General features: G+C 65.8%; 53 protein-coding genes and 1 pseudogene (2 of these 54 running past the window's edge). 26 read left to right on the top strand and 28 right to left on the bottom strand.

What is annotated here, in order from left to right; genetic code table 11:
* On the bottom strand, nt 1-96 hold the beginning of the coding sequence (locus ACFEMD_RS05260) for an alpha,alpha-trehalose-phosphate synthase (UDP-forming) (RefSeq protein ID WP_394739908.1). Its footprint begins 1,554 nt before the window's first position; the window shows 96 of its 1,650 coding nt (coding positions 1-96); it begins with the start codon at nt 94-96; its stop codon lies off the left edge, out of view.
* Between the two features lie 163 nt (nt 97-259).
* Between ACFEMD_RS05260 and ACFEMD_RS05265 the strand changes: the two genes are divergently transcribed.
* Complete coding sequence (locus ACFEMD_RS05265) at nt 260-1,432, top strand: M24 family metallopeptidase (RefSeq protein ID WP_394739909.1); 1,173 nt, start codon at nt 260-262, stop codon at nt 1,430-1,432.
* Between the two features lie 99 nt (nt 1,433-1,531).
* Here the strand turns inward: ACFEMD_RS05265 and ACFEMD_RS05270 are convergent, their stop codons facing one another.
* Both ACFEMD_RS05270 and ACFEMD_RS05275 read right to left on the bottom strand, forming a co-directional pair.
* Nucleotides 1,532-2,176 carry a hypothetical protein gene (locus ACFEMD_RS05270; protein ID WP_394739910.1) on the bottom strand — a complete coding sequence of 215 codons (645 nt, stop codon included), beginning with the start codon at nt 2,174-2,176 and terminating at the stop codon, nt 1,532-1,534.
* 132 nt (nt 2,177-2,308) lie between these two features.
* Nucleotides 2,309-3,148: an alpha/beta fold hydrolase gene (locus ACFEMD_RS05275; RefSeq protein WP_394739911.1), complete on the bottom strand. Its 840-nt coding sequence runs from the start codon at nt 3,146-3,148 to the stop codon at nt 2,309-2,311.
* A 105-nt stretch (nt 3,149-3,253) separates the two neighbouring features.
* On the opposite strand from ACFEMD_RS05275, the gene ACFEMD_RS05280 reads away from it, so the two are divergent.
* From ACFEMD_RS05280 to ACFEMD_RS05290, 3 genes are all read left to right on the top strand, one after another.
* Nucleotides 3,254-3,481 carry a DUF5795 family protein gene (locus tag ACFEMD_RS05280; RefSeq protein WP_005558915.1) on the top strand — a complete coding sequence of 76 codons (228 nt, stop codon included), beginning with the start codon at nt 3,254-3,256 and terminating at the stop codon, nt 3,479-3,481.
* Nucleotides 3,482-3,729: 248 nt separating this feature from the next.
* Complete coding sequence (locus ACFEMD_RS05285; protein ID WP_394739912.1) at nt 3,730-4,299, top strand: zinc ribbon domain-containing protein; 570 nt, start codon at nt 3,730-3,732, stop codon at nt 4,297-4,299.
* A 202-nt stretch (nt 4,300-4,501) separates the two neighbouring features.
* Nucleotides 4,502-5,737, top strand: coding sequence for a twin-arginine translocation signal domain-containing protein (locus ACFEMD_RS05290; RefSeq protein WP_394739913.1), 1,236 nt, complete (start codon nt 4,502-4,504; stop codon nt 5,735-5,737).
* Nucleotides 5,738-6,069: 332 nt separating this feature from the next.
* Here the strand turns inward: ACFEMD_RS05290 and ACFEMD_RS05295 are convergent, their stop codons facing one another.
* Nucleotides 6,070-7,695 carry a hypothetical protein gene (locus ACFEMD_RS05295; RefSeq protein WP_394739914.1) on the bottom strand — a complete coding sequence of 542 codons (1,626 nt, stop codon included), beginning with the start codon at nt 7,693-7,695 and terminating at the stop codon, nt 6,070-6,072.
* Nucleotides 7,696-8,011: 316 nt separating this feature from the next.
* Here ACFEMD_RS05295 and ACFEMD_RS05300 point away from each other — a divergent pair, with 316 nt between their 5' ends.
* Together ACFEMD_RS05300 and glmS are read left to right on the top strand one after the other, a co-directional pair.
* Entirely contained in the window at nt 8,012-9,181 is a 1,170-nt protein-coding gene (locus ACFEMD_RS05300; protein ID WP_394739915.1) for a sugar phosphate nucleotidyltransferase, read from the top strand.
* A complete protein-coding gene (glmS, locus tag ACFEMD_RS05305; RefSeq protein WP_394739916.1) occupies nt 9,181-10,980 on the top strand; it encodes a glutamine--fructose-6-phosphate transaminase (isomerizing) in 1,800 nt (599 codons plus the stop codon). The genes ACFEMD_RS05300 and glmS overlap by 1 nt, the downstream gene beginning before the upstream one ends.
* Nucleotides 10,981-11,404: 424 nt before the next feature.
* Here glmS and ACFEMD_RS05310 read toward each other — a convergent pair whose 3' ends face one another.
* From ACFEMD_RS05310 to ACFEMD_RS05320, 3 genes are read right to left on the bottom strand one after another with little or no spacing between them, the layout of a single operon-like run.
* Nucleotides 11,405-11,971 carry a metal-dependent hydrolase gene (locus ACFEMD_RS05310; RefSeq protein WP_394739917.1) on the bottom strand — a complete coding sequence of 189 codons (567 nt, stop codon included), beginning with the start codon at nt 11,969-11,971 and terminating at the stop codon, nt 11,405-11,407.
* Nucleotides 11,972-12,017: 46 nt separating this feature from the next.
* Entirely contained in the window at nt 12,018-13,220 is a 1,203-nt protein-coding gene (locus ACFEMD_RS05315) for an ABC transporter permease (protein WP_394739918.1), read from the bottom strand.
* Nucleotides 13,217-14,443 carry an FtsX-like permease family protein gene (locus tag ACFEMD_RS05320; protein WP_394739919.1) on the bottom strand — a complete coding sequence of 409 codons (1,227 nt, stop codon included), beginning with the start codon at nt 14,441-14,443 and terminating at the stop codon, nt 13,217-13,219. Before ACFEMD_RS05320 ends, ACFEMD_RS05315 begins: the two co-directional genes overlap by 4 nt.
* Nucleotides 14,444-14,705: 262 nt before the next feature.
* On the opposite strand from ACFEMD_RS05320, the gene ACFEMD_RS05325 reads away from it, so the two are divergent.
* Nucleotides 14,706-14,831 (top strand): hypothetical protein, encoded by a 126-nt coding sequence (locus tag ACFEMD_RS05325; protein WP_275040022.1) that lies wholly within the window; start codon nt 14,706-14,708, stop codon nt 14,829-14,831.
* 38 nt (nt 14,832-14,869) lie between these two features.
* Here the strand turns inward: ACFEMD_RS05325 and ACFEMD_RS05330 are convergent, their stop codons facing one another.
* Complete coding sequence (locus ACFEMD_RS05330) at nt 14,870-15,577, bottom strand: CatB-related O-acetyltransferase (RefSeq protein WP_394739920.1); 708 nt, start codon at nt 15,575-15,577, stop codon at nt 14,870-14,872.
* A 378-nt stretch (nt 15,578-15,955) separates the two neighbouring features.
* Here ACFEMD_RS05330 and ACFEMD_RS05335 point away from each other — a divergent pair, with 378 nt between their 5' ends.
* On the top strand, nt 15,956-17,284 hold the full coding sequence (locus ACFEMD_RS05335; protein ID WP_394739921.1) for a polysaccharide deacetylase family protein: 1,329 nt from the start codon (nt 15,956-15,958) through the stop codon (nt 17,282-17,284).
* Between the two features lie 75 nt (nt 17,285-17,359).
* On the opposite strand, the gene ACFEMD_RS05340 is transcribed toward ACFEMD_RS05335, so the two are convergent.
* Nucleotides 17,360-18,184, bottom strand: coding sequence for a phosphatase PAP2 family protein (locus ACFEMD_RS05340; RefSeq protein ID WP_394739922.1), 825 nt, complete (start codon nt 18,182-18,184; stop codon nt 17,360-17,362).
* 208 nt (nt 18,185-18,392) lie between these two features.
* On the opposite strand from ACFEMD_RS05340, the gene ACFEMD_RS05345 reads away from it, so the two are divergent.
* Nucleotides 18,393-19,730, top strand: coding sequence for a 2-hydroxycarboxylate transporter family protein (locus ACFEMD_RS05345; protein WP_394739923.1), 1,338 nt, complete (start codon nt 18,393-18,395; stop codon nt 19,728-19,730).
* Nucleotides 19,731-19,791: 61 nt separating this feature from the next.
* Here ACFEMD_RS05345 and ACFEMD_RS05350 read toward each other — a convergent pair whose 3' ends face one another.
* The 4 genes from ACFEMD_RS05350 to ACFEMD_RS05365 form a co-directional block, all read right to left on the bottom strand.
* Nucleotides 19,792-21,939, bottom strand: coding sequence for an acetate--CoA ligase family protein (locus tag ACFEMD_RS05350; protein WP_394739924.1), 2,148 nt, complete (start codon nt 21,937-21,939; stop codon nt 19,792-19,794).
* Between the two features lie 103 nt (nt 21,940-22,042).
* On the bottom strand, nt 22,043-23,245 hold the full coding sequence (locus ACFEMD_RS05355) for an MFS transporter (RefSeq protein WP_394739926.1): 1,203 nt from the start codon (nt 23,243-23,245) through the stop codon (nt 22,043-22,045).
* A 435-nt stretch (nt 23,246-23,680) separates the two neighbouring features.
* Entirely contained in the window at nt 23,681-25,027 is a 1,347-nt protein-coding gene (locus ACFEMD_RS05360; RefSeq protein WP_394739927.1) for an orc1/cdc6 family replication initiation protein, read from the bottom strand.
* Nucleotides 25,028-26,140: 1,113 nt separating this feature from the next.
* Complete coding sequence (locus ACFEMD_RS05365) at nt 26,141-26,380, bottom strand: PRC-barrel domain-containing protein (protein ID WP_394739928.1); 240 nt, start codon at nt 26,378-26,380, stop codon at nt 26,141-26,143.
* Between the two features lie 442 nt (nt 26,381-26,822).
* Between ACFEMD_RS05365 and ACFEMD_RS05370 the strand changes: the two genes are divergently transcribed.
* From ACFEMD_RS05370 to ACFEMD_RS05380, 3 genes are all read left to right on the top strand, one after another.
* Nucleotides 26,823-27,665 carry a DUF4097 family beta strand repeat-containing protein gene (locus ACFEMD_RS05370; protein WP_394739929.1) on the top strand — a complete coding sequence of 281 codons (843 nt, stop codon included), beginning with the start codon at nt 26,823-26,825 and terminating at the stop codon, nt 27,663-27,665.
* Nucleotides 27,666-27,978: 313 nt separating this feature from the next.
* Nucleotides 27,979-28,503 (top strand): alpha/beta fold hydrolase, encoded by a 525-nt coding sequence (locus ACFEMD_RS05375; protein ID WP_394739930.1) that lies wholly within the window; start codon nt 27,979-27,981, stop codon nt 28,501-28,503.
* A gap of 9 nt (nt 28,504-28,512) precedes the next feature.
* Nucleotides 28,513-28,824 carry an alpha/beta fold hydrolase gene (locus ACFEMD_RS05380; RefSeq protein WP_394739931.1) on the top strand — a complete coding sequence of 104 codons (312 nt, stop codon included), beginning with the start codon at nt 28,513-28,515 and terminating at the stop codon, nt 28,822-28,824.
* Nucleotides 28,825-28,883: 59 nt separating this feature from the next.
* Here ACFEMD_RS05380 and ACFEMD_RS05385 read toward each other — a convergent pair whose 3' ends face one another.
* From ACFEMD_RS05385 to ACFEMD_RS05400, 4 genes are all read right to left on the bottom strand, one after another.
* Nucleotides 28,884-29,591 (bottom strand): sensor domain-containing protein, encoded by a 708-nt coding sequence (locus ACFEMD_RS05385; RefSeq protein ID WP_394739933.1) that lies wholly within the window; start codon nt 29,589-29,591, stop codon nt 28,884-28,886.
* Nucleotides 29,592-29,671: 80 nt separating this feature from the next.
* Nucleotides 29,672-29,956 (bottom strand): DUF7521 family protein, encoded by a 285-nt coding sequence (locus tag ACFEMD_RS05390; protein WP_394739934.1) that lies wholly within the window; start codon nt 29,954-29,956, stop codon nt 29,672-29,674.
* Nucleotides 29,943-30,344, bottom strand: a complete 402-nt coding sequence (locus ACFEMD_RS05395) for a hypothetical protein (protein ID WP_394739935.1) — start codon at nt 30,342-30,344, stop codon at nt 29,943-29,945. The genes ACFEMD_RS05390 and ACFEMD_RS05395 overlap by 14 nt, the downstream gene beginning before the upstream one ends.
* Complete coding sequence (locus ACFEMD_RS05400; protein WP_278301876.1) at nt 30,341-30,682, bottom strand: helix-turn-helix domain-containing protein; 342 nt, start codon at nt 30,680-30,682, stop codon at nt 30,341-30,343. Before ACFEMD_RS05400 ends, ACFEMD_RS05395 begins: the two co-directional genes overlap by 4 nt.
* Nucleotides 30,683-30,848: 166 nt before the next feature.
* On the opposite strand from ACFEMD_RS05400, the gene ACFEMD_RS05405 reads away from it, so the two are divergent.
* Together ACFEMD_RS05405 and ACFEMD_RS05410 are read left to right on the top strand one after the other, a co-directional pair.
* Complete coding sequence (locus tag ACFEMD_RS05405; protein ID WP_394739936.1) at nt 30,849-31,619, top strand: sensor domain-containing protein; 771 nt, start codon at nt 30,849-30,851, stop codon at nt 31,617-31,619.
* A gap of 375 nt (nt 31,620-31,994) precedes the next feature.
* Nucleotides 31,995-32,423, top strand: coding sequence for a hypothetical protein (locus tag ACFEMD_RS05410; RefSeq protein ID WP_394739937.1), 429 nt, complete (start codon nt 31,995-31,997; stop codon nt 32,421-32,423).
* Between the two features lie 122 nt (nt 32,424-32,545).
* On the opposite strand, the gene ACFEMD_RS05415 is transcribed toward ACFEMD_RS05410, so the two are convergent.
* A complete protein-coding gene (locus tag ACFEMD_RS05415) occupies nt 32,546-33,685 on the bottom strand; it encodes a sugar-transfer associated ATP-grasp domain-containing protein (protein WP_394739938.1) in 1,140 nt (379 codons plus the stop codon).
* Nucleotides 33,686-33,800: 115 nt separating this feature from the next.
* Between ACFEMD_RS05415 and ACFEMD_RS05420 the strand changes: the two genes are divergently transcribed.
* From ACFEMD_RS05420 to ACFEMD_RS05435, 4 genes are all read left to right on the top strand, one after another.
* Nucleotides 33,801-35,171, top strand: a complete 1,371-nt coding sequence (locus ACFEMD_RS05420) for an LVIVD repeat-containing protein (protein ID WP_394739939.1) — start codon at nt 33,801-33,803, stop codon at nt 35,169-35,171.
* A gap of 107 nt (nt 35,172-35,278) precedes the next feature.
* Nucleotides 35,279-35,737: a PKD domain-containing protein gene (locus tag ACFEMD_RS05425; protein WP_394739940.1), complete on the top strand. Its 459-nt coding sequence runs from the start codon at nt 35,279-35,281 to the stop codon at nt 35,735-35,737.
* Between the two features lie 476 nt (nt 35,738-36,213).
* Nucleotides 36,214-36,933: a phosphoadenosine phosphosulfate reductase family protein gene (locus tag ACFEMD_RS05430; RefSeq protein WP_394739941.1), complete on the top strand. Its 720-nt coding sequence runs from the start codon at nt 36,214-36,216 to the stop codon at nt 36,931-36,933.
* Between the two features lie 2 nt (nt 36,934-36,935).
* Nucleotides 36,936-37,304, top strand: a complete 369-nt coding sequence (locus tag ACFEMD_RS05435) for a hypothetical protein (protein ID WP_394739942.1) — start codon at nt 36,936-36,938, stop codon at nt 37,302-37,304.
* A 7-nt stretch (nt 37,305-37,311) separates the two neighbouring features.
* On the opposite strand, the gene ACFEMD_RS05440 is transcribed toward ACFEMD_RS05435, so the two are convergent.
* From ACFEMD_RS05440 to ACFEMD_RS05450, 3 genes are read right to left on the bottom strand one after another with little or no spacing between them, the layout of a single operon-like run.
* Nucleotides 37,312-38,805 (bottom strand): tripartite tricarboxylate transporter permease, encoded by a 1,494-nt coding sequence (locus tag ACFEMD_RS05440; RefSeq protein WP_394740497.1) that lies wholly within the window; start codon nt 38,803-38,805, stop codon nt 37,312-37,314.
* Nucleotides 38,806-38,807: 2 nt separating this feature from the next.
* A complete protein-coding gene (locus ACFEMD_RS05445) occupies nt 38,808-39,326 on the bottom strand; it encodes a tripartite tricarboxylate transporter TctB family protein (RefSeq protein ID WP_394739944.1) in 519 nt (172 codons plus the stop codon).
* Nucleotides 39,327-39,361: 35 nt separating this feature from the next.
* Complete coding sequence (locus ACFEMD_RS05450) at nt 39,362-40,387, bottom strand: Bug family tripartite tricarboxylate transporter substrate binding protein (RefSeq protein ID WP_394739945.1); 1,026 nt, start codon at nt 40,385-40,387, stop codon at nt 39,362-39,364.
* Between the two features lie 380 nt (nt 40,388-40,767).
* Between ACFEMD_RS05450 and ACFEMD_RS05455 the strand changes: the two genes are divergently transcribed.
* Nucleotides 40,768-41,715 carry a radical SAM protein gene (locus ACFEMD_RS05455; protein ID WP_394739946.1) on the top strand — a complete coding sequence of 316 codons (948 nt, stop codon included), beginning with the start codon at nt 40,768-40,770 and terminating at the stop codon, nt 41,713-41,715.
* On the opposite strand, the gene ACFEMD_RS05460 is transcribed toward ACFEMD_RS05455, so the two are convergent.
* The 3 genes from ACFEMD_RS05460 to trxA form a co-directional block, all read right to left on the bottom strand.
* Complete coding sequence (locus ACFEMD_RS05460) at nt 41,712-42,416, bottom strand: sugar phosphate nucleotidyltransferase (RefSeq protein ID WP_394739947.1); 705 nt, start codon at nt 42,414-42,416, stop codon at nt 41,712-41,714. The genes ACFEMD_RS05455 and ACFEMD_RS05460 overlap by 4 nt on opposite strands.
* A 169-nt stretch (nt 42,417-42,585) precedes the next feature.
* Nucleotides 42,586-43,641: an NAD(P)/FAD-dependent oxidoreductase gene (locus tag ACFEMD_RS05465; protein ID WP_394739948.1), complete on the bottom strand. Its 1,056-nt coding sequence runs from the start codon at nt 43,639-43,641 to the stop codon at nt 42,586-42,588.
* Complete coding sequence (gene trxA, locus ACFEMD_RS05470) at nt 43,638-43,997, bottom strand: thioredoxin (protein ID WP_394739949.1); 360 nt, start codon at nt 43,995-43,997, stop codon at nt 43,638-43,640. The genes ACFEMD_RS05465 and trxA overlap by 4 nt, the downstream gene beginning before the upstream one ends.
* Nucleotides 43,998-44,191: 194 nt before the next feature.
* Between trxA and ACFEMD_RS05475 the strand changes: the two are divergent.
* Nucleotides 44,192-44,504, top strand: a pseudogene (locus ACFEMD_RS05475) (hypothetical protein).
* Nucleotides 44,505-44,526: 22 nt separating this feature from the next.
* Here ACFEMD_RS05475 and ACFEMD_RS05480 read toward each other — a convergent pair.
* From ACFEMD_RS05480 to ACFEMD_RS05490, 3 genes are all read right to left on the bottom strand, one after another.
* Nucleotides 44,527-46,380: a cation:proton antiporter domain-containing protein gene (locus ACFEMD_RS05480; protein ID WP_394739950.1), complete on the bottom strand. Its 1,854-nt coding sequence runs from the start codon at nt 46,378-46,380 to the stop codon at nt 44,527-44,529.
* Between the two features lie 67 nt (nt 46,381-46,447).
* Nucleotides 46,448-47,476, bottom strand: coding sequence for a sulfite exporter TauE/SafE family protein (locus ACFEMD_RS05485; RefSeq protein ID WP_394739951.1), 1,029 nt, complete (start codon nt 47,474-47,476; stop codon nt 46,448-46,450).
* A 3-nt stretch (nt 47,477-47,479) separates the two neighbouring features.
* Nucleotides 47,480-47,632, bottom strand: coding sequence for a DUF7512 family protein (locus ACFEMD_RS05490; protein WP_394739952.1), 153 nt, complete (start codon nt 47,630-47,632; stop codon nt 47,480-47,482).
* A 358-nt stretch (nt 47,633-47,990) separates the two neighbouring features.
* Here ACFEMD_RS05490 and ACFEMD_RS05495 point away from each other — a divergent pair, with 358 nt between their 5' ends.
* From ACFEMD_RS05495 to ACFEMD_RS05515, 5 genes are all read left to right on the top strand, one after another.
* The gene (locus ACFEMD_RS05495; RefSeq protein ID WP_394739953.1) at nt 47,991-48,827 is read left to right on the top strand and encodes a universal stress protein; all 837 of its coding nucleotides are present in this window, start codon (nt 47,991-47,993) and stop codon (nt 48,825-48,827) included.
* Nucleotides 48,828-49,007: 180 nt separating this feature from the next.
* On the top strand, nt 49,008-50,192 hold the full coding sequence (locus ACFEMD_RS05500; RefSeq protein ID WP_394739954.1) for a glycosyltransferase family 2 protein: 1,185 nt from the start codon (nt 49,008-49,010) through the stop codon (nt 50,190-50,192).
* Complete coding sequence (locus tag ACFEMD_RS05505) at nt 50,189-51,382, top strand: glycosyltransferase (protein ID WP_394739956.1); 1,194 nt, start codon at nt 50,189-50,191, stop codon at nt 51,380-51,382. The genes ACFEMD_RS05500 and ACFEMD_RS05505 overlap by 4 nt, the downstream gene beginning before the upstream one ends.
* Nucleotides 51,379-52,281: a glycosyltransferase gene (locus tag ACFEMD_RS05510; protein WP_394739957.1), complete on the top strand. Its 903-nt coding sequence runs from the start codon at nt 51,379-51,381 to the stop codon at nt 52,279-52,281. Before ACFEMD_RS05505 ends, ACFEMD_RS05510 begins: the two co-directional genes overlap by 4 nt.
* A 62-nt stretch (nt 52,282-52,343) precedes the next feature.
* Nucleotides 52,344-53,573, top strand: a complete 1,230-nt coding sequence (locus tag ACFEMD_RS05515) for an O-antigen ligase family protein (protein ID WP_394739958.1) — start codon at nt 52,344-52,346, stop codon at nt 53,571-53,573.
* A 64-nt stretch (nt 53,574-53,637) separates the two neighbouring features.
* Here the strand turns inward: ACFEMD_RS05515 and ACFEMD_RS05520 are convergent, their stop codons facing one another.
* The gene (locus tag ACFEMD_RS05520) at nt 53,638-55,080 is read right to left on the bottom strand and encodes an O-antigen ligase family protein (RefSeq protein WP_394739959.1); all 1,443 of its coding nucleotides are present in this window, start codon (nt 55,078-55,080) and stop codon (nt 53,638-53,640) included.
* A gap of 208 nt (nt 55,081-55,288) precedes the next feature.
* On the opposite strand from ACFEMD_RS05520, the gene aglF reads away from it, so the two are divergent.
* Nucleotides 55,289-55,883: the 5' portion of a UTP--glucose-1-phosphate uridylyltransferase AglF gene (aglF, locus tag ACFEMD_RS05525; protein WP_394739960.1), read on the top strand. Its footprint extends 143 nt past the window's final position; 595 of the gene's 738 nt are visible here — the first part of the coding sequence; the start codon lies at nt 55,289-55,291; its stop codon lies off the right edge, out of view.

The following is a 55,883-nucleotide window of genomic DNA, read 5'->3' on the forward strand; positions in this document are numbered from 1 at the left end:
GTCGGTATCGTCGTCCGTCTCGTCGGGGCGGCTCCCCCCGTCCGCACGTCGCCCGTCGGTCCGTTCGTCGGGCAGCCGGTGCTCCGTATTTCGCATTCGCTGAAGGGAAACAGGTCCCTAGCGGGTCGGTTCGCGGCCTGCACCCGCATGGAACTCTAATACCCCCCGGTATCGTTTCGGCCGGAAGACCCGTCGCTACGCCGTCCGTTCGACACCGTGACCCGAACGCTCTTTTCGGGACGGCCGAAATCCTTGAGGTATGCACCCCCCGTTCGACGCCCGGATCGAGGCCTGTCGGCGCCGACTCGAGACCGTCGGCGCGGAGCTACTCGTCTGCTTTCCGAGCCCGAATCTGACCTACCTGACGGGGTTCGTCGAGTCGCCCTCCGAGCGCCACTTCCTGCTGTTCGTTCCTCGAGATGGGGCGCCCGCGATCGTCGCGCCCGCGATGTACGAGGCACAACTCGACTCCCTCGGTGTTCCGAACGTCCGACTCTGGGACGACGAGACGGATCCGCTCGCGGTTACCGAGGAGCTGCTCGAGGGGATAGCGCTCGAGAGCGCAAACAGTGCCGACGAGCCGACCGTGTTGCTCGACGACCGCATGTGGACGACGTTCAACCACGACCTGCGCTCGCTGCTCCCCGGCGCGGAGTTCGGCCTCGCGAGCGCCGTCCTCGAGGAGCTTCGCATCCGCAAGGACGGGACCGAGCTCGCGGCGCTTCGCCGGGCGGGCGCGGTCGCCGACCGCGTCTCCCTCGAGGTCCGCTCCCGGGGCGAGGAGCTGGTCGGAACGACCGAGGCCGAACTCGCGAGCGAGATCGACTCGCTGCTGGCGGCGGAAGGCGGCGGGGAGCCCGCCTTCGAGACGATCGTGGCCGCGGGACCGAACGGCGCCCGCCCCCACCACCATCCCGGCGATCGCGAGATCGAACGGGGCGAGCCGATCGTGCTCGACTTCGGCGCGTTCGTCGAGGCTGAGCTCGAGGTGGGAACCGCGCGCTACCCAGGTGACCAGACCCGGACGATCGTCGTCGGCGAACCGCCCGCGGAGTACGAACGGGTTCACCAGGTCGTCCGCGAGGCCCAGGGGGCGGCCGTCGACGCCGTTGAGCCCGGCGTCGAGGCCGGCGAGATCGACCGCCTCGCTCGCTCGGTGATCGAGGAGGCGGGCTACGGCGACGCCTTCGTCCACCGCACCGGTCACGGCGTCGGCCTCGAGGTCCACGAACCGCCCTACATCACCGCGAGCAACGACCGCGAACTCGAGCCCGGAATGGTCTTTTCCGTCGAGCCGGGAATCTACCTCGAGGGCGAGTTCGGCGTGCGGCTCGAAGATCTCGTCGTCGTCACCGAGGAGGGCTGCGAGCGGCTGAACGACTCGCCGCGGGGTTGGGAGAGCGGCAAGGACATCGGTCGCAGTGGATCGTAACACGGTTTTAGACTAGTGGATGAAACTCGCGTTACGTACGGGCCAAGGGTGGAAGGGGGTAGCGCGCCGGCTCACGCCGACTTTCAGAAGAGATCTCTGTCAGCTGTTTGTATTTTCATCAGTGATTCTGAGCGTAAATCCCCACGTGAACTCGATACCAGCATATTCATGAGCGTTTTCGAAGCGATACTCGCCAGTCGGAAAACATCCTTCGGCGGTTGGATCGTCGACGACAATGAGCCGATCTGTCCCCGTTTCGTTAGGGCCGAGTGTGTGATTTAACGGGCCTTCGTCCGTCATTTCGACGTATTCGTCCGTGGCTTCCGGGTCTTCAATACAGTCCGGAGTATAGTCTTCTTCGGGGCTATCAGGAGCTGTAAGCGAGTAGAGAAGTATACCCGCCTCACTCTCAGCCGAGCTCGATCCCTTGTAGTACGGACTCCAAATCTGCTTTTCAGTATCGCCCGTGTTCGTAGCGAACACCTCGATAAATCCAGTTTCGTCGGCCGTCACAGTCTTTTCAACTACTTCCACATCGAACTCGACGGGTGCGTCGCTCGGGACGTCGTCCACGTCCGATATCGAGATCTGTCGTTCGAAACCGTCGGTCGAAACCGCGCTGTCGCCGTTCGTGTCGCCGTCTGATCCGTTCCCGTCGTCGGTGCTACCGCTCTCGCTTACGCAACCGGCGAGCGTGACTGAGAGTGCAACACCAAGACTGCGGAGCCCTTGGCGACGGTTCATATCAAAAAAATTATCTGCAGTGGATAAAACCCTTCTCTAAGCTCAAGCGTCGATTTGACCTTCTCGTTCGGTACGCCTCCCCGTCCGACGGTTCGGCCGATTCGGATTCACGATCCGGACCGAATACGAAACTCACTGGGACTGGAGGAACGACCGCAGCTCCTCGCGGTAGGCCTCGGGTCGATCTTCGGGCACCCAGTGGTTCGCCTCCTCGAGGCCGACGAGGTCGGCGTCGTCGATATCGCTCTCGAGGCGCTCGGCGTACTCGATCGGCTGGAACTCGTCCTCGGCGCCCCACAACAGGAGCGTGCGGGCGGTCACCTCGGCGGGGTCGATCTCGGTCGTGTGGCTCGTGTTCGTCCCGATCGCGTTCCGGGACAGCGAGACCACCCCCTCCTCGGAGTTCCACTGGTCGACCATCCCCTCGACGAAGGCGTCGTCGGCGTCGTCGCCGTACAGCGTCCCGCGAAACACCGACTCGAGCGTGTCGGTCAGCTCGTCGACGCTCATCTCGTCGATCGTGGACGGAAGCCCGAGATCGACGATCGTCTCGATCGGCCAGGAGTCGTAGCAGACGGCGTTCGAGAGCACGAGCTCGTCGACCGACTCTGGTTCGTGGACGGCGTAGCGCAGGCCGACCCCGCCGCCGAGGTCGTGGCCGACGAAGGAAACCGAGTCGAGGCCGAGCTGGTCGAACAGGTCGGCGACCGCTCGCTCCTGGGCCCGAATCGAGCGGTCGAACCGGTCGTCCATCGTCGACTCGCCGTAGCCGACCATGTCGGGGACGATCACACGATAGTCGTCGGTGAACTCGAGCGCAACCTGCCGCCAGAGGTACGACGAGGTCGGGATCCCGTGGAGGAAAACGAGGGGCTGGCCCTCGCCCTCGTCGACGTACGCCATCTCGAGGTCGTGACCGTCGACGGTCACCGTCGTCGACTCGAGTCGGTCGGTCCACCCGTCGTGTTTCATAGGTCTCGTTCCGTCCGACAGCCCGATAGGAGTTGGCCCTGACTCGATCCGGGACCACGAGTCGACCGAGAAACGCTTAGGAACGTCGGGACCAGACACACGGTCGTGAGCGAAAATCGCGTCGTTCAGGGACGAATGGTCACGGCGAAGAAACTCGCGGAGCTGATCGAGGACGACTCCGTCATGGATGCCGAGGCGATCGAGGAGGCCGACAGGGAGTGTCCCGACTGCGGCGGGGACGTCCTCGAGGTCGGCTACATGCCGTCGGTCACGGAGTTCGTCACGGGACAGAAGTGTCAGGACTGCGACTGGAGCGAGACGGATCGGGACTGAATCGACTGCTCCCGACGTCTTCCCACGAATTCGGCCATTCTGCTGGTGTCACTACAGTACGGCGAATAGAGTCAGTTACGAAAGGCGCATTCCGGGCAACCCGGCTCCGTCCCGTGATTAGCGCTAATTCCCACGCCAGTAGACACATGTCTGATACGATCAAGGGGATGCCCCTGATTTCGATCGGAACCGAACAGGAGTCAAATTCCCGATAGTACTATACCACTATAAACTAATGGAGATATCGTATGGTGGACGAGACGACTCGGAAATCAGATGGGAGTAGCGGGGTAGAATCAGAAGGGCCGGATACACTCGAGACGGAGGAGGACGAGCTCGAGTTCGACAATCCGGATGAGGTCACGACGGGAGACGACCTCGAGTTCGGGGATTCTGGCGAGGGGGCGACCGAGTCATCGCCGACGACGTCGGCTTCGATGGGGACGACGACGCAGGACTCGCAATCTCAACAACCGCAGCAACAATCGCAGGACTCGACAGCGGTCGGGACGAACAAGGGGAACATGAAGTTCTGCGAGCACTGTGGCTCGGAGATCTCGATGGAGGCAGAACTCTGTCCGAGCTGTGGCGTTCGCCTCGAGTCGAATGAAAAGAGCCCTGGAGTAGCAGCCCTGCTGTCGGCAGTGATCAACGGTGGGGGTCAGATCTACAACGGGGATGTAGTGAAGGGAATCGCGATCATGGGGGTCCAGGTAATCAACGTGATCCTCATCTTCTTCCTGATCGGGTTCCTCACGTTCCCGCTGGTATGGATCTACTCGGTGTACGACGCGTACAAGACGGCCCAGACGCGGTAGCACAGACCGTTTTCGAGAAGATTGTTTTTGTAGCTCATCATCCCCAGACCGACCTCGGCAGTGACCTCGAGAAGTATATCGGGGGATACAGTGCATCAGTTGGTCTCGAGCATTGCTGCTGTGCTGCTCGAGTAGTTTTCTAGCTACTAGACATATCACAAATGCATAGAATATATGGGAGTATGGCTTTCATTCGTACTCCTTGTTTTTTGGCGCAACATACGCTCTCTCCACACTTTCCACTCCACAACTATTATGGCCAGTGGAGATAGCCTTGGACGTGGACATGAAGTTAAATCGACGTAACTTCGTAGCGGGTGTAGGAGCGACAGTTGGCGCAGCTGGTCTGGCTTCGAAAGCGGGGGCAGACGAGTCGGTTCCGGTCGAGATCGCGACCGTGTATCCGATCGAGGACGTCGTCGTCCTCGAGAACGTCGGGGACGAGGATGTTGATCTCACGGGTTATCAGATGGACTGGGGATTCGACGTCGACGAGGATCAGACGGATACGTTCCCGGAGGGGGTGACGATCGACACAGGCGAGCAGCTGTCGGTCTGGACGGGTTTCCAGTCCGAGCGCGTTGACTCGATCGAGTCCGACGTCACGGTCGGCGATCACGACCACGGTCGCATCAACCATCAAGAGCCCAACACACTGGGACTTCGTACGCCGAGCGGGGAGATCGTCGTCGAGACCGACGACACGGTCGCTGACGACCCAGCCTACAACGCCGACGAGTACGACGACGAACCCGAAGACGATGTCGACGAGGAACCGATTCGCCAGGATGTCGAATTCGAGTACCGCTATACCTACGAACTGGGAGACGACAGCGAGCTCGACGACAGGCTCGAGCTGTCGTCGGCTGAGTACTACTACCAGGAGAGTGACGCCGCCCAGAACTTCTGCTACGTCGAGTTCGATGTCGAGAACCTGACTGATAACGAGGAGATGACGGTGTACCTCGTCGGTGGCGTATCGGACGAGGATGGAGAGTCACAGTCCTCGCACGAAGATACCGTGGTTTCCGAGCCAGGGGAGACCCAATCTGTAAGCCTGACGTTCCCCGAGTGTATCGATGCAGACGGGAAGGAAGGCCACGTCTATGCGTCAGTGACCCGCATCGAAGAGGTCGAGGAGGCGGTCGACGATGAAGGGCCTGAGGAAGACGACGAAGATGTCGATGAGGAGCCAGCGGAAGAGCCGGAAGAAGAGGACCGCGAAGACGACGTCGATGAGGATCCTGAGGACGACCACAACGAGAAGGACGAAAGCGACAGTCGCGAGGACGAAACGGACACCAAGGACGAGGACTGCCCGGACGAAGAAGACGACTACGAGGGAGAGGAGCCCGAAAAGAAGGTAGAGAAGTCAGAGGACGAAGACTGTCCGGAAGAAGAGCCGGAGCCTGAGCCCGAGCCCGACGACGACTGCTAAGGCATAGCCACTCAGCTGTCGTTCTTTTTAGAAGCGGAGTAACACTTTCTCGGTCTCGGTAAGTTCACAGATTTTCAAGACGTATTTCCTTTCAGAGCGAACAACATTCGAGCGACTTACACAGCCGCCAGAGGCCGAAGGCGACTGTCGAATCGAACCGACTGAGAGTTCGCGGACGGGCTTCCGACAGGAGGGTAATTTCAGCGGGCGGCGAACGCTGGACGTAGCAACTCCCGCTCGAGACGGTTTCGCGAGCGGAAACGAGCCGACGGCTACGGTCCGATCGGAAGACGAGGCATAGAAAGTTCGAACGGTGATCGGGCGCCTACGCTCTAGTGCGTCGTCTTTTTCTTCTCGCCCTTCTCGTCTTTCTTCTCCTTGTCCTTGCCGTTCTTCTTTTCGTCCTTCTTCGATTTGTCGTCCTTCTTACCCTTCTTCTCGTCCTTCTCGTCTTTTTCCTCGCCGTCACCCTCGCCGACCGCGCGCGCCTCGGTCAGCTGGACGTTCTGGTTCGCCTGGTAGTTCAGCTGTTCGGCCGTCGCCTCGCCGCAGTGGGTGGCGTAGGCGATCGCGCTGAACTGCTCGTTGACGTTCACTTGCTCGACGAACTGGTACTGATCGATTTCGGCGGCGGCCGCCTCGAGATCGACGTCGCTGTCGCCGTTCTCGTAGGCCAGCGCCCAGGAACCGTCGTCGTTGGCGGCGGCGCCGTTGAGCACCGTACACGCGCTGCAGCGTCCGTCGCTGACGTTCAGCCCTTCCGCGGTGGCCACCTGGGCGTTGAAGTTACCCTGGTAGCTCACCTGTCGTGCGGTCGCGTCGCTGTCTTTCTTGGCGAGGGCGATGGCGGCGTTCTGCAGGTTGATGTTCTCCTGGCCGACGCGCTGGACCTGCGTGATCTCCGCCGACGCCTCTTGGGCGTTCGACTGGTGCTTGCCGTCGTCCGTGCGCTTCACGGCGTCTTTCGGGAGCTCGCCCTCCATCTCGGCGCGGTCGAGGATGTCGTCGGCCGACCGGAAGCCGAAGCTGATCGCCGTCGCGTCGGCGGTCTGCTCGTTGACGTTGAGCTGGGAGCTCAGCTGGTAGGCCTCCGCGGTGCTGCACTTGCCGACGGCGATCGCGATGGCGACGCCCTGTTCGCTGACGTTGAGCTGGGAGACGTCCTGGGCCTGCTCGACCGACGCCTCGGCCTCCTGTCGGTCGCCCTCGCCGATGTTCGCCGCGACGGCCTCGGCGTGCTGGTAGTTCTCGTTCGCCTGCCAGCTGCGCTGGTAGGACCGGGCGCAGCTGCCCTTCTCGGCGAGGGCCATCGACGTGCTCTGGCTGTTGTAGTTGAACTGATCGACGGTCTGCTCCTGGTCGATCGTCGCGGTGGCGGACGATCCGTTTTCGTAGGTGTCCTCCCTGGAAACCCAGCCGGAGAACGTCCGGCAGCCGGTCTCCTCGGCGAAGACGATGTACACTCCGTCGGGGTCGTAGAACGTCTCGTCTCGCGTCTCGTATGAGCTGTCTATCGACTCCGCGCTCGCGTCCTGGACGTTGACGTTGTCCTGCTCGGTCTCCTGGACGGCCGTCGCGTCGGCGCCGTCGATGGCGATGCTGACGGCGTTGCCCTGCTGGAGCACGTTGAGCTGGGAGACCTCCTGGTACTGGATGACGTTCCCGAGGGGGTCCTGCGAGTCGCCGTTGATCTCGTCGCGGTGCTTGTCGACCCAGCCGCCGAGGTCCTTCTCGGAGGAGTCGGCGCCGAAGACCAGGTACAGATCGTCGCCGTTGACATCGTGCGTCTTCGCTTCCTCCTCCTTCTCGTCGTTCTTCTTCTCGTCGTCCTTACCCGTATCCGCATGCGCACGGGTGCTCGCGACGGAAAGCGTCCCGACGCCGAGTCCGCCCGCCGCGAGTCCTTTGAGATATCCTCTTCGCTTCATCGTGCCGCGGTTCGTGTTCTTTTCTGCCATAGCGCAGTTTGACCGATGAGCATATCACACTCTGTAATTGACCGGCTTCCAGGAATAATTGGGCATCTAACGGGTGTTGCAGCACCGAAACCGAACGGGAGGCTGGACAGGGGGCGGATAATTATATGTGAAAGTTGAGAGCCGGCTACGATCCGACCGGCGGACACGTGTCGACGGAGCGACGATACTCGAGACGGCGCATAGCCCCTCGAGCGGCCTCGAGCCCTGCCCGTGGAGGTCCCGCCAGAAACGGGAGGCGGTACGAACGGAATCCCCAGTCGAAAGGAATAATAGCTGGTGCTAGCTGTCAACAGACATGGGATACTCCGCAGTGGTGCTCGCGGCAGGGGAGGGGAGACGACTTCGGCCCTTGACGACACACCGGCCGAAGCCGATGCTTCCGGCGGCGACGAAACCGATTCTCGAGCACGTCTTCGACGCGCTGATCGACGCCGGCGTCACCGACATCACGGTCGTCGTCGGCTACCGCCGAACCCGGGTGCAGTCCGAGTTCGGTCCGAGCTACAGGGACGTCCCCCTGACGTACGTCACGCAGGACAAACAGCTCGGCAGCGGCCACGCGCTGCTTGCCGCCGAGCCGGCGATCGAGGGTGCAGCGCTCGTCGTCAACGGCGATCAGCTGATCGACAGCCGGATCATCGAGGACGTCATCACGGCCCACGACCGCGAGTCGGCGACGGCGACGCTCGGGCTGGTCCGGCGGGCCGACGTCACCCGGTACGGCGGCGTGCTCCTCGAGGACGGTGCGGTCACGGAGATCGTCGAGAACCCGCGGGACGATCGGGGCTACCAGCTCAACGCCGGCGTCTACGCCTTCGAACCGTCGATCTTCGAGGGGATTCGCCGGAGCGAGCCTCGCGACGGCGAGCAGTCGCTGGTCGACGGAATCGCGACGCTGCTCGAGGACGGTGAGGCGGTTCGGGGAGTCGTTTCCGAGGGAACCTGGATCGACGCCACCTACCCGTGGGACCTGCTGCGGATCGCCGACGACCTGCTCGAGGACGGCGAGGAGCGGCAGATCGCCGCGAGCGCGTCGATCCACGAGGACGCGACGGTGCTCGAGCCGGTCGTGATCGACGACGACTGCGTCGTCGGTCCCGGCGCGGTCGTCGGGCCGAACGCCTCCCTGGGCGAGAACGTCACCGTCGGATCGAACGCAACGGTCGAACGGTCGGTGCTCGACGCCGACACTCGCGTCGACAACGGCGCCACGCTGCGGGACTGCGTGACCGGGCGGGGCGTCGGGATCGGCCCGAACTCGACGGTCGTCGGCGGCCCGGGTGACGTCGAGATCGGCGACCGCGTTCACCGGGAGACGATCCTCGGCGCGGTGCTGGCCGATCACGTCCGCGACGTCGGTGGGGTGACCTACGAGCCCGGCACGGTCGTCGGCCACGGCGCGGTCTGTCACGGCGGGTCGACCGTCGGCGGAACGATCGCCGCCGACGCGGAGGTGTGGAGCTGATGTGCGGAATCATCGGCTACGTCGGCGCCGACCGCTCGGACGCGGCCGACGTGCTGCTCCACGGCCTCTCCCAGCTCGAGTACCGAGGGTACGACTCGGCGGGGATCGCACTCGCCGACGGCAGGCTCGACGTCCACAAGCGCCAGGGCGAGCTCTCGGCGCTCGAGAACGCGCTCGCGGGCGCCGAGCTCGGCAACCAGACCACGGGGATCGGCCACACCCGCTGGAGCACCCACGGGCCGCCGTCGGACCGCAACGCCCACCCCCACACGGACGCCGAGAACCGGGTCGCGGTCGTCCACAACGGGATCATCGAGAACTACCAGGGGCTGCGCGACGAGCTCTCGGCCGAGGGCGTCGAGTTCCGCAGCGAGACCGACACGGAGGTCATCCCGCACCTGATCGCCGGCTACCTCGAGGACGGGCTCGACCACGAGGCCGCGTTCCGCGCGGCGATCAGTCGACTCGAGGGAAGCTACGCCGTCGCGGCCGTCTTCGCCGGCTCGGAGACGGTGTACGCCGCGCGCCACGAGTCGCCGCTGGTGCTCGGTCTCGCCGACGACGGCACGTACCTCGCCAGCGACGTCCCCGCGTTCATCGAGTTCACCGACCGAGTGATCTATCTCGAGGACGGGGAGTTCGCCCGGCTCGAGGGGGACGAGATCTCGGTCACCGACAGCGAGGGCCGGGTCGTCGAGACCTCGATCGAGACGATCGAGTGGGACCCTGAGGACGCGGGCAAGAGCGGCTACGACCACTACATGCGAAAGGAGATCAACGAGCAGCCGTCGTCGCTCCGGGAGTGTTTCCGAGGTCGGCTCGACGAGCTCAGCGGCCGGGTTACCTTGGAGGAGTTCGAGGGGTTCGAGCTGAACCCGCCCGTAACGTTCGTCGCCTGTGGCACATCTTACCACGCGGCGCTGTTCGGCGCACAGCTGTTCCGGGAGTGGGGCGTGCCGGCCCACGCCTACCTGGCCAGCGAGTTCGAGGCCGAGGCGATGCCGATCGACACCGAGTCGGTCGTCGTCGGCGTCACCCAGAGCGGCGAGACCGCGGATACCCTGCGCGCGCTCCGGGAGGCGAACGCCGCCGGCGCGACGACGGTCGCCGTGACGAACGTCGTCGGCAGCTCGGCCGCCCGCGAGACCGATCGCGTGCTGTACATCCGCGCCGGACCGGAGATCAGCGTCGCCGCGACGAAGACCTTCGCCTCCCAGCAGGCCGCGCTGACGATGCTCGCGGCCTCGCTGAGCGACCACCGCTCCCGGGAGCTCGTCCGCGAGCTGCGGTCGGTTCCCGACCGGATCCAGTCCGTCCTCGACGAGGACGCCGCCCGCGAGGTCGCCTCGACGTACGCCGACGCGGGCGCCTACTTCTTCATCGGACGGGGGTATCACTACCCCGTCGCCCTCGAGGGCGCGCTGAAGATGAAGGAGATCACGTACAAACATGCGGAGGGCTTCGCGGCCGGCGAGCTCAAACACGGGCCGCTCGCACTCGTCACCGAACAGACGCCGGTGTTTGCGATCGTCACCGGCGACGGTCGACGCGCCGAAAAGACCATCGGGAACGTCAAGGAGGTCGAGGCTCGGGGGACGCCGGTCGTCGCCGTCACCGACGGCCGATCGGAGGTCGGTCGCTACGCCGACCACGTCCTCGAGGTACCGTCGGCCGGCGAGATCACGAGTTCGATGGTCGCGAACGTCCAGCTTCAGCGGGTCGCCTACTGGACGGCCCACGAGCTGGGTCGGTCGATCGACAAGCCCCGAAATCTGGCGAAAAGCGTCACAGTGGAGTAGCGGGACCGATTTCTCGCCCACAAAGTGGGCGTTGCTAACAGAGAGTGAGTACGAGGGGTCGGGATGAACGCTCGGGGTCTGCGACGGCACCCAGGGAGTTCGTGACCGCCGAAACGCTCGAGTTGGGGTGGTTCAGACGTACACCTCAGCGAAGCGAGCCGCGGTAGTACTATCGGCTCGAAAACGATCGACGCCGTCGAGCGGGACTCGACGCGAGCGTCGACACGGTCCGTCGGCGTCGAACATCGATCACACGGATGGCCGGTCCTCGCCGGCCGGTCGCGGGACCGCTCGTGCCCTAACGGTCGGTTTCCGGCAATCGTATTCCCCGCAGTCACGTCGACCACTCACGCGAAAATAGTTCTGTCGACCGGTTGAGTATCTTGAGAACGCGGGAGGAACCGACGGTCGACTCGGTGGGCGGTCAGTTCGAGTCGCGCGCCGAACGATCGGGGAGAACCCGCTCGAGCAGCGTTCGGATCGCCGCGAGTACGGGATAGCCGTCGCGTCGCCAGACGACGAGTGCGACGGCCGCGAGAGCGAACTCCGAGAGGAAGTAGGGGTCGCCCAGCGACTCGAGGAAGAGGGCGGTCACCGACGGCGCGCCCGACTCGTAGCTCTCGACCGGCGTGACCGGCCAGAGGAGGTGATTCGCATCGCCTCCCCCCCACAGCGCCGGCAGGGCGTCGACCAGCGTGTGCGAGATCGCGCCGAGTCCGAACGCGAACCCGTACTCGGGGCGGCCGTACCGCCGCGCGAGGAGGTAGACGCCGACCGAGACCGGAACCAGAAACAGCAGGGAGTGGGCGAGCGTTCGGCCGGTCGGAATCACGCCCAGGTACCACGCCAGGGGTTTGTCGATCAGATCGGGAAACTGGGTGCCGACCAGGAGAACGAGGACGGCGACCTCGCCCGGGGGACGATCGAACCGGGTCCGGGTCGCGAGCGCGTAACAGAGATAGCCGATAGCTGCGTGTCCGAGCGGCCACATACGGTTCGAGCGATGGGAGCGACGCCTATAACGAACCTGATTCGGCTCAGGACTCGAGGGCCGCCACCGTCGCCGATCGACTCGCGTACCAGCCCGTGACGAGCGCGACGAGGACGCCGACGACGACCGCGACGGCGAACCCGAGGACGAACACCTCGAGGGGCGTCCGGAGGAGGCGCTCGAACCCGATGACACCAGTCGAGAGCCGGTTCAACCCTGCAGCGAGTACGGGCGTCGCGGCGACGCCGATCGCTCCACCGAGGAGGCCGATGAGCGCGCCCTGGACACCGATCGTCCCGGCCAGCAGTCGCCGCGAGAGACCGATCGCCCGCAGGGCCGCCAGCGTCTCGCGTTGCTGGTAGGCAACCAGTACGAACAGGTTCGCCGTCAGCGCGACGCCGCCGACGGTCGCCAGCCCGACGAGCGCGACCCCGCTCGCGACGACGAGGTGTCGGTCGCCCACCATCGCGGCGAACTGATCGTCGGCGGTGCGGACGTCGTACGTCGGATACTCGGCCCGAACGTCGTCGGCGAACGCCTCTCGGTCGGCGCCGTCCTCGAGGTTGACCGTGACGAACGAGGCCCGACTCGAGCCGGCGGTGCCGGTCATCGACTGCAGTTCGGGCAACGGGATCGTCGCGGCCTCGGTCCCCAGAAACTGCGAGTAGTACGAGCCGACGCCGACGACCGTGTAGGCGTCGACGGCCTGGCGTCCGGCGCCGACGTAGACGGTGTCGCCGACCCCGACGTCGAACCGATCGGCGGTAGCGGGATCGAGCACGACGACGCTCGAGCGGCCCTCCTCGTCTCCGTCGGCGGTCATCGCGCCGTCGAACCCGTCGCCGTCCTCGAACTCGAAGTGGCCGTGGGTGCCCTCGACGCCGACGGCGGCGATCGGCTTGACGGCGTCGGGGTCGGTACCGAGGTAGACGTCGTGCATCGCGACCGTCGAGACGTCGCCGACGCCCTCGCGCTCGCGGAGGTCGGCCGCGACGGTCGAAGCGTCGACGACCTCGTTCTCGCCGCCGGCCGCGGGACCGCCGGTGATCCAGATATCCCGACCGGCGTCGTCGAACTGCTCCTGGCCGGTTTCGACGACGCCGACCCCGAGGCTGGCGAGGAGCGTCACGGAGAGCACCGCGAGCACGACTCCGCCGACCGCGAGGGCGGTCCGCCCAGGAGAGTGACGAAGCTGGGCGAGTCCGAGGCCGACGATGGCGCGAAGCCGGGCGAGCGAGGCGTGGCTCACCGTCCCACCTCCGCGAGAGCGTCGGTTCGGGCCGCGAGCGCGAGCGGGTACGGCAGGGCGACCAGCGTCGAGACGACGGCGACCGCAAGCGCGTACGGAACCAGCAGCGGATGCAGAGCTGCGACCGCCTCGGGAGCGACCGTCGCGGTCGCGACCGCGTTCGTCACCCGGACGCCGACGACGCCGAGACCCGTTCCCAGAAGGGCACCGGCAGTCGCGGTCGCGATCGTCGTCGTCGCGACGACAGCCAGCCGGCTTTCGGTCGGGAACCCGACGGCCCCCAGCGTCGCGAGCGTCCGGCGATCGGCCTCGACCCGCATCCCCGCGGTGGTCGCCACCAGCAGCGAACAGAGGCCGAGCGCGACGACCAGCGCGAGGGCGCTCGTCGCGAGCGCGAGGCCGTCGCCGAACAGCGCCCGAACGTCGGCTGCCCCATCGCCCTCGAGCGAGGCGTCGGGGTACGCCTCGGTCGCCCCCTCCCGGATCGCGTCGTCCTCGCCCCAGATCAATACCTCGTCGGCCAGTCCGCTCCCCTCGGCACCCGACAGCGACTGGAGAATCTCGAGGTGGACGAGTGCGACGGGCGGTTCGTCGTCCGACCCATCCTCGACGGCGCCGACTGTCGCCGACTCGCGGTGCTCGGCTCCCTCGAGCGCGAGTTCGTCGCCCGGTTCGACACCGAGGTCGGCAGCGGCGGCCCTCGAGAGGACGAGTGCGTCGTCGTCAGCAGGGGGGCGTTCGCCCTCGAGGTCCGCCGTCGGGAGCGTCGCCACCGTCGACGGCTCGTCGCCGGGAACGACGCCGACCAGCAGGAGGTACGCCGAGCCGTCGACTTCCGGGGTATCGACTCGGATCGGCTCCCGGAGCACGGGCGAGGCGTGGTCGACGCCGTCGCGGTCGGCGATCCGTTCGGCCCGGTCCGGACTCTCGCCCAGCCGCGGCGGCTCGACGCCGGTGACCGAGCCGTGGATATCGGCGTCGTCGGCCACGATCCGGGCGTCGGCGTCGTGGTCGGCCTCCCCGTCGTCGGCCAACGCGAGCGCGACGCCGGTGACGAGCACGAGGTTCGCGACCGTCAGCGCGACGACGAGGATCGTCGCGAGCGTGCGACCACGCGCCGTCGTCAGCTGCGTTCGAACGAGCGTTACCGCGACCGCGAGCAGCCCCCACCATCGGCTCGAGCGCCGCGAGCCCTCCCCGGAGTCGAGATCTCGTCCTGACATCGGTGGCGGTCGAGGGAGCCGTCGTCGCGTCGAGCGATCCGAGCGACCATCGGCTCCCGGTCACGCCGAGACAGTCCGACGAGTCATATTGTTTGTCTCTCGTTACTTTCCGGCTGCTCGAACCGACGTTCCGTTCGACTTGCGGAACGGCGGTGGGCTCGCTTCCGGGCACGGTCCCGGTTCCCCAACCTCCGGTTCGTTCGGGCCGACGACCCCGGGTCGCCCGATACACTTATCGTGTCAACCGTTGACAAACATGACGATGGTCGGAAAGCTCATCGCCCTCCTCACGCTCGCCCTCCTGTTGCTCTTTCTGGCCGGCGCGCCCGCGATCGCCGAGTTCACGGCCGCTCAGCTCTGCGGCCCGCTCGAGTCGATCGAGTGCTGAAGATCGGAGCGACGACCGCGACCGCGACGCGAACGCCGCTAGTCGATCGGTGCCGCCCGCGCGAACGGGACGTCGCCAGTGTCTTCGAGTCTGCGTTCGAAGAACGCCCGGTTCTTGCGGATGCGTCGGTCGCTCCACTCCCACCACTCGAGTTCGAGCAGCCGGGATCTGATCTCCGGTGGGAACCGCCAGCCGATCCGATCGGCCGGCACGCCCCCGACGATCGCGTACGGTTCGACGTCCCTCGTGACGACCGCTCCCGCGCCGACGACGGCGCCATCCCCGATCGACACACCCGAGAGGACCGTCGCTCCCGTCCCGATCCAGACGTCACTGCCGACCGAGATGGGACCGTCGGCGGTCGGCGGGAGTTCGCTATCGAGGACCTCCTCGTAGAGGCGGATCTGCATCGACGGCTGGTCGATTCGGTGGTTGGTCTGCTGGAAGGTGCTCTCACGGGCGATCGCACAGAAGTTGCCGATCTCGACCTCCCCGACGAGATCGCAGTCGGGCTCGAGGTTCGTCCGTCGCCCGATGCTGACGTCACCGTCGAGGATACAGCCCCGGCTGAGCCGGGCATACGGCCCGATATCGACCCGGCTGCGGAGCAGGCAGCCGATCGAGATTCGGGCCGAGGGAGCGATCTCGAGTTCGGTGGCGTCGAAGTACCGATTGAGAAGCCCATGGGTTACCGGCGGGTAGCCGAGAGCGGAGGCCGACCGTTCGACGATGGTATCGAGACTCATGCGCGTAGACACCACCCAACGCGGTTCGGGATATAGTTTGTTCGAGTAGGTGGTAGAGTCAGCGATCGAGACCGTTCGCAGCCCTCGGCTACCGAGGGTAGGTGGCACCTGTCGACGTTTCGATCCGGAAACCGAGTCGGCAAAACCGGACAGACGGCGGCTACCGCGAGTCGACGCCGATGCCCTCCTCCAGTAGGGTGTTCCGGACGTCCGCCGTCCCCGGATCGTCCGCCTCGAGCCCGGATCCTCGGCCGAACGGTCGAAGCGAATCAGTCGAACGGTCCGGTTACCGTTACTATCGTCACAGTAACACCAGTCGGATAGCTGGGAGGTCGGTCCATAACAAACCGTGGTTCGGGGCTGATCTCGGGTGGACCAATGGACCGACGAACCTATCTCGTGACCGCGACGGGAGCAGTCGTGGCGCTGGCCGGCTGTTCCGAAATGGGCGGGCCCGGCGAGACCGACGACGAGGACCACGACGACAGCGCGGCCAACGGCGACGACGACCACGACGAGCCGGAGACTGACGACGAGGAAACCGAGGAGGAGGAAGAAGAGACGGACGAGGACGACTACGACGACCTCGTCGGCACCTACGACGACTTCGAGGATCTCGACCCCTGGAGCGCGTTCCAGGACATCGGTGCGGTCGAGGCCGACACGGAACAGTACTACGAGGGCTCGCAGTCGGCGCGGCTCCTGCCCGATTCCGAGGACGGCCAGATCAGGGCGCGCCGCGAGACCGACGAGCCGATCGACATCCGGGGCGTGACCCCGGGGCTCGCCATGACCGCCTCAGACAGCGGAATGGTGTTGATCCAGCTCCAGGACGAGGACGGCGACTACGTCGAGTACAGCCAGCAGGTGATGGGCGACATGCCGCTGGCCCGGCACAACTTCGGCCTCACCCGCGTTCGCGGTGATCCCGACCTAGAGGAGATCATCGTTCTGCAGATCATCCGCTGGTTCGGCGAGCCCGCGGACGACGAGGACGAAGACGAGGACGCCGACGGCGAGGAGATGTGGGTCGACGACTTCCACTTCGTCCCCACCCCCGAGACGCCGACGGTGATGCTCCAGTTCCACGGCGGCTACGAGACCCACTACGAGGAGGCTCTGCCACGGGTCGCCCAGTACGACTTCCCGGCGACGACGTTCGTCCCGCCGGACCGACTCCGAGACGACGCCGCCGTCGAGGGTGACCGACTCACCTACGGACAGGTCGAGGAGCTCGAGTCGAACGGGTGGACGATCGGCTGTCAGACCGCCAACGGATCCCAGGCAGGTGATATCGACGAGATCGGGGCCGAGGACGCCATCATCGAACCCGCGGAGTGGCTCGAGGAGGAGGGGTACGACGACGACGGCCGGTTCTTCGCGTTCCCCGGCTCGCAGTACAACGAGGAGACGTACGAACTCGTCCAGGAGAACTACGATCTGGCCTTTGCGGGCCAGACCCAGTCACAGGGGTACGCCGGCAACCCCCACCTCTGTTCGGTGGTCTCGAACCCGAGCGGCGACGAGGGCGAGAGCCTCGTCGAGTGGACCGCCGAAATGGGCGGCATCACCTCGATCGGCTTCTACCAGCTCGAGGAGAGCGAGGCAATCGAGGGGCTCGAGTCGACGCTGGCCGCGCTCGACGAGTACTCGGGTGAAGTCGACGTGATCACGCCCGGCCAGATGGCCGACGACTACGTCTACTGAGCGCCTCGACCCCCGCCTCGGCCTCGAGGAGATCACCGCCCCGTTCGTTCGTACTTGTCCCGCTCGAGCGCGCGCTCATTCCCGTGTTCGAGGAGAACCGAGTGCTGACGCCGCCGCGACGGCGACCGCGATCGCGTACCCGCCGAACTCGAGGCTCCAGTGGATCCCCTGCGTCGTCGACAGCAGCCGAACGGCGACCGTCGCGAGCGCCGCGAGACCGAACGCCGCGCGGCTGCCCTCGAACCGAGTCGGTCGGCCCTCAAGTGCGTACCACGCGCCGACGGCACCTAACGCCGCGCCGACGGTCGCCGGCATGAACGCGCGGGCCGGCGTCGCGTACGAGATCGCGGCGAGCGCGCCCGCCAGCGCGAACAGTCGTCCGGGATCGATCGTCGGGAGCCACAGCACGCCGACGGCGATACCGATCCCGATCGCCGTACCGGCGACGACGTCGCCGACGTAGTGGACGCCGAGGACGACTCGAGAGAGCGCGACCAGGACGATCAGGATGCCGGCGACCGCGTAGCGCCGACGCGATCCGGCCCACTCGGCAGCGATCGCGACCGCGCCGTAGACCGCCGCCGCCCCGAGTGCGTGCCCGCTCGGAAACGCGTAGCCGCCGTAGTCGTCCGCGGCGAAGGCGAGCTGTTCGACCGGTCGCTCGAGGACGAACACCCCCTTTAGCCCGTTCGTGACCGCGAACGCGACGAGCGCGACCGCGAGCACGCGGGCGCCGCGCTCGCGGCTCGAGCAGACCCAGGCGAACCCGAGCGCGACGACGAGCACCGTCGCCGGATCGCCGAGGTGAGTCGCGGCCTCGAGGACCGGACGAAGCGGATCGGGGACGGCCGCCCGGGTCGTTTCGTTGACCGAGGGATCGAACAGCGGCGTCTCGAGCACGCACGCCGCTACGGGGACGGTTCGCAAAACCGTTCGCCCGCGGTGATCTCGCTGACGCCCGCCGTTGCTCAGAGACGTTCATTCCGATTTTCCGGATAGAATTCAGTGTATGTTGTTCTCTGTCAAGTTTGGCAATAGTTCAATATTAAGTCATCATTTTCCATCATCCCAACCGACTTGTTGGTAAGGGCTCCCGTACCGACTGTGAATGTACGAAACTGTCAGTGAGTATGAGTTCGATGCCGAGTCGTCGATCTTGACGGACGACGTCGCGTACGGAATTCCGATGTACGTCTATCTACCCCTGTTGGCGATCGTTCTCGCGGCCGTGTTCACCGGAACGCTGCCGGACGATATGGTCGGCGCGAGCGCGTTCCTGCTGGTCGTCGCGGGACTGACGGTCTACATCGGCGACCACCTACCGATCTGGCGAACCTGGTTCGGCGGCGGGCTCGTACTCTGTCTGGTGCTGGGCCTGGCGATCAACTACTACGCGCTCATTCCCGCCGAGTCGTACGCGACCGTCGATCAGTTCCTCACCGACGGCTCGAATATGCTGGACTGGTTCATCGCAGCCCTGATCGCGGGAAGTATCCTGTCGATGCCCCGCTCGTACCTCGTCCGAGCCCTGCCGGTCTACGCACCCTCCGTCCTCGGTGGACTCATCTTCGCCGCGCTGGCCACCTACCTCGCCGGCACCGTGCTCGGCTACGGTGGTCTGGAGGCACTGCTGACGATCCTTATCCCCGTCTTCGGGGGCGGGATGGGCGCCGGGGGGATTCCAATGAGTGAAATCTACGCCGCCGAGACCGGGGCCGGGTTCGACCAGATGTTCTCGATCATCGCGCCGGCGATCATCCTCGGCAACATGGTCGGGATCCTCTTCGCCGCGATCGCTCACCGCATCGGGACGAAGCGGCCCTCGTTGAGCGGCGACGGCGTCGTGATGCCCGACGACAAGTGGAAGCCCGAGGAGGGGATCGACTCCCCGGACGTCCCGCTGACCGAGAACACCGTCGTTATGGGATGGGTCGTGGCGATGTGTCTGCTGTTGCTCGGCTACATCCTCGCGACCTGGATCCCGATCCACCCCTTCGCGATCATGATCCTGCTCTCGATCGGTATCAAGGTCTTCGACGCCTTCCCGGTAAAGCTCGAGGAGGGTGCGGGTCACTTCTACAACTTCATGGTCGCCGGTTTCGTGGGGCCGCTACTGTTGGCGATCGGAATGTCACTGATCGACATCCAGGTGCTCGTGGAGATGCTCAACCCGGTCTACTTCGCCATCGTCATCCTCGCAGTGCTCGGCGGAGCGGTCGGCGCTGCCCTCGTTGGCTACCTGTTCGGAATGTTTCCGATCGAGGCCGCGCTTTGCGGCGGGCTCTGTATGGTGAACATGGGCGGCTCCGGCGACGTCGCGACCCTCGCGGCCGCCGAACGGATGGAGCTGATGGCGTTCGCCCAGATGTCATCGCGGATCGGCGGCGCGCTGATGCTGTTGATCGGGCAGGCCGCGATCTCTCTGTGGGGATCGGTATTGGTATAGGCTGGCTACCCCTGAACGCTCCTTTTGCAGACGCCGTCAGATCGGCTCCGAACCGGTGCGATCAGTCCCTCGAGCCGGTCCGAACGAGAACGTCGACGACCGAGACGCCCTCGCCCTCCGGCCCCACGACGACGGGGTTCAGATCGAGCTCCGCGATCGGTGGCTCCTCGGCACTCACGGCGAGTCGCCCGAGCCGGGCCACGAGCGCCGCGAGCGCGTCGAGATCGCCCGCGGGCCGGTCGCGATACCCCGCGAGCAGGTCGCCGAGTTTCGTCTCCGCGATCGCCGCGCGCGCGGCGTCCTCGTCAACGGGCGGGAGCAGGGTCGTCCCCGCGTCGTCGAACAGTTCGACGAACTCGCCACCAGGCGCGACGGTGAGCACGGGACCGAAGCTCTCGTCTGTCGAGACGCCGACGAGCGCCTCGGTCGCTCCCGCCAGCTCGATTTGCTCCTGGACGAGGACGCCCTCGAGGTCCGCGTCGGGAGCGTGCGCACGGGCGTTCGCGACGACTTCGGCGTAGCGGTCTGCGACTGCCTCGAGGGAGACGTTGGTCGCGACGGCGCCTGCGTCCGTTCGATGGGGAATCTCCGGCGAATCGACCTTCAGCACGACCGGGCCGCCGATCGCCTCGGCGTGTGCCCTCGCCTCCTCCGGAGTAGTCGCGAGACGCGTCTCGACGGGCTCGACGCCCGCCGCCTCGAGGAGGCGCTCGCTCTCGGTCCAGGTGAGCACGCGCTCGGCCGGGAGGTCGGGGGACTCGAGCGAGCCGTGCGATTTCGAACCGACCGTGTCGTCCGTCGTCGAGAGAGCACCGAACCCACCTGCCGGCGCATCGGCGAAGCGGGTCAGCGAGGCGACGGCGTCCAGACAGGTTCCGGGATCGTAGTACAGCGGGGTCTCCCGGCGGACTCGCTCGTAGGGCAGCGGAGACTCGTCGTCGGGCTCCGGTTCCTTCCGACCGGTCCACAGGAACAGAACCGGATCGTCGGCCATCTCCCGAACCCGCAGCAGGCCGTCGGCGATCAGCTCGGCGCGCTCGCCGACCGCCGGGAGTCCGATCGCGAACACGTAGGCGTCGAAGGCGTCGTCGGCAAACAGCGTCTCGGCGATCTCGGGCAGGACGTCCGCGCCGTAGCCCCGGATGTCGATCGGGTTGTGGAGCTCGCCGAACGTGAGCAGGTCCTCCATCTCCAGCAGCGTCTTTTCGGTCTCGCCCTCGAGCGCCGGCAGCTCGAGGCCGCGGTCGGCGCTCATGTCGGCGAGCAGGCTCGCCATCCCGCCGCTGGTCGAGGCGATACAGACGGTCGCCGACTCGGGCGGATCGAACGCCGTGTGGGCGCGCGAGCGGTGCAGAAGATCGGGAATGTCGGGAACTCGCTCGACGCCGCTTCGCTCGAAGGCGGCGTCCCACGCCGCGGCGTCGCCGGTCACCGACCCCGTGTGCGACAGCGTTGCTCGCTCGGCTACCTCGGATCGACCGACCTTCGTCGCGAGCACCGGCGTCCCGTCGCGGATCGCCTCGCCCGCGACCTCGACGAACCGCTGGGGATCCTCGAGCCCTTCGACGTACGCACAGATCGCGTTGACCCGGTCGTCGTCGGCCATGTACTCGACGTAGTCGGTCAGCGTCAGATCGGCTTCGTTGCCCGTCGCGACGACGTACGCGAAGTCAAGATCCTCGTCGGCGGCCCGTTCGTAGAACGTCGTAAACGCCAGCGCTCCCGACTGGCTGACGAGGCCGATCGATCCCGGCTCCGGCTTCCGCGAGCACGTCGAGGTGACGACCGTCTCGTCGTGGGTGTTCGCGACGCCGATCGTGTTCGGCCCGCAGATCGCCATCCCGTACTCGTCTGCCAGCTCGCCGATCCCGTCCTCGAGCTCGGCGCCCGTTTCGTCGGCCTCGGCGAAGCCGGCGGTGATGACGATCGCGCTGGGAACGCCCAGCTCGCCGGCCTCGCGGACGGTCTCGAGGACGTACTGCCGGGGGACGCTCACGACCGCGAGATCGACGACCGCCGGCACGTCCGACAGGGCGTCGTAGCAGGGTTCGTCCCAGACCTCGTCGCGGCTCGGGTTAACGTAGTAGACGTCGCCGTCGTAGCCGTACTCGCCGAGGTTCTCGACGAGGTTCGAGGCGTACCACGAGTCGGGGCTCGCGCCGACGACGGCGATCGAATCGGGCGACAACAAGGTCTCGATGCGGTCCATACCCCGCCTTCCGACCAGGTCTTCATAATGGTGCTGACGGCGACAACAATACGCCGTTACGGATCGATCTCGAACCGGGCGACGGACGCCGGGAGCGAGACGGCTACTCCCGAGGCATCCGCAGCGTCAGCAGCGTTCCGAGCGCGATGATCAGCGCCAGCAGGAGGTAGCCGGCGTCGAAGTAGCCCCGCTCGGCGACGACGCCGAACACGAGCGGTCCCGAGGCGCCGAGCACGGAGGCGCTCGAGCGGATCACGCCCAGTCCCGTCCCCTGGATCTCCGGCGGGATGATCTCGGCGAGGTACGACTGCGTGATCGCGCCGGAGCCGAGCATCGTACTCGAGAGGATGGTGACGAAGACGAGCCCGACGAGTCCGTCGACGAACGGTAACAGCGCGAGACCGACGATCGACCCCAGTAAAACGAGCGGGAGCGAGCCCCGAAGGCCGATCCGATCGTAGGCCATTCCGGCGACCGGTTTGACGACGACGCCGACCGCGAAGAAGAGACCGAACAGCCCTCCGGCCATCGTCGAGGACAGCCCCTTCTGTTCGACGAGGTAGGTCGGATAAAAGGCCGAGAACGTCTGCCAGACGAAGATGAAGAGAAAGAGGATCACGCCCATGATCGCGAGGACGGGGCTGCGGAGTTCGCCGATCACGTACCGCAGACTCTCGCTCGAGTCGTCGTCGCCGTCCTCGGGGACGGGGTCGGGCGCCGGCAGCGTCAGCCAGATGACGACCGCGGTGATACAGAGCAGCGGCAGGACGAAGCCCAGGCCGAGTCGCCAGGCGACCGCGACCGCCAGCACGCTCGCGATCGGCGGGAGCACGGTCTGGCCGATGTCGCCGGCCGCCATCGTGACGCCGAGTGCCCGCCCGATCCGATCGGGGTAGAGATCCGACAGCGCGGTGATCCGGGCAATTGGGTACTGCGAGAGCCCCAGCCCGACCAGGGCCGTCGCGCCGAACAGGGTCGCGGCGGTCGGCGAAAGCAGGACGACGGTTACCCCGACGACGACCATCGAAACGCTCGCGGTCAGCACGGAGCGCTCGCCGTGACGATCGGCGAGCATCCCCCCGGGAACCTGCCCGACCGCGTAGCCGAGCCAGATCAGCGTGACGAGCAGACCGGCAGTCGAGAGCGTGAGATCGAACTCGGCGCTGAAGTAGGGCAACAAGACGGGGTAGATCATCCGAGTGCCGTTCAACAGCCCCCAGCCGAGCGCGATGGCCAGCAGCGTCTTTCCGGTGCCGCCGGCCCACAGCCCGACCAGTTCGCGACGGATCGAATCCAGGCGACTCATTCGGCGTGTGCGTGGCAAGGCCGGTCCCGTTGAAACCGTTTTACTTCGAGGCGGCGGTTGCTGATTCCGGGTTTCGCTTCCCGTGGTCGGAGTGGCGAAGACTGATCGACTGGCCCGCTCGAGCCGGGGCTCCCCGTGTGCGAAGTGAAACGGTACCACGGCTGACTCCGGACACCCCCCGTGTGCGAGATGAATTTTCCGGGTCGAGCGCCGGCTCGATCGGCCGAAACCGACTCGAGTGACGCTCGAATCTCCCGACACCCCGTGTGCGAAATGAATTAGCGGGGACGACGGGTCAGCTCTCGCCGGTATCGGCGTTTCGATCCGCCCTCCCCGTGTGCGAGATGAAATATGCTTCGGTGTTAGAATCCACTCCGGTGTCGGAATCCGCTTCGGTATCGCTGAGCTGGCGGCTCGAGCTCGAGCGAGTCGGGCTCAGGCTTCGTCGAAGAACTCGTCGATCTGTGCGTTGACGACGGACTGGATCAGCTCGTCCTCGCCCTCGATCTCCTCGAGGCGGAAGTCGGCCTGCAGCGTCTCGGCGACGACGGCCGGATCGTCGACGAACGTGTACTCCTTGTGGACGCCGCTGCCGTAGCCGCGACCGCGTTTTTCCGAGGTGATGAAGTTGTACGTCTCGGCCTCGGTCATGTACCGGAGATAGGAGTCGCGGGACTTCTTGTCGGCGTCGAGTCGCTCGGTCAGGTACTGGTAGACCCGGTAGGCGACGGTACTCGGAATCGCGTTCAGGCTTCGCTCGGCGTGGACGGGAACGATCGCCGTGGCGTACAGGGAGAGCTTCTTCTGTGTCGACAGCCCTTGCATCTGGGTCAGAGTGCGGTCGCGCTCGGCCTCCCGCTGGGCGTCGCGCACGTGGTCTTCGCGGACCGTCTCCTCGCCCTGGCGGTTCGCGATCTCGCCGGCCTTCCGAAAGAGGTCGATCGCCTTCCGCGCGTCGCCGTGATCCTGGGCCGCGAAGGCCGCGCTCAGGGGGATGATCCCTGCCTCGAGCACGCCGTCCTGGTAGGCGTCGCGTCGACGGTCGAGGATCGCCTGGAGCTGGTTCGCGTCGTAATCCGAGAAGACCACGTCCTGTGGGTTGAACGAACTCTCGGCCCGCCCGTCGAGGTCCTCCATGAACCGGGGATCGTTGGTGAGCGCGGCGACCGAGACGTGGCCGTCGATCCGACCGAGCTGTGAGGCCCGCGAGAGCTGGTACAGCAGCTTCGAGTAGGCGGGTTCGTCGTTGGGGTCGCGCTGACGGCCGACCAGGAGGTCGACCTCGTCGAGGATGATGATGACGGAGTCGAACTCCTCGCTCAACAGCCCGTACAGCCGGTTCAGCTTTCGGTCCGTCGACACGCCGCTCTCGGGGACGCCGACCTCGACGCCGGCCGTCGTCGCGGTGTTCTCGACGAGGCGGTACACCGCCCGGTCGTGGGACTTGATCGTCTGGCAGTTGATCTGGATGACGCCGAAGCGATCGCCCTGGGCCTCCGCGAGCTCGACGACCTGCTCGCAGACGGCGTTGATGATCAGGGACTTCCCGGTTCCCGAGGGGCCGTACAGCAACATGTTGGGCGGACGGTTTCCCTGGAGTGCGGGTCGGAGGTAGGTGATGATGTCCTCGAGCTGTTGGTCCCGGCCGACGATCCGGTCCTCGTCGATGACGGCGTCGGGGTCGAGCAGTCCCCGCTCCCTGAACACCGACTGCTGGACGCCATCCTGCAGTCGCCCCTTGATGGATTCCGAGAGGGAGTGACGATCGTCGCCGTCGGTCATACCGTGTCACTCGTACCGACTTCATAAATACGTGACGAGTACCGCGTGCGAGAGCAACGGTGCCACAACCGCCGTCGAGGGGGTCCGTACGACACGAACACGCTTCGAGGCCGAAAACCGTGGGCGAGATTAAATACGGGGGTCGAACAGTGAAGCACGCGACTGAAAGCAACACCTGGCGAGGGGTCCCTGTGATCGGGAGGAGCAAGAGGAGGCGGTCGGCGACACTGCACCCGTTGCCGGTGGGACACCCCGTGTGCGAGATGAATTCTTCCCGGAAACGAGCGTGTGGGCTCGAGGAGCCCCCACGTGCCGGATGAATTTTCGATCCGCTCGTATCCTCTCGAGTTCGAGTGCGTACTCCGTGCACAGAGAGTTCGCGAACAACGGTCGTCACCGGACGACAGTGCGGTCACCGGACGGCAGTACGTGACTGCTCGTACGACATACGGCGGAAACAGGTGGATCACCGAGACGAAGTAGACAGGCGCGGACCGTCGGATATCCTGGACGATCAGATGACGGTGACGGCGGGAACGGACGAGCCGAGAGGGAGCGTTCCGTCGACCCCCTCCCCCCGTGTGCGAAATGAAATGGGATCACGAACGGGGCGGGGTGGGGGGCGGTGACCGGGTGGTAGCGGAGAACGAGAAAACGGCGAATCGGGCGGACTTACGGCGACAAGCGTCGAAATTACAGTGATCGCCGTCGGTTTCTCGATTTCGGCGCGATCGCTTCTCGGATGTCATGTGTCGGCCCACGAAGGACTCTAGCACCGGAGGTTTTATGTTCCTTCTGTAGCAACAGAATCCGTACTGGGTCCCGATCGGCTCGAGAAGAAAACGACGCTTCGAGACCGATCGGAAGAGGCCGTGAAATCGTCGAACTCGTCCGTTCTCGCACGGCGATGCTGTCCACGTTGCTCCCAATAGGAGTCGATTACGCCGTCCCCTCTCCCCCGCCTCCGGTTTCGCACCCGATTTCATTTCGCACACGGGGGGAGGGGCTGCCCACTCTTTGCGTACTGTCAGTCCCAACGTACGCTCCCTTCCTGCGCACTAACGGTTCCCAGCTACCGTGTCGAAGAAGTCGCGCGACGAGCGGTCGACTCGATCAATCCGAACTGATGACGATCCTGTCGTCGATGTTCTCGATGCGCTCGAGGGGCAGTCGGAACCGGCCGTCGGCGTCGAGTTCGATCCGTCCGGGGATGTGGTCTTGCGGTTCGACGACCAGTTCCTCGATCGTTCCGGGCTCTGCACCCATCGTGATGTTCTCGAGCGTCCCGAAATCGGTGCCGTCGATGCTGACGATCGTCTTCCCCTGAAGCTGTCGTGCCAAACGGGTTGCCATACTCGTCGTTTCGCGGACTCCTACTAAACACCGTGGGATCGATCACAGTTTCCGAGAGTAGCCACGGCTCGGCGATCGACGGACTGGTCGCTTTCAGGTAATCGAAAGGAAGGAAGGCCCCCAACCGGTGTCGGGGGGCACCACTGAACCACGATTGCGAACCAGCAACGGAATGTCGTCCAACGCGGGAGACACCTGGGATGCGCTGCTGGTCACGATATGTTACACTCGAGTACAAAAGTACCTCTCGATTCGGGTCGGCGGAGACACGTTGTTCCAAACGGCCCACAAACTCCTTCTATCCCGGAACCTGCACTCCTCGCTACTGCGAGGAGCTGACCGAACCGACTCGGAAGTTCTCCATATATAAATGTTGGGGACCGTGCGGCGACTCGCCAGTCCCGCCTTGGTTTACAGGTGGATGGCACCCGTCGACTCGAGTATGGCAGCGAATCACACTCGCCGACAACTGCTCGGTGGACTGTCCGCTGCGGGGGCGGCGGCGCTGGCCGGCTGTACCGGTTCGACGCCGTTCGTCGGTCGACGCCTCGCGGACGAGGAGACGATCGCTCCCGACAGCGCCGAATCGATCGCGGTCACCGGCACGGTCGGCGATCTGACGGTTACCGGTGCCGACCGCGAGACGATTCGGCTGGATCTCGAGAAGCAGGCCAGCTCCGTCCGGACCGACCTCGAGGCGCTTCACCTCGAGTCCGCCCGGGAGGAGGAACTTCTCGAGTTCCGGGCCGAGTACGACGGCGAGACGGGCTGGTTCGAGAGCGAGCCGGCGATGGATATCGACGTCGCCCTCCCCGACGGGCTGTCGGTCGATCGCCTGCTCACGGGAACCGGTCGGGTCACCGTCGCCGACGTCGGTGGGGATCTGGAGGCTCGCTCGAGTACCGGCAGCGTCGAGATCAGAAACGTCGACGGAACGGTCGTCGCCGAAACGAGCACGGGAAGCATCGACATCGCGGACGTCGACGCCGTCGGGAACTTGACCGCGAGCACGGGGAGCATCGAGGCCGCGGTGCCGGCGATCGACGGCGACACCGTGATCACGGCGAGCACCGGCAGCGTCGAGGTCGCGCTCTCGCCGACCGTCGACGCCGACCTCGAGGCCCGAACCAGCACCGGCAGCCTCGAGATCGACGACGAGGGGCTGGAACTCGAGGAGTACCGCCGCGAGAACGACCGCGTCAGCGCCGTTCTCGGCGAGGGTGGTCCGCGGCTCCGGATCGAGACGAGCACGGGAAGCGTCGAGATCTCGACGCTCGAGGAGTAGGGTGGCGTCGCGAAGGGGCCGCCGTCACAGCGATGCGCGATTCCGATACGTAGCGGTGCGGCTCGTCTCGGAGCGGACCGGAACGCACCTGCTCGTTCGGCACGAACGGCAGAGAAAAGCGCAGAACCAACGGACTCCGCGACCGCCGATCAATCGGTAGCTCATTCCTCTCCTCCCGGCGCCCGCGGTGACGACTGCCCAACTCCGGCAACCATAACCGAATGCAACACTCGAGAGATATTGCATGGTTCAGTGCTCTACACCCTGGAAAACGGGAAGAAATGTTTTATAATTATTTATCGTACACCATGCGGTGGCCTACATCGAAACCGCGGATGGTGTCCCACTGTACTACAGGGAACGCGGCGAGGGAGAGACGATCGTTCTCGTACACGGCTGGACGTGTGACTCCGAGTACTGGTGGCGGAAAAACGTCGACGCGCTCGCCGAGAAGTACCACGTCCTGACGTACGACCTCCGAGGACACGGGCTCTCGGGGAAAACCGACGAGCGACACACGCTTTCGGACTACGCTGCAGATCTCGAGTTTCTCATGGAGTCGCTCGACGTCTCGACTGTCGTCCTGGTCGGGTGGTCGATGGGCGCCGCGATCGCGCTGACCTACCTCGAGGAGATCGGCGACGAGCGGGTCCGAGCGATCGCTCTGATCGACCAGACGCCGAAGTTCTACTCCGACGACGACTGGGAGTTCGCCCTCATGGGAGCGTTTTCGGCGGACGGACTCGCCGAAATCGTCGGCGGACTCGAGGCGAGGCGCGCCGAGACGGCAAAACCGATCATCCAGGCGTTTTTCGCCGACCCCCGCTCGGAAGCGTAACTCGACGAGATGTACGCCCGGACGACCCTGACGCCGACCTCGGTCGCGACCGCTATGCTCGAGGATATGGTCCCTCGAGACTTCCGGGACCATCTACCGGCGATCGAAGTTCCGACGCTGCTGCTCTACGGGAAACGGAGCAAAATCTTCCCGGGACCGCTCGGCGAGTGGATGCACGAACGGATTCCGGACTCCGAACTCGTACTGTTCGACGAGAGCGGACACAACCCCTTCTGGGAGGAACCCGAGAAGTTCAACGCGGAACTGCTTGAGTTCGTGAACCGACTCACGGAGCGAGAAGAGGCACCGAGCAGTCGCTAGCGTCGATCCCGCTTTCTGCCTCGAGGAGTTCGTCGGCGTCGAACCCGTGTTCGAACGTTTCACCGATTCGACACTCCCCTCGGCCACGTCTCGCCGCGGTCCTCAAGCAGCGACGCGGCGACGACGGCCGAGACGCGACCGAGGAGGTTCGCGAGGTACAGCGTCCCGAGGCCGACGAGGAGGCCGCCCGTCGCGGCACCCAGCGCTCGCGGAAGCGTCCCGATCGTGATCGGATCGCCGACGCCGACGTACACCACGAGGTCGGTTCCGTAGACGAAGGGCGTGACCACCAGGCTCGTCGCGAGCGAGACGCCGACGACGAGGGCGACGAAGCCGACGATCCCGAGCAGGATCTTCCAGCCGAGGTACGCCGCGCCGAGCCAGGTTTCCCGCCCGAGCACGAGCCGCTTCAGGAACGGAACGAGCCCGTCGTCGGTCGGCGGAAGGGACGGCGTAACGTCGACGGCGAGCAGTCCTCGAGTGAGGGCGCCGTCGAGCCAGGCGAGCGCGACGACCGACAGCAGCGTGGCGACCAGCGCGACCGGTCCGAGCAGCGTGAGGCTCAGCCCGACGGTCATCGAGAAGCCGACGGTGATCGCGACCAGGTAGGCGATCCCGAGCGGGAACGCGAGCAGGACGTAGGCGAGCGATCGGTACGTCCAGGGGTCGATCGGCGCGACGCGAAACGGACGGCTCCCTCCCCCGCTCGACGAGTCGGTCGGTACGATTCCGCTAGACTCAGCGACATCGGATCGATTTGATGGCATACGAGCGGATCGACGGCTCCCGCAGCGGTAAAACGGGGTCGCGGGCTGTCGGCTCGACGATCGTGCGAAACAGTTTTCTACTAGGTTCCCTCGAGCGAGTAGAGGATCGCCACCAGTCCGGCGATGGTCACCCAGAGCACGCCGAGCAGGCTGGCCGCGTCCGACAGCGAGAGCAGCGGGGCGAGCCCGTAGCTGACCGCGACCGGGCCGGCGGCGATCAGCGCGATCCCGACCGAGAGGTAGAACATCGCGAGGCTGTCGTTGCGACGGTACCCACGGTAGGCGTAGCCGGCGACGACGAGCCCGACGACCGCGGTCGCCAGCGCCGTCGCGAACAGCACCGTCGCGGGCTCAACGGCGACCATGGATCACCCCCAGAATCACGACGAGCCCGACCAGCTGACAGGCGGTGACGATCGTCTCCTGCCAGACGACCGCCACGCTCCCGACGTTCGACAGCGCGAGGCGCAACAGCAACGGGACGGTCGTCAGCAACACGAGCCCGACGCCCAGCAGGAGCATCGCCCGCCCGCCGCCGGCGCGGTAGCCGCCGTAGAGTCGCAGCGCCAGGTACACCGACAGCAGCGTCGCGAGCACGAGCGAGAGGAACACCAGCGTGATCACGGTCGGTGAGCCTCCGACCGTCGACAAGGGAGTGCTTTCGATCGTCGATCCGAACCGGAGCCACGCCGGCAGCCACGGCTCCGAGGCCGAGGCGAACTCGAGGACCGGTGGACGCGCTCGCGGACTCATTTGAACCCCTCGTAGAGCCTGGTGAAGCGGTCGGCGGCCGATTCCTCCCGTTCGATCTCGACGTCGTACCCCTCCTCGGCAAGGCGGATCCGAACTTCCCGAAGTCGGGCCGCGTACACCTTGTGGTGGTGGCCGTCCGGATCGAGCTGCTGGTGGGCCTCGAGCAGGTCGGCCTCCGTGAGCCGCTCGACGCGCCGATAGATCGTCGAGGGATCGGCGTCGCAGGCGTCGCTCAGGGCCCGGACCGACTGGGGCTCGGCGCGGGTGCGAACGAGGATCGTCTTGGCGTAGTCGTCGCCGAGGATCTCGACGACGTCCACCTCGCCGTCGTCGGCCATCGGCGAGTGGTACTCGGGCCAGAACAAAAGCTTGTCTCCCGTCCGACACCTCTTTCGGACGTGTTCGAGTACTGTGAACCTGGCCGATTCGAAGCGGGCCCGATCCGAAAGCGGTCGCTAGCCGGGCCGAACGTTTATTTTTCCGGGCCTGGGAATCACTCTCGAGATGGCGTCTCCGACGACCGAGCGACTCGACCTCGGCGCCGACCGACTCCGTGGCGGACTCCGGTGGTTCGCCTCGGTCCCCGTCCGACGGGAGACGTACCGTCGTCTGGGCTACCTGCTGCTCGCCTTTCCGCTCGGGCTTTCGTACTTTATTTTCCTTGTCGTCGGCCTCTCGGTCGGCATCAGCCTCACGATACTGGTCGTCGGGCTTCCGATGCTGGCGGTCGTGCTGGGAGCGACGCTGCTCGCGGCCCAGTTCGAACGCTGGCTCGTTACGCGCTTGCTGCCGGTCGAGATCGACGGCAGCCGTCGACTCGAGGGCGACCGGCGGCGGGATCGAGCGCTCGACCTGCTGACCGACCTCCGGACCTGGACGCCGTTCGTCTACCTTCCGTCGGTGTTCCTCCTGGGTCTGGTCTCGTTCGTCGCCCTCACGACCGGGCTGTCGACGGCGCTGGCGATGCTCCTCGTGCCGCTGTACTACGACCAGCCGGGGCTGTACGTGGGGGTCGTAACCGATCGGGCGCCCGAGTTCCACCAGACCGTTTACCTGGCGTGGAACCAGCTGCTGGTCGGGTTCGAGGCGGTCCTCACGGTCGGTTACTGGGAGATCACGACGCTTCCGCAGGCGATCGTCGTCGCCGGCGGCGGCCTCCTGCTTGGCCTGCTCACCCTCCACGCGCTCAACGGACTGGCCTGGCTGTTCGGTCGGTACGCCAAAATTTTGCTCGAGGGCGGGTACGACGTGACCGCGCTGATCGACTCCTCCTGACCGCGCCGGCACGTTTTCCCGCTCGCCGGGTCTCGCCCGCCGGAGAAACCGTTCTATGGATCCGATTCCCGAGGCGGCTACTGCTCGCGCCGTCGCTCTCTCGTAGTAGCCGGACTTCCTACAATAGCTACCTTAGGTGAGGTAGCTAAGCTACAATAGGTAGCTACTGTGCTGGCCTCTGTTACCCGAGTGCGCCGAGTTCGTGAGATGGAGACGAGATCCCACTCGAGAATCGTACCGTTCACCGACCGACGTTTCGACGAACCGACTCGCTCGCGAACGCGCCGAACCGTGATACTGACACCGTTCGCGACGGCCAAAACGGCGTTGCTGTGCAAGCCTCAGACTCATTGACCGATCCGTTGAGGGTTCGGTATGGCAACACTCGAGTCGACACAGGAGCAGACCCGTTCCGAAATCGCCGCGTACCTCCGACAGTTCGCCGACGAACTCGATCCGGATACGCGATCGGATACCACCGATCGCGGCGGGAACACCGCCGAGACGGTCGGAACCGGGTCGACGGGGACGGCCGGAACCGGAGCCGGCACTGGATCCGATGGAACGGACCGACGAACCGACGGTACCGAGACCGGAGACCGCGCCGGAAGCGTCGGGGACAAGGTTACGGTGATCACCGGAAACGAGAGTGCGACGATCAACCCGCCGCAGACGTGTTCGTTCGACGTCACGGTCGACACCGACTCCGATCTGCTCGACACCGGTGCCGAACGGAGCACGACGTTTACGATCCGCTGGGACGCCGACCACGTCGAGGCCGACGACGAGCTGCGCGTCGAGTAGTCGCCGAAACGCCGGTAGTCGCTTTTCTCGCGGCGATCGACTCCGCTCGAGAGACGGCGGGGTCGACGACCATTCGTCGGTGGACGCCGTAGCGTTCGTAGCTGTAGAACTAGCGAGCGCTGTTAGCAAACGCCGTGGCGCTCGTAGAATCGTCGAACGCGGTCGTCGGTCAGCAACGGCCCGTGGACCTGCATCGCCTTGAGTCCGGAATGGTCGTTCGCCTCGATAATCTTGAACGAGCCCTCGTCGTCGGTGAGCACGAGGTCCCAGCCGACGTAGGGGAGCATCGGGTGGCTCGAGGCCAACTCGAGAACTCGATCTCGGATCGGCTCCCAGGCAGGGACCTCCGTACCTTGGATCCGCGTTCCGGTTTCGGGATGGTGGGTGTGCCACTCGAGGCGGTCGCTCTCGTACGGAAGCTGTGCGGCCGGTCCGAGTTCGCCTGTTTCGACGTCGATCTCGGCACTGAGCCCGCCCTGCGAGAAGTTGTCCATCGAACCGGATAGGTCGGAGCCCATCCGCTGGACCGCGGCCGCGATAAACGCCTCCTCGGCGTCGTCGTCGTACATCGTGAGCACGCGGATGGTGTTCGGCGTCTCGGGGTAGAGAGCGGCCGCGTACGGCCCCTGCTCGACGTGCTCGCAGACGAGATAGTTCTCGAGGTCGTCGATCCTGGCGACGAGGGCGCCACGATCGTAGTGCTCGCCGTTGATCTCATAACCGGTCTCGGTCCGCGAGCAGAGCAGAACGTTCTCGCCGCCGCCGCCACGGATCCACTTGAGAACCAGCTTCCCCTCCTCGTCGAGCCGGTCGGCGACCCACGCGCCGGCATCGTGGCGAACAGCGGTCCTCGAATCGATCGCCGGCTCGAGCGCCGCCGTTCCGTCGCCGGCGACCGCTGCGGGTGCCGGCTCGCGGGAGTCGTCGAACTCGTGGAAGAGGCCGCCACGGATAAGTCCGTAGACGACCGTGCGGTGGTCGCCGTAGGCCCGCATCAGCCAGTCGAAAAACAGCTTGTTCGAGAGCGCGACCGACCACGTCCCGTTGAGATTCTTCGCCCGGACGAACCGCTGGTAGTCGCTGACGAACGATTCCGGATCGTAGCGCTCGAAGTCGTAGATCGGGCCGGCCCTGCTCAGAAAGCCGCGTCGCCAGAGCGCGAGCCGGCGCGGGAGCGACTGCGAGTACGACGGGGAGTCCCGTTCGGTGCCGACGAGGTCCTGGACTCCCTTCGCCGTGAAGTAGTAGTCGCGGACGTTCATACCGTTCCGTGTCGATCGCTCGCTGTGAACGTTGCGTTTCGGGAGTCGTTTCGCACCGTCGAGGACGAGCCGCTGGGGAACAACGCTTTTTCCCGCGGTGTCCGGAGAAGGGGGTATGAACCGCCGTCGACTCCTGTCGACCGCCGGCACCGCGCTCTCGCTGTCGCTCCCGATCGCGGGCTGTTCGGCCACCGACGAGGACGGCGAGCCCGGCCGTGTCGACCCGCGAGGTCACGCGCTCGGGAACGAGTCGCCGATGTACACGTTCGGCCACGCGAGCGACGACGGTCGGTGGGGCGTCCTCGGGAGCTTTCCGACGGCAGAAAGCGACGTCGCGAGCACGCTCGTCGACCTCTCGGAGCTCGACGAGCCGACGGTAGCACACGAGCTCGAGAGCGCGAACCCGGAGACGCGGTCGAACGACGTCAAGTTCGACGCGCTTCGAGAGGGGATCTACTACCGGTCACAGGAAGCCGACGGCGCGAACGGACGGGAGGGACTCGAGGTGATCGACTTCGGCTGGGCCGAGGGAACCCCGACGGAGCCCGAGCGGATCGCCCGCCTCGAGACGCCGAACACGGGCGTCCACAAGCTGACCACCCACCCCGAAGAGCCCGTGCTCTACCTCGTCGACCTCGACCCGAACGTCGACATCGGCGTCATCACAGTCGACGTCGGTGACCCCGCGGCACCGGAGCTCGTCGACGCAGTCGGCCCCGCGGGCGGGTGTCACGACCTCGAGTACGATCCGGTTCGGGAGGTCCTGCACGCGGCGTACATCATGGGTCCCGGCGAGGGGTACGTCGTCTACGACGTCGACGACCCGCTGCGGCCGACGGTGCGGAGCCACTTCGAGTACGCCGATCGGCCCGACTACGAGACGATCGGCGAGCCGGGGTTCGAACTCTGCCACCAGGCCCACCCCGATCCCGAGCGCGATCTCGTGATCGTCGGCGACGAGATCGAAACCGGCGTCCCCGGCGGAAAACACGTCTTCGACATCGGGTGGGACGAAGGCTCGCTCGACGATCCGGAGCCGATCGGGTTCACGCACGCGCCCGACGCACGCGAGATGGATTCCTCGGAGGCGTTCTGGTGGACGACCCACTTTCACGACCTCGTCCACGCCGACGACGAGGCGCTGCTCGTCGACGGCGGCTACCGCCAGGGTGCGTGGGTCGCGAACGTGACGGATCCGACGAACCCGATACCGACCGAGCGATTCGCGACCCTCGGCGGCGTCGACGAGGCCGAGGCGCTCGAGGAGACGGTCGCCCCGTCGACGCCGCCGTTCGTCTGGAGCGCCGTCTACAATGACGAACGCGAGTTCGTCCTCGTCAGCGACAGCGTCAGCGGCGCACATGTCCTCGAGCTGTCGGCCAAGCCGGCCCGAGGCGAGGACAACGCGGGCCCCGAGGACCACTACGACCTCGAGTCGATTCGATCGGATGACGCGGAGGCGATCGACGACGCTCACGACCGATAACACCCTCGCCGAGAGACACGTCCATCTCTACTCGTTCGAATTTCCCACCTCTCGGGAACTGGCTCTACTTTTGAACACGCGTCGGCGGTTACACCGAAACGAGGACAATGACCGATCATACGCGCCGAACGGTACTGAAGGCCGCGGGAGCATCGACGATCGCCATTGCGCTCGCCGGGTGCGCCGGCGACGACGATAACGGCGACGACGAGGAGAACGGCGCCGACGGCGAGTTCGAGATCGAGGCCGGCACCGAGATCGTCCTCGACGGCTACTCCTCGCACTGGGAGGGCCTCGAGCCGAGCGAGATCGAGGGGGAGGAGAACCCGACGCTCGTCCTCGAGGAGGGCGAGGAGTACACGATGGAGTGGATCAACGCCGACGGCGTCGCCCACGACCTCCAGATCTGGGACGAGGACGACGAACTCGTCGACGATCTGGCGACCGACAGCATCGAAGACGAGGGCGAGAGCGACTCGCTCGAGTTTACGGCCGAGCCCGAGATGGTAACCTACGTCTGCGAGTACCACGAGACGAACCAGATCGGCGACCTCGTCGTCGAGTAACGGCGGCAGCCGGACCTCTCAGTGTCAGTCCGCAACCGATCTCCGCTGGGCCCAGCCGAGCGGTGGATCGCGCGAACGGGCGAACCCGATCCCGTCGTCGGCTCCGATCAGGCCGGTCGGCGGAAAGCCCCCCACTTGTGGTTCGACTACCGGCCTCATCAGCCGTGTTCACACGAGGCACTGTGTTCATGGCAGCCACTCTCTCGAGACGGAGCCTCGCCAGCTTTCCCGACCGCTCTCCCGCGGATATCTGGCGTCTTTGGTTTCACTCGCACAACGATTTCATCGCCGTCCCGAATCCGTCGACCCTGCCGTTTTCGGCGCCGTTGACCCGCTACTCGAGTCGCCCGGATCTGCAGGCACAATGCACTTGCGTAGCCCGATAATGTCCTAAGACGCTTCGGAACTAACACGTACTATGATCCACAATCCGTCGTACCGGCGCGTTCAGCACAGTCGTTTCACCCTCCCAGCCAATGTCGATTGAGATCGATATCGAATCCGCCAGCTTCGACGAGAAGCTCGAGAAGTCCCTCGAGGTGCTCGACGAGGCGTGGGACAGGTTCGACGATCCGACCTTCACCTGCAGCTTCGGGAAGGACTCGAACGCCGTTCTCGACCTCCTCGCGAGGTCGGATGCCGACCTCGAGAACGACGTCACCCTCTCCTTTCTCGACCACGGGAACCACTTCGAGTCGACCTGGGAGATGAAAGCCACCCTCGAGGACCGCTACGGGGTCGAGTTCGAGACGTACGAACCCGACTCGAGCTACGAGGAGCTCGTCGCCGAACACGGTCCGCGCGTGAACCAGCGCAAGCCCGAACTCTGCTGTCAGACGCTCAAGTCGGCGCCCATGGAGCGGATGGTCGACGGCCACGACGGCTGGATCACTGGCTACCGGATGGACGAGGGGCTCGACGACGGCGAGGGCGAGGGGAGCTACGAGTGGCGAAAGCACCTCGACTTCTTCGAGGAAAAAGAGGCGGTAACGCGGATCAACCCGATCGTCCATTGGACGACCGAGGACGTCTGGGAGTACCACGAGCGTCGAGAGATCCCCTACAACGACCTCTACGACGAGGGGTTCGAGTGTCTCGGCTGTAAGCAGTGTACCCTCGACGGCGACCCGCTCTTTGCCTACGACAGCATCCGTCGGGTCGGCGACGGGACGGAACCGGAGGAGGCCGGCGACTGACGATGACGGTCGATAAGCAGTCCCCGGACGAGATCGTCGATCACCTGCTCAGGAGGACCGACGACGACGAACTCGTCCTCTACCTGGACGAAGAAACCGAACTACCCGTCTCGATCAGGCGCCCGCTCCACCTCCCTAGCTCCGTCCAGGGAGGTGTCGAGGGCGGCAGCATCCGCTACTCGGTGCTGGCGGACGACGAAGCGGTCGACGAACTCGACCTGCCGGCTCGAGAGGGCGTCATCGCCGCCGAAGAGCTCGAGCCCGACTCCTGGACGCGCTCGCGCCTCGAGTTCCACGACCAGCACGCCGAGGACGAGTTCGGCGACCTCGAGCGCTCCGACGAGGTCGTCGCGGTCGCCGACGCGACGTAACCTCACCCTAATTCTTGATCGCGGTCACGACCAGCGAGAGCGCGATGAGCGCGAGCAGGCCGACCGCGATGGAGCTGTTAAAGAGGAACGCGGTGGGGCTCTCTCCGGTCAGCAGCCAGCCGGTGACGAACCCGGACTCGGCGATGTCTCCGAGAATCACCCCCAGCACGAGGCTGACCAGCGGGTAGTCGTAGACGACGAACAACACGCCCAGCAGCCCGAACAGAAGCACGATGTAGAGGTCGACGGGCGCGTTCCGGACCGCGAAGCCGCCGACGACCGCGAGCACCGCGACCGACGGAATGATATAGCGGATAGGAATGTATGCCAGTTTCCCGAAGTACTGCGAGCCGGCGAGTCCGTAGACGAGAATCAGGACGTTGCCGACGAACAGCGACAGGATCATCGCGTAGACGATGTCGCCCGAGGCGTCGAACAGGCCGGGACCGGGGTTGAGTCCGTGGAGCGCGATCGCACCCAGCAGCGCCGCCGTCGCACCGCTGCCGGGGATACCGAGCGTGAGCGTCGGGATCAGCGCGCTGCCCTGGGTGGCGTTGTTGCTCGAGTCCGCCGCGATGACGCCCTCGATGATTCCGGTGCCGAACCGGTCGGCGAGCTCGTCGTTCGCCCAGCGCTTGGCTTCGTTGTACGAGACGAAGTTCGCCACGTCGGCGCCGGCGCCGGGCAGCGAGCCGATGAACGTCCCGATGAGCGCGCCGCGGACGAACCCGACCGGCCGCGAGACGACCGCTCGAGCCGCGTCGTACACCTCGGAAGCTCCACGCTGGATGGTGTTTCCACCTGTGACGACGGTTCCGCGGTAGGCCAGCCAGAACACCTCCGCCAGCACGAACAGCCCGATAAGGACGACGACGAAGTCGACGCCCTCGAGCAGCGCCGTCTGACCGAACGTGGCGCGGGGCTGGGCGAGCTGCGGATCGTTTCCGATCGTTCCGATCAGCAGCCCGAACGCCCCGGCGAGCAGGGCCTTCGAGAGCGACGACCCTTTCGCCGCGGGGATGATCGTCAGGGCGAACACCGCGAGCAGGAACATCTCCGGGTTGCCGAAGTTGAGCGCGAAGTCGGAGATCGGCGGGGCGAACACGAGCAGGAACGTCGCCGCGATCAGTCCCGCGAGTCCCGAGACGATCGCCGAAACGGCGAGCGCGTAGATCGCTCGGCCCTGTTTCGTGAGCTCGTACCCGTCCCAGCAGGTGACGATCGAACCCGGCGCACCGGGGGTGTTGATGAGGATCGCCGGGATCGAGCCGCCGTAGATGGCCCCGCCGTAGGCCGAGACCAGAAAGATCAGCGCGACGGTCGGCTCGAACGGGATCGTCACGGGGGTAAAGAGGATGATCGTCATCGTCGCGGAGAACCCGGGAATCGCCCCGAAGACGATCCCGACCGCCGTTCCGAGCAGGATCGCGAACAGCACGTACGGGCTCGAGAGGATGCCGAACGCGCCGTCGATCGCCGCGGGAAAGAGCGCTCCGAGCATGGTCACAGGGGAATCATTAGCCACTGGACGAACACGAGCCAGACGCCGATCGCGAAGCCAAGCGAGTACCCCGCGAGCGCGAGCGGGTTGCGCTCGCCGAACAGGTACAGTGTGGCCGCGAGAAAGGCGACCGTCGTAGCGAGAAAGCCGATCGGCTCGAGTGCGATGATGTAGCCGGCAGTCAGCGCGATCAGTATCGCCGCGCTTCGCACGGTGAAGACGGCCTCCCCGTCGTCCTCGAGATCGGTGTCGGGGTCGAACGCGGCCGCCGCGCTCTCGACACCGCCGTCGCCGTCGTCGCTGTCATCATCGTCGTTACCGTCGCCGACGGAGACGGCCTGGACCGCCACGGTCACGACCGCAAGCGCGATGGTTATGTACAGCAGTGGCCCCGCGTACAGCATCGAGAGCTCGGGCAGCGCGCGCGTATCCCAGTAGTAGAACAGGCAGAACGCCAGGACGAGCCCCGGAAACAGTAGCTCGCCCGTGTCGACCTCGAGCGTTCGCGAACCGGTACTCATCGTCATCGTCGGCGGCGTGATTCTCGTCATCGTCGTTATCGATCGTAGATGAAGTTCTCGACCACGTCGGCGTACGTTTCCATGAACTGTGAGGTCTCCTCGACTTCGGCCTCGGTCTCGTCGGGGCCGTGGTACTCGAGGATCTCGTCGAGACCGCCCTGGTTTTCGGCCTCGGCGAGGAACGCCTCGTCCTCGAGAGCCGCGGCGTAGGTCTCGGCGAGGCGCTCGAACTGTTCGGGGTGGTTCTCCCGGAGCCCGCCGGGAACCACCATGAGCTTCCACTGGCCGAGTCCTTCCTCGACGAGGGGAACCTCCTCGAGACCGAGGTCGGCGAACGACGGGGTGTCGGGCCACAGCTCCTGTGGCTCGGCTGTGTGAGAGCCCAGCGCGAGCACGTCGCCGACGTGGTCGGGGTTGAACGCCCAGGGCTGGTTGACGCCCGCGTCGACGTCGCCCGCGAGGACGGCCTGGCGGACCTCCGATCCGCCCTCCATGTTGACGACCGTCAGGTCGAGGTCGTAGGTATCCTCGACCAGCAGCGCCGACAGTGCTGTGTTCCCGATGGCGGAGGTGATCCCGACGGTCGCGCCGTCCTCGCGGGCGTACTCGACGAACTCCTCGAGGTCGTCGTACGGGCGGTCCGGCGGGGCGAACCACATCGTCGGGTCCCAGTGGTGCGTGCCGAGATAGTCGAACGACTCCATCTCGTAGGGGGCGTTCTGGAACAGCCACGTCGCCTGCATCTGTGGCATGTTCCACATCGCAACCGTGGTGCCGTCCGGGTCGGCGTTGTACAGCTCCTCGCCGCCGACCTGGGTCGAACCGCCGGGGTAGTTCTCGACGACGAACCCGATGCCGAGCCGATCGGACCACGCCGGCGTCGTGATCCGCATCGCCCGGTCGGTCCCCCCGCCCTGGGCCCAGGGAACGACCGCCGTAACTCTCGCCTCGTCGAACCGTTCGGTGACGCCGAACGCTTCGGCGCCGTACGCTGCCGTTACCGAGAGTCCCGTAACGCCGGCCGCGAGAAACTCCCGTCTACCGAGATCTGTGAGTGCCATTGTCTAGTGATTCGTCCCCTGGAACCGCCGCACCGACCCGATCGGGGACGCGTTCGGGTCGATTCTCGTCCGGTGACTACCGAATCGAACGCCGCCTCCGACGGGGCCGATGACCCGTCGGGACGGGCGCTCGTCGCTCCAAATGTTATTTCGTGTACGTGTACGGATAGTCCGGTTTCGGGGTTGGGGGTTCTGCCTGCGTGTGCAGAGAAAGATAATGAAGGATTCCGCAGTGACGAATCCTCGCGGTGGGTCCGATCGGTGTTCTCGGGGATCGCTTCGGGAACTCGCTGCTCACTCGATCGGTGGATACCGCCGAGTATCGTGATTTGTGATACCTTGCAGCAAGGATTTGTCGATCGACGGCGATACCGTTTCGCATGGGATCGAGTTCACCGGCGACGACGCCGAACGCGCGCTCGCTTCCGCCCGAGACGCTCGAGGCGCGGGTCGACGACCTCTGGGAGCGCTACGCCGACTGCGACCTCTGTGCGTACGACTGCGGGGTCGACCGAACCGCGGGCCGCGTCGGTACCTGCCAGGTCGACGACACCGCGTACGTCTCGACGTACTTCCCGCACTTCGGCGAAGAGGACTGTCTGCGCGGTCACAACGGGAGCGGGACGATCTTCCTCGCGAACTGCAACATGAAGTGCGTCTTCTGCCAGAACTTCGAGACCAGCCACGAGGCCCGCGGCGAGCCGGCGACGCCCGCGGAGATCGCCGAGATGGCCCTCGAACTCGAGGCCAGAGGTTGTCACAACGTCAACTTCGTCTCGCCGACCCACCACTCCCCGCATCTGGTCGAGGCCGTCCGGATCGCCACCGAGGCCGGACTGGACCTGCCGATCGTCTGGAACTGTGGCGGGTACGAACGGCCCGAGATCCTCGAGACGCTCGAGGGGATCGTCGATATCTACATGCCCGACGTAAAGTGGGGCCAGGACGGCGCCGCGGCGACGTACTCGAAGGCGCCGAACTACTGGTCTACCGTCACCGACTCGCTGCGGGAGATGCACCGACAGGTCGGCGACCTCCGGCTCGACGACACCGGGCTCGCGACGGGCGGGCTCCTCGTGCGCCACCTCGTCATGCCCAATCACGTCGAGAGCGCGAAACGGGTGCTCGAGTTTCTCGCCGACGAGATCTCGACGGAGACGTTCGTCGACGTGATGGCGCAGTACCAGCCCTACTACAAGGCGGCCGAAGAGGAGTTCTACGCGGAGATCGACCGTCCGATCACCGTCGACGAGTACGCCGCGGTGGTCGATCACGCCCGCGACGTCGGCCTCGAGCGACTCTACCTCGACCGGTCGATGCTCCGTTAATCGACCAGCTGTTCGGCCCGCTCGACGTCCTCGGGCGCGTTGATATTGATCCGTTCGCCCGGCAGCCGAACGGCGTCGACGCGTCGACCCGCCCGCGCCAGGAGACCGACGGCCTCGCTGAGTTCGTACTCGCCGCGGTCTGACGGCTGGGCGAGCGCGAGCGCGTGGAAGAGTTCGGGTGGCAGGACGTAGCAGCCAGTCGTCACCAGCCGGGACGGCGGATCGTCGGGCTTCTCGACGATCTCCCTGACCTGGCCGTCCTCGACGTCGACCACGCCGGTTTCCCGGGCCGTCTCCGGGTCGACCTCCTCGAGGAGCAGTGCACCCTCCGCGCCCGTGGATTCGACGCGCTCGAGGGCGGGCCCGATTCCGCCTCGGAAGACGTTATCGCCGTTGAGGACGACGAACGGGCCGTCGACGTGCGGTTCCGCCAGCGAGACCGCGTGACCGAGTCCTCGCTGTTCGCGCTGGTGGAGGTAGCTGATCGGCACGCCCGCGTAGGCGTCGCCGTAGCGGTCGACGATCGCCTCCTTGCGGTAGCCGACGACGACGAGGAGTTCGTCGACGCCGGCCTCGAGCAGCGTCTCGAAGACGTGGGTCAGGATCGGTCGCCCGTCGACCTCGACGAGCCCCTTCGGTTTCTCGTCGGTCAGCGGACGCAGCCTCGTTCCTTTCCCGGCCGCGGGGACGACACCATTCATGCGAACCGGTATCGCACTCGCTCAGTTAAAGCCGTAGGCTTTCGTTCGTCAAATTAGTAAGAAAAAGAGAAAGTATTTATTACAATAGCTTTTGTTTTGAATTGCAGCCGGCGGAGTCACCGACACCGCACCCCATGCAGCTCGGTCGGCTGCAACTCCCCCACCGTTTTCACGACTGTGCGGTCGGTCCCGCGAGCGCTCGAGACCCCGAACGAACGGACTGTGACTCGAGCCACGCCTCCGCGTCGAGGGCGGCCATGCTCCCGGTACCCGCCGAGGTCACCGCCTGGCGGTAGTCGGGATCCATGACGTCGCCCGCGCCGAAGACGCCCTCGACCGCGGTCTCGGTCGTCATCCCCTCGAGAGTCTCCAGGTGGCCCGAATCGGCGAGTTCGACGCCGGTGCCCTCGAGGAACTCGGTGTTCGGAACGTGGCCGACGCCGTAGAAGATCCCGCCAACGTCGACGGTCTCCTCGACGATCCCGTTCGCGGCCCGTGGCGCCGCGCTCGCCTCGAGCTTCTCGGTCGGGCGGCCGTCGGGATGTGAGACGAGCGTCGCGCCGGTGACCCCCTCCTGCCGGGAGCCGTGGATCTCGAGCAGCTCCGCGTTCCAGCGGAAGGCGATCTTCTCGTGGTCGCGGGCCCGCTGTGCCATCACCTCGGAGGCGCGCAGTTCGTCGCGCCGGTGGACGACCGTCACCGAGTCGGCGAACTTCGCGAGGAACAGCGCCTCCTCCATCGCCGAGTCGCCCCCGCCGATCACGAGGACGTCGTCGCCGCGGTGGAAGGCGCCGTCGCAGGTCGCACACGTCGAGACGCCGTAGCCCATCAGCTCGTCCTCTCCGTCGGCGCCGACCCAGCGGGCGCTGGCGCCGGTCGCGACGATCAGCGCCCGCGTCCGAACGACGTCGCCGTCCGCGAACTCGAGTTCGAACGGGCGATCCTCGAGCGCCGCGTCCTCGACGGTTCCGTGGCGAACGTCGGCGCCGAAGCGCTCGGCCTGTTCCTTCCCGCGCTGGATCAGCTCCATCCCGCCGACGCCCTCGGGGAACCCGAGGTAGTTCTCGACGTCGGTGGTCAGGGTGAGCTGGCCGCCCGGCTCGGGTCCCTCGAGGACGAGGGGCTCGAGGTCGGCCCGCGCGGCGTAGACGGCGGCCGAGAGGCCGGCGACGCCGGAGCCGACGATCGCGACGTTGCGGACGTCCGCGTTCGTTCCCTCGCTCATTCGGTGTAGCGCTCGATCAGGCTGCGGAGTCGGTCGGCCGGCAGGGCGCCGGTGTGCTGTTCGACCTGCTCGCCGTCGGCGAACACGAGCAGCGTGGGGACGCCGCGGACGCCGTAGGCGGCGGCGAGTTGCTGGTTGCTGTCGACGTCGACTTTCGCGATCGTCGCGTCAGTTTCGGCAGCCAGCCCGTCGAGAACGGGCTCGAGCATCTGGCAGGGGCCACACCAGTCGGCGTAGAAGTCCACGAGCACGACGTCGTGTTCGCTCACGATCGCCTCGAGGTGGTCCTCGCCGTCGACGTAGAGCGGTTCGTTCGTCGGTCCGTCCGCCGAGGGACTGGTTGCATCGGTTGTCATCACCTCTTCGTACGGACCGGAGGCGCTTAAAGGTTTTGTAGGTAGTGTGCAATATAGTACAACACTCGCTCGATGGAATCGCGCTCTCTCGAGAGATGAGTCCCGGTTGAAGGCGATATTCGGCAACAAAGTGTTGGTATGTACCTGAGCTCCCGATCGGTAGCTCCGTCGAAATTGTTCGAACTATACAAAACATTACGGGCGACGAACCCGTATCACGACCCACGAACGAACGATCCGAGACGGTTCGCGTCTGGCTGGTCGAGCGAACCCTACTCCGACGACGAACAGAACCTCATCATCCTGGTGTACGCGACGCCCGACGGCGGGCGGTACTTCCGGACGGAGCGGGCGCTCACGAGTCCGACCGACGACCGCCTGACGACGGCCGCGGTGACCGTCGCCCCGTCGAACCTCGGCTCCGTGGACGATCCGGAGCTCCGGGAGCAGTACGCGACGGAGGCGAGCCGGATCGCCGAGACTCACGAGCCGGACGACGCGATCTAGCGACTCGCCCCGTCACTCCCGTTCAGTCGTGTGGATGGAACCGCTTGACCGCGCGGTCGACCGCCTCCGTCCGCCCGAGGAAGGTGACCCGGTCGCCGTCGCGCAGCACGTGGTCGCCGGTCGGAACCTCGGTCGTCCCGTCGCCGTGGGTGACGAGTCCGACGAGACAGCCGTCGGGGATCTCGGCGTTGAGCTCGGCGATCGTCTTTCCGACGAGATCCGTCGCCGTCACCTCGATCTCCTGGACATCGCCCGTTCGGCCGAGTTCGTTCATCCACGCCGACAGCGACGGGCGCTCGAGGACGTTCTCGAGCGACCACGCGGTCGCCATCGAGAGGTCGATCGCGCGAACGCCCAGCGATTCGAACGCCTCGACGTTGCCGGGCTGGTTGACCCGCGAGGCGACGGTTTCGACGTCGAAGCTGGTCCGCGCGAGCTGGCAGGTCAGCAGGTTCGCGTCGTCGTCGGGCGTCGCCGCGATGACGTTTTTCGCCTCGTCGATCCCCGCCCGCTCGAGGACGTCGGCGTCGGTGCCGTCGCCCTCGAGCGCACGGATTCCGCGTTCGCGGACCCGCTCGACCGCGTCGGGATCCTCGTCGACGACGAGGACGTTCTCTCCGTCCTGTTCGAGCCGTTCCGCGAGGGAGAGGCCGACCCGTCCCCCGCCGATGATTATCGTGCGCATTGGTGAAACACCGAGGTGGGTCGCGATCTGTCGCGCGAGGCCGGCCTGGAGGACGACCGTCGCGAAGATGATCAGGAAGACGGTGCCGGCGAGCAGCTGGGCCTCCTGTGGCTGGCCGAGCGCCTGGAGCTCGACGGCAAACAGCGTCGCGACGCTCGCGGGGATGATCCCGCGAGGACCGACGGCGCTGAGAAAGAGCCGTTCGTCCCGGGTGAACCGCTCGCCGGTCGTCGCCAGGTAGATCACCGCCGGCCGGAGCACGAGCGTGATCGCGACGACGACGGCGATCCCGGCGAGCCCGAGAGTCATGATATCGCCGAAGTCGATCAGCGCCGCCAGCGCGACGAAGATAAACGAGAGGACGACGACCGAGAGATCGTCCAGGAAGTCGACGACGTCCTCGTGGTGCGGGAGGTCGACGTTGCCGAGCGCGAAGCCGGCCATCGCCGCGGCGGCGATCCCGGTCTCGCTCGCGAGCAACTCCGCGCCGCCGTAGGCGACGACGATCCCGGCAAGGACGACCAGTCGGGCGTGCAGCGGCGCGGTCCCGGGCGAGAGGTTGCCCCGGCTAAGAAACAGCCAGACGGCGCCGGCGACGGCAGCCCCGACGGCCAGTCCGATCGCCAGCCGCCTTCCGAACTCGCCAAGGAGCCACAGCGGACCGCCGTTGCCGGCGATCAGCACCTCGAAGACGACGACCACCAGGATCGCGGCGGTGACGTCGTTGAGCACGCCCTCGCCCTCGAGGACGGCCGCGACGTGATCCCGAACGGTGACGACCTGCAGGATCGGGCCGATCACCGTCGGCCCGGTCGCGATCAGCAGGGCGCCGACCAGCAGGCCGACCTCGAGGCTCGTGTCGAGGAAGACGACGACGGCGCCCGCGGTTCCCAGCCAGGTGATCGCCGCGCCGACGGTCGTGAGCCGCAACAGGGCCGTCGGACTCTCCCGGAGCTTCTCGAGGCGGAGGTGGTAGCCGCCCTCGAAGAGGATGATCGCGACGCTGACGCCGACCATCACGGGAAGTCCCTCGCCGAACGTCGCCCGCGAGACGAGGCCGATCCCCTCCGGGCCGATCGCGACGCCCGCGAGGATCAGAAACAGGACGCTCGGGATCCGGAGCCGATCCGCGAGGACGCGGGAGACGACCCCGAGCGCCAGCACGACGGCGACGACGCCGATCAGCGTCACGAGCGGGTACCCGGACGTGAATCGATCGCAGCGGCGCGACGATCGGTCGCTCGCTCGGTGGCCATCGTTACCCCTTACTGTCGGTCGCCGACCGTGTATCGGTTTCGGCTTTTTTCGACGACGCGAGCACCTGATAGAGGATGATCGAGGCGACGGCGAACGACGAGCCGACGAGCAGGACGACGCTGAGGGCGTCGAGCGAACCCACGCCCAGCCAGTTCCCGAGTTCGCTGAGTCCGATCCCGGCGCTGGCGAGCAGCATCATGATCCCGAAGTAGACGATCACGTCGTCCTCCTCGACGATCGCGGTCGCGGCCGAACCGATCCGCGCGCCGAGCGCGCTGCCGACCAGCAGCAGGGAGACGACCGCGAGGTCGACGCCGCCGGACATCCCGTAGGTGAAGGTGCCGAAGGCCCCCGAGAACAGTCCGGCGAACAGGCTCGTTCCGACGGCGGCGGTCAGCGGCGTCCCGATCAGGTAGTAGATCGCGGGCATCCGAATGAACCCGCCGCCGACGCCGATCAGTCCGGAGACGAGGCCGACCCCGCCGCCGGAGCCGAGGATCGTCCACAGCGAGGCTCGTCCGCCGGAGCCCAGCGAGAGCATCGGCGCCACCTCGTAGGACTGGATCTTTCGGGCAATCGGGGGGATCTCCTCGTCACTGATTCCGTCGTCGTCATCGTCAGTGGCCTCCTCGAGCCTGTAGGCCCGCCGCAGAAACAGGAGCCCGATCCCCGCCAGCAGGACGACGTACGCGACGCCCGTGACGAGTTCGGCGACTCCCAGGGCCTCGAGGCCGAAGACGAGCCGGCTCCCGAGTTCGATCCCGATCGAGAGGACGACGAAGAGGACGGCGCCGAGTTTGTAGTCGACCTGTCCGACGTCGTAGTGTTTCAGTACGGCGATAACGGAGGTACCGAAGTAAAACGCAAGCCCGCTGCCGATCGCGACGGGCGCAGGGTAGCCCAGTATCAGCAGCGTCGGCGTGATCAGGAACGACCCGCCCATCCCGAAAAACCCGAACAGCACGCCGACCATGAAGCCGAAGCTCACGAACAGGGCCAGCAGTGCCGGAGAGAGGCCGAGGAGTTCCATCGATTACGCGCTCGCGTTCGCAACTCGATCGATCAACGGCGAGACGATCCGCTCGAGGACGCCGTAGCCGGCGTAGAGGACGACGGCCTGCACGAAGACGACGCTAACGAGGGCCGTCGCCTGTACGACGGGTGGGAGACCGGCGGACTCGATCATTCGTCTCGACCTCCGTTCGATATGGGTTGTGTGCGCGTCATGGATTTCTACTCACTACTCACTACCCGGGACGAGTGTATAACGCTTTTGGGAATTTGGGGCAATATTACTGCAGAGAATCACACGGATATCCAACGAGAATATTTGGATACGTTACGAGGATATAGGACCGCTGGCCCGGCAGCTCGGTGGCGCTCGAGCGTGTCGCTCGCGCGCTCTCGAGCGGGACGGGCTCCAGTCGTACCGACCCATCGCGCTTGCCCATCGGGCACCGGTTCGTCGATCGTTCAGTCGGCTTTCATGTAGTCGGTATTGGTTACGCCAAACAATATTATAGTACCGAGTCCGTACTAGGGGTATGAAAGCGGTACTCGCGACGGATCTCTCGGCGGCCAGCGAGGCGACGATACAGAACGAGACCTGTCTCGACTGTCTGGGTCGGATCGGGATCGGCGAGATCCACCTGGTCACGGTCGTCCCGTCGAACGTTCACTCGGGAATGCCCGGAATCGACTTCGAAAAGCGGCGAGAGCGTGCGATTCGACGGTACCGACGGGTCATCGAAGCCGTCGGGTTCGACGTGGAGGTCCACGTCGTCCGCGGGACCCCCCACCGGCGGATCATCGGCATCGCCAGTACGATCGGCGCGAGTCTCACGGTCGTCGGCTCTCGAGGGAAGAGCCCGCTCGAGAACCGCGTCATCGGGTCGACGGCGCGCAACCTGGCCCGGACGACCGAGACGCCGCTACTGGTCAACCGGATCGAGCGCGGCGTCGACGATCCCGTCGTCCTCAAACAGCACCTCTTCCAGCGGATGCTGTACGCGACCGACTTCTCCGAGAACGCCGAGCGGGCGTTCGAGGCGTTCTCCTACCTGCGACACGCCACGCAGGAGGCGACGCTCGTCCACGTGGCCACGCCGAAGGATCCCGCTCTTCCCGAGGGCGTCGACCCCGAGCAGCGACTGGGAGAGCTGGCGGCACGGCTCGAGGACTGGGGGATCGACACCGAGGTCGTCGTCGGGCAGGGCGACCCCGCCGACGAGATTCTCGCCACGGAAGCTGCGGTGAACCCGACGACAGTACTGGTCGGCTCCCGGGGGCACAGCCGTCTCCGTCGACTGTTGCTGGGCAGCGTCTCCGAGGATCTCGTCGCTCGAGCAACCGGGAACGTGATGCTGATCCCGCCAGCGTAACGGCGTCCGTGTTCACGATCCGGTATCGTGCGGACGAGTTTGCCACACCGAGCTTGCAATGTAAGGGCCCGTGAAGCGCTGTGACGCTCGATCCATGTCGGAAGGTTGAACTCGGCGCTGGCGCAAATCGGAGACAGGATACTCGTTTCGATCCGCCACTGAACGGTCCGTTTCGCCACCATGCTCGAACTCACGCTCCTGGCCCTACTCGTCGTCTCCGTTCTCCTGTTGGTCCACTCGTACTTCCTCTACATTCCGCTGCTGGCGCTGCTGGCGAGGCTGACCCCGACTCCCGACTCGTCGATCCCCGACTCGCTTCCCTCGGTCGCCCTCGTTATCGCAGCGTACAACGAGGAAGATATTATCGCCCAAAAGATCGAGAACAGCCTCGAGCTCGAGTACCCCGACGACCGGCTCTCGATCGTCGTCTTCTCGGACGCCTCTTCGGACCGGACCGACGAGATCGTTCGCTCCTACGCCGACGAGGGGGTCGATCTCGTCCGGATCGAGGGGCGGGTCGGCAAGACCGAGTGTCAGAACCGGGTCGCGGACGCCGTCGACGAGGAGATCGTCGTCTTCTCGGACGCAAACAGCATGTACGAACCCGACGCGATCCGCGAGCTGGTGGCGTCGTTCGGCCCCGACGTGGGCTGTGTCGTCGGCGAGCTCAAGTACCGCGACTCGAGCGACGTCGACGGGGAGTCGATCTACTGGCGCTACGAGTCGCTGATCAAACGCCTCGAGTCGGCGGTCGGCTCGTCGGTGACCGGCAACGGCGCCATCTACGCGGTCCGCAACTCGTCGTACGTCCCCCTGCGGCGGGGCGCGATCAGCGACTTCGCCGAGCCGCTGGCGATCGTCGCGAACGGCGAGCGGGTCGCGTACACCGCCGACGCGGTCGCCTGGGAGAGCACGGAGGAGACGGTCGACGACGAACTCGACCGTCGGAGTCGGATCGTCACCCGATCGTGGCACACCGTCGCGAACAACGCCGAGCTGCTCAACCCCGTTCGATACCCGGTGTTTTCGTTCCAGCTCCTCTCTCACAAGGTGCTCCGGTGGCTCTCACCGATCCTGCTCGCCGTCGCCCTCCTCTCGAACCTCGCGCTCGTCCTCGTTTCGACGAGTCCCATCTATCTGGCGCTGCTCGGGGCGCAGCTGACGTTCTACGCCCTCGCCCTCGCCGGCGCCGTCCTCGACCGAACCTCGCTCTCGCCGCCGACGCTCGTCCACGTTCCCCACTTCTTCCTCGTCGCGAACTACGGCATGCTCGTCGGCCTGTGGAACTTCCTCCGGCGAGAGAACATCGTTACCTGGAACACGACCGCTCGAGACTCGAGCCAGAACGAGGACCCCGAACCATGACCCACGTCGTTCACCTCTCGTCCGTCCACTACCCGTTCGATCCGCGCATCTTCCACAAGCAACTACAGACGCTGTCGGCCGCGGGCTACCGGACGACGCTGCTCGTCCACCACGACGAGTCGATCGTCCGAGACGACGTCGACGTGCGCTCGGTCGGCAACGTCGACACCCGGCTCGAGCGCTGGCGAAACCTGCCGACGCTGTTCCGCGAGGCTCGAGCCGAGGACGCCGACGTCTACCACGTCCACGACCCGGAGCTGTTGCCGATCGGGCTGGCGCTGTCGCTGACCACCGACGCGAGGGTCGTCTACGACGTCCACGAGGACTACGCGGACGCGATCCGCGTCCGCGAGTGGATTCCCGATCCCGCCAAACCCGTTCTGCAGCGGGTGTTTCCGGCGATCCAGGGAGCGCTGACCCGACCGCTGGATCTCGTCGTCACGGCCGACGACGCCACCCGGGAGAGCCTCGCCTCGCGAACGAGTACGCCCGTCGAGACGATCCGGAACCTGCCGAAGGTCGCGGGGATCGAGACCGACCGGGTCGACCTCGAGCGCTCCCACGAGCACGTGCTGGCCTACGTCGGCGGACTCGACCGGGAGCGGGGGCTGTTGAACATGCTGCAGGTTACCGCCCGCCTTCGGGAGCGAGGGCTCGACGTCGGGCTCTGGCTACTCGGGCCGTTCCAGGACGAGGAGATCGAGCGCGAGGCCCGACGATACATGGACGAGGCGGGGATCGCCGACCACGTCCGGCTGTTCGGCTACGTCGACTACGACGAGATCTTCTCCTATCTCTCGGCGGCCGACGTCGGCCTGCTGTTGGTCGACGAGGAGCGCTTCGAGCGCAACGTCCCGACGAAGTTCTTCGAGTATCTCTACTGTGGCCTCCCCGTCGTGCTGACCGAGGTGCCGTCGCTCGAGCCCTACGCGGATTCGGACTACTGCGTCTCCGTTCCCGAACGCGACCTCGAGCGGGCAACGGAGGAGATCGAACGCCTGCTCGAGGATTCGGATACCCGGCAGGCGATGAGCGACGCCGGACGCGAGGCCGTCGTCTCCGAGTACAGCTGGGAGGTCGAGCGGGACCGACTGCTCGCCGCGTACGCTCAGCTGACAGGAGCCACGGACACCGACGGCATCGCAGGACCGACCGACGAAACTGCACGAACCGACGACGAGTACAAATGACCACCGTTTCAGTTATCACGCCGACGTACAACCGGGCGGAGACGCTTCCGCGAGCGATCGAGAGCGTCCTCGCACAGAGCTACGGGGGGTTCGAACACGTGATCGTCGACGACGGCTCGACCGACGACACCGCGGCCGTCGTCGAGGGGTACGACGACGACCGAATCGAGTATCTCCGGCTCGAGGGCAACAATGGGGCGAACGTCGCCCGAAACGAAGGGATCCGTGCGGCCTCCGGGGAGTACGTCGCCTTCCTCGACTCCGACGACGAGTACTACCCGCGCAAGCTCGAGACCTGCGTCGCCGCCCTCGGGTCGTTACCCGAGACCTACGGCGGCGTCTTTCACGGCTACGACATCTACCGGGGCGAGGAGTACCTCGGTCCGGAAGCGACCCACGAGGGCCGCGTGGCCCGCTCGGATCTCGGCGAGGCGAACGTTCCCGGCAGCTTCATTACGACGACGTTTCGCGCGTCCGTCTTCGACGCCGTCGGCGACCTCGACGAGGCGATGGCCTCCTCACAGGACTACGAGTTCTACCTGCGGCTGGCCCGGGAGTACGACCTCTACGGACTGGGCACGATCCTGGCGAAACACTACCGGCGAGCGGACTCGATCTCGCTCGACGTCGCGGCGAGACGCGAGGGGAAGGCCCAGCTCGTCGAGCGCCACGGCGACGTGTTGACCGACCGTCGACACGCCCACCACCACTATCTGCTGGGGTTGACCCACGCGAGACGCGGCGAGATGGCGACGGCGCGGCGGGAGCTCGCCAGGGCGATCCGGCTCCACCCGACGAACCCGTTCCCGTACGTCCACCTCGCAACCTGCGTGACGCCGCGAACGTTCGCGTTCGGAATGGATGCGAAACGACTGGTGAAACGTCTCATCGGCCGATGACGGGCCACCCACCCGTTTCGAATTGGCAAGGCACATCAACGAACCTCAAATACTACCCATAGATGCGTCTCCACGACGAGGATCTCGATGCCGCCGTCGCCGTCTGCTACGTCGCGTTCGTCTTCTCCGGCGTGTACAAAAGCGCCTGGTACCTCGAGTGGTCGCCGATCGATCTGACGGTGTTGCTCGGCGGGATAACCGTCGGGCTCTCCGCGCTGTTGGTCGCCGCCGGGCGACTCGAACTCACGCTCCCGTCGGTCGTCATCCCCACGCTGTTCGGTCTCTTCGCCGGCTACGCCGTTCTCTCCGGACTCTGGACTCCGAGCACCGAGTACTACTTCTTCAAGTCGCTGCGGCTGGTCGGCGTCACCGGGCTGGCGCTCGGTGCCGGCGCGGTCGTCGTCGCGACGTCGTCTCGCCGGCTCCGGTACGCCGGGTTCGCCACGGCGGGAGTCGGGTTCGTCACCGCCCTCGATATGTTGTACCGATACCAGCGGGCCGGCGGCGGCGAGCTCTCTCCGTTCGGCACGAACTACCTCATAACCGGTCGGGCGATCGGGTTGGGACTGTTGCTCGCGGTCGGCTACCTCGTCCTCTCGAGGGAGGATCGAACGCTCACGATCGCGGCGCTTTTCGGCGCCGTCACGATGAGTTACGCCCTGCTCGTGAGCGGGGCTCGCGGGCCGACGGTCGCCGTCGCCGGTGCGATCGGACTGCTCGTTCTCGCGGGAATCGTCCTCGGAACGCTGCCGAACGGCCGGATCGCGCTGGCGGGGTACGGCGCTGTGGGACTCGTCTCACTGATCGGGTTCGCTACCGTCGCCCGGCAACTGCGGGGCATCCAGCGACTGCTCACGCTGGCCGACGGTCCGGGGCGCTCGCTCGGTCTTCGCTTTGGCTACTGGACGAACACGTTCGATGCCCTGAACCCGGCCATGCTCCTCTTCGGCGAAGGGTTGGGTGCCTGGCCGGTGCTGATCGATCCGGGCTACGACACCCGCTACTACCCGCACAACATCGTCCTCGAGGTGCTGTTCGAACTCGGCATCGTCGGGCTCGTGCTCCTCGGTGCGCTGTTCGGCTACGCGCTGTTGAACGCCGCCCGGGACTGGCTCGAGCACGAGGAGGCGACCCACGTCGTTCTCGGAGTTCTCTTCGCTTACATGCTCGTGAACGCCATGGTGACCGGAGACCTGAACGACAACCGGTTCCTGTTCGCGATCGTCGGCGTGATGGCCTACGCCGTCGGGAGCCGACGAATCAGCTCCATTCGATCGGAATCTACTCCCTGAGAGCGCAGCGGCACGCTCGAGGACGGGACGCTTTTCTAACCGGTCCTCGCGAATCGACCCGCCGCTACGGGCGCGGCTCCGCTCGGTGTCCGAAAACGAGGTAGCCGATCGCGGCGGTCGCGAGCACCGCGCCGACGGACCAGTCGAACATGGTGTAGGACTCGAAGAACTGGTGGATCGCCCAGCCGACGGCGAGCGCGAGCATCGCGACGTCGACCTCGCGGTAGGTGACCGTGCGCGCGACGATGCTGCCGGCGACGAGCCCGATGTAAGCGAGTCCGCCGACGAGCCCGGTCTGAATGAGTACCGAGAGATACGAGTTGTGCGGCGTCGGTGCCCCCTCTCTCGGGAGGTAGGGCTCGATGACCGTGTTGGCCGGCCCGCTGCCGTGGCCGAACAGGAGGGGACCGTCGCCGATCGCACTCAGGCTCGCGGCCCAGAGTTCGAACCGACCCGTCGCGGAGATGCCGACGACTTCGAGTGCCATCGCGGCGATGACTCCGAACACGCCGAGGGTAGTCGTCGCGACCGCGACCGGGACGAGCTTTCGGTCGCCGACGGCGTAGGCGGCGTAGATCGCCGTCGCAACCGCCGCGGCGAGCATCGCCGCTCGAGCGTTCGAGAGGAAGAGGCCGATCCCACAGGTGACCGCGAGCACCGCGGCGACGGGCGTGCCGATCGGTCGCCGTTCGTCGAGCGAACGGTGGAGTTCGACGACCGCGGCGACGAAGCCGGCGAACGACAGCAGGCCCAGCCCGTTCGGGTTCGGGAAGACCGACTGCAGCGTCAGGATATCCGGATCGAACCCGGGAACGCTCGGCGAGGACGCGGTGTACCGGCCGACTTCGAAGAGCCACAGCGTGTAGTCGCCGACGACGTACGTCGCCACTCCGAGCGCCACGACGATCGCGGCGAAACCCGAGAGAACGCGAAGGAACACCCGCCCGGGGACGAGTCTGGGGAGGACGAAGAGGCTCACTCCCATCACCGTCGCGGCCCACACCGGCCACCGCGACTGCGTGCTCGAGGGAACGAACGCGAGCGTGTGTGCGAGATACACGCCGACGATCACCGCGAAGCAGCCGACGACGGCCCACTGGCCCGCCGTGTACCGTCTGGCGTCGGTGACGACGAGAACGAACGAGAGGAGAACGGCGAACGCAAGGCCGATCGCGAGCACTCGGCTCGAGCCCACTCCGAACCCCGGCGAACTGGTCTGGTAGAGCAGGCCGGCGAGGACGCCCGTGATTCCGAACACGGAGAGGATCGCCGCCCACCGGTGCGTCCGACGATCGTCGGTGACGACGGCGAGCCGAGTTCCCAGAACCGCGCCGAGGACGATCGCGGCCACCGAGAGCTGCCACGCCGGGATCGCGTCGGTCACTTGTGCGACGAGAACCAGAAACAGGTAGAGCGCGAACAGTCCGTAGATCGTGCCCTCGAGGAGTCGGTCGGCTTCCGGACTCCGGATGAGAGACGTAGCCGAGTCTCGCTCAGCGGTACTCACTGTCCTACAGATTCGAAGTCGGGAACAAATATTTGCTCCTATTCGCACGGACGACCTCGCGACTTCGAGGTCAGATCGGATCTGACCCGACAGTGGAGCGAAACCGCTCTGAGCCCACACAGTGCTCGTCTTGCGGCCGAACTCTACAAAATAAATACCGGTCCGTACCAGAACGTTATTGTAACGAGAGACTCACCAGTTAGTGTCAATGCAAGCCGTCGTACTCGCCGCCGGAGAGGGAACGCGACTCCGGCCGCTGACCGAAGACAAGCCGAAGGGACTCGTCGAGGTCGACGAGAAGCCGATCATCACTCACTGTCTCGACCGCCTCGTCGAGCTGGGCGCGAGCGAGTTCGTCATCGTCGTCGGCTACCTCAAGGAGAAGATCATCGACCACTACGGCGACGAGTATCGCGGCGTGCCGATCACGTACGCCCACCAGCGCGAACAGAACGGCCTCGCCCACGCGCTGCTTTGCGTCGAGGAACACATCGACGACGACTTCATGCTGATCCTGGGCGATAACGTTTTCGAGGCGAACCTCGAGGACGTCGTCCGCCGCCAGCAGGAGGAACGCGCGGACGCGGCGTTCCTCGTCGAGGAAGTCCCCTGGGAGGAAGCCTCCCGCTACGGCGTCTGCGATACGAACGCCTACGGCGAGATCACCGACGTCGTCGAGAAGCCAGACGACCCACCATCCAATCTCGTGATGACCGGCTTCTACACGTTCACGCCCGCGATCTTCCACGCCTGCCACCTCGTCCAGCCCTCCGACCGCGGGGAGTACGAGATCAGCGACGCCG

This window comes from Natronococcus roseus (assembly GCF_043677095.1).
Taxonomy (GTDB): Archaea; Halobacteriota; Halobacteria; order Halobacteriales; family Natrialbaceae; genus Natronococcus; species Natronococcus roseus.

Bases quoted from the DNA above. Each gene is read 5' to 3' on its own strand.
- ACFEMD_RS05370 (WP_394739929.1), top strand. From the start codon at position 26,823: ATGGCAGCGAATCACACTCGCCGACAACTGCTCGGTGGACTGTCCGCT.
- ACFEMD_RS05285 (WP_394739912.1), top strand. From the start codon at position 3,730: ATGGTGGACGAGACGACTCGGAAATCAGATGGGAGTAGCGGGGTAGAA.
- ACFEMD_RS05350 (WP_394739924.1), bottom strand. From the start codon at position 21,939: ATGGACCGCATCGAGACCTTGTTGTCGCCCGATTCGATCGCCGTCGTC.
- ACFEMD_RS05335 (WP_394739921.1), top strand. From the start codon at position 15,956: ATGGACCGACGAACCTATCTCGTGACCGCGACGGGAGCAGTCGTGGCG.
- ACFEMD_RS05460 (WP_394739947.1), bottom strand. From the start codon at position 42,416: ATGAATGGTGTCGTCCCCGCGGCCGGGAAAGGAACGAGGCTGCGTCCG.
- ACFEMD_RS05410 (WP_394739937.1), top strand. From the start codon at position 31,995: ATGGCAACACTCGAGTCGACACAGGAGCAGACCCGTTCCGAAATCGCC.
- ACFEMD_RS05450 (WP_394739945.1), bottom strand. From the start codon at position 40,387: ATGGCACTCACAGATCTCGGTAGACGGGAGTTTCTCGCGGCCGGCGTT.
- ACFEMD_RS05395 (WP_394739935.1), bottom strand. From the start codon at position 30,344: ATGAGTCCGCGAGCGCGTCCACCGGTCCTCGAGTTCGCCTCGGCCTCG.
- ACFEMD_RS05465 (WP_394739948.1), bottom strand. From the start codon at position 43,641: ATGAGCGAGGGAACGAACGCGGACGTCCGCAACGTCGCGATCGTCGGC.
- ACFEMD_RS05310 (WP_394739917.1), bottom strand. From the start codon at position 11,971: ATGTGGCCGCTCGGACACGCAGCTATCGGCTATCTCTGTTACGCGCTC.
- ACFEMD_RS05445 (WP_394739944.1), bottom strand. From the start codon at position 39,326: ATGAGTACCGGTTCGCGAACGCTCGAGGTCGACACGGGCGAGCTACTG.
- ACFEMD_RS05390 (WP_394739934.1), bottom strand. From the start codon at position 29,956: ATGGTCGCCGTTGAGCCCGCGACGGTGCTGTTCGCGACGGCGCTGGCG.
- ACFEMD_RS05400 (WP_278301876.1), bottom strand. From the start codon at position 30,682: ATGGCCGACGACGGCGAGGTGGACGTCGTCGAGATCCTCGGCGACGAC.
- ACFEMD_RS05495 (WP_394739953.1), top strand. From the start codon at position 47,991: ATGAAAGCGGTACTCGCGACGGATCTCTCGGCGGCCAGCGAGGCGACG.
- ACFEMD_RS05325 (WP_275040022.1), top strand. From the start codon at position 14,706: ATGGTCGGAAAGCTCATCGCCCTCCTCACGCTCGCCCTCCTGTTGCTC.
- ACFEMD_RS05330 (WP_394739920.1), bottom strand. From the start codon at position 15,577: ATGAGTCTCGATACCATCGTCGAACGGTCGGCCTCCGCTCTCGGCTAC.
- ACFEMD_RS05510 (WP_394739957.1), top strand. From the start codon at position 51,379: ATGACCACCGTTTCAGTTATCACGCCGACGTACAACCGGGCGGAGACG.
- ACFEMD_RS05435 (WP_394739942.1), top strand. From the start codon at position 36,936: ATGACGGTCGATAAGCAGTCCCCGGACGAGATCGTCGATCACCTGCTC.
- ACFEMD_RS05415 (WP_394739938.1), bottom strand. From the start codon at position 33,685: ATGAACGTCCGCGACTACTACTTCACGGCGAAGGGAGTCCAGGACCTC.
- trxA (WP_394739949.1), bottom strand. From the start codon at position 43,997: ATGACAACCGATGCAACCAGTCCCTCGGCGGACGGACCGACGAACGAA.
- ACFEMD_RS05405 (WP_394739936.1), top strand. From the start codon at position 30,849: ATGGCGTCTCCGACGACCGAGCGACTCGACCTCGGCGCCGACCGACTC.
- ACFEMD_RS05345 (WP_394739923.1), top strand. From the start codon at position 18,393: ATGTACGAAACTGTCAGTGAGTATGAGTTCGATGCCGAGTCGTCGATC.
- ACFEMD_RS05505 (WP_394739956.1), top strand. From the start codon at position 50,189: ATGACCCACGTCGTTCACCTCTCGTCCGTCCACTACCCGTTCGATCCG.
- ACFEMD_RS05440 (WP_394740497.1), bottom strand. From the start codon at position 38,805: ATGCTCGGAGCGCTCTTTCCCGCGGCGATCGACGGCGCGTTCGGCATC.
- ACFEMD_RS05380 (WP_394739931.1), top strand. From the start codon at position 28,513: ATGTACGCCCGGACGACCCTGACGCCGACCTCGGTCGCGACCGCTATG.
- ACFEMD_RS05365 (WP_394739928.1), bottom strand. From the start codon at position 26,380: ATGGCAACCCGTTTGGCACGACAGCTTCAGGGGAAGACGATCGTCAGC.
- ACFEMD_RS05270 (WP_394739910.1), bottom strand. From the start codon at position 2,176: ATGAACCGTCGCCAAGGGCTCCGCAGTCTTGGTGTTGCACTCTCAGTC.
- ACFEMD_RS05430 (WP_394739941.1), top strand. From the start codon at position 36,214: ATGTCGATTGAGATCGATATCGAATCCGCCAGCTTCGACGAGAAGCTC.
- ACFEMD_RS05425 (WP_394739940.1), top strand. From the start codon at position 35,279: ATGACCGATCATACGCGCCGAACGGTACTGAAGGCCGCGGGAGCATCG.
- ACFEMD_RS05265 (WP_394739909.1), top strand. From the start codon at position 260: ATGCACCCCCCGTTCGACGCCCGGATCGAGGCCTGTCGGCGCCGACTC.
- ACFEMD_RS05385 (WP_394739933.1), bottom strand. From the start codon at position 29,591: ATGCCATCAAATCGATCCGATGTCGCTGAGTCTAGCGGAATCGTACCG.
- glmS (WP_394739916.1), top strand. From the start codon at position 9,181: ATGTGCGGAATCATCGGCTACGTCGGCGCCGACCGCTCGGACGCGGCC.
- ACFEMD_RS05515 (WP_394739958.1), top strand. From the start codon at position 52,344: ATGCGTCTCCACGACGAGGATCTCGATGCCGCCGTCGCCGTCTGCTAC.
- ACFEMD_RS05455 (WP_394739946.1), top strand. From the start codon at position 40,768: ATGGGATCGAGTTCACCGGCGACGACGCCGAACGCGCGCTCGCTTCCG.
- ACFEMD_RS05500 (WP_394739954.1), top strand. From the start codon at position 49,008: ATGCTCGAACTCACGCTCCTGGCCCTACTCGTCGTCTCCGTTCTCCTG.
- ACFEMD_RS05300 (WP_394739915.1), top strand. From the start codon at position 8,012: ATGGGATACTCCGCAGTGGTGCTCGCGGCAGGGGAGGGGAGACGACTT.
- ACFEMD_RS05360 (WP_394739927.1), bottom strand. From the start codon at position 25,027: ATGACCGACGGCGACGATCGTCACTCCCTCTCGGAATCCATCAAGGGG.
- ACFEMD_RS05275 (WP_394739911.1), bottom strand. From the start codon at position 3,148: ATGAAACACGACGGGTGGACCGACCGACTCGAGTCGACGACGGTGACC.
- ACFEMD_RS05490 (WP_394739952.1), bottom strand. From the start codon at position 47,632: ATGATCGAGTCCGCCGGTCTCCCACCCGTCGTACAGGCGACGGCCCTC.
- ACFEMD_RS05485 (WP_394739951.1), bottom strand. From the start codon at position 47,476: ATGGAACTCCTCGGCCTCTCTCCGGCACTGCTGGCCCTGTTCGTGAGC.
- ACFEMD_RS05295 (WP_394739914.1), bottom strand. From the start codon at position 7,695: ATGGCAGAAAAGAACACGAACCGCGGCACGATGAAGCGAAGAGGATAT.
- ACFEMD_RS05320 (WP_394739919.1), bottom strand. From the start codon at position 14,443: ATGTCAGGACGAGATCTCGACTCCGGGGAGGGCTCGCGGCGCTCGAGC.
- ACFEMD_RS05355 (WP_394739926.1), bottom strand. From the start codon at position 23,245: ATGAGTCGCCTGGATTCGATCCGTCGCGAACTGGTCGGGCTGTGGGCC.
- ACFEMD_RS05420 (WP_394739939.1), top strand. From the start codon at position 33,801: ATGAACCGCCGTCGACTCCTGTCGACCGCCGGCACCGCGCTCTCGCTG.